Annotated in this window: 60 protein-coding genes and 1 pseudogene (1 of these 61 cut by a window edge); 19 read left to right on the forward strand and 42 right to left on the reverse strand. The window is 62.5% G+C overall.

The window, feature by feature from the left end; all coding sequences use genetic code 11:
• Positions 1-540: pseudogene (locus CO670_RS07830) on the forward strand (IS5 family transposase); the annotation flags it as partial.
• 93 nt (positions 541-633) lie between these two features.
• Here CO670_RS07830 and lpdA read toward each other — a convergent pair.
• The 18 genes from lpdA to sdhC form a co-directional block, all read right to left on the reverse strand.
• Positions 634-2040, reverse strand: a complete 1407-nt coding sequence (lpdA, locus tag CO670_RS07835; RefSeq protein WP_097589734.1) for a dihydrolipoyl dehydrogenase — start codon at positions 2038-2040, stop codon at positions 634-636.
• A gap of 26 nt (positions 2041-2066) precedes the next feature.
• Positions 2067-2705: a LysE family transporter gene (locus CO670_RS07840; protein ID WP_097589735.1), complete on the reverse strand. Its 639-nt coding sequence runs from the start codon at positions 2703-2705 to the stop codon at positions 2067-2069.
• A 19-nt stretch (positions 2706-2724) separates the two neighbouring features.
• Complete coding sequence (locus tag CO670_RS07845) at positions 2725-3477, reverse strand: SDR family oxidoreductase (protein WP_097589736.1); 753 nt, start codon at positions 3475-3477, stop codon at positions 2725-2727.
• Positions 3474-4004, reverse strand: a complete 531-nt coding sequence (locus CO670_RS07850) for a hypothetical protein (protein WP_097589737.1) — start codon at positions 4002-4004, stop codon at positions 3474-3476. The genes CO670_RS07845 and CO670_RS07850 overlap by 4 nt, the downstream gene beginning before the upstream one ends.
• Positions 4001-4750 (reverse strand): DUF4241 domain-containing protein, encoded by a 750-nt coding sequence (locus tag CO670_RS07855; RefSeq protein WP_097589738.1) that lies wholly within the window; start codon positions 4748-4750, stop codon positions 4001-4003. The genes CO670_RS07850 and CO670_RS07855 overlap by 4 nt, the downstream gene beginning before the upstream one ends.
• 11 nt (positions 4751-4761) lie before the next feature.
• The gene (gene odhB / locus CO670_RS07860) at positions 4762-6012 is read right to left on the reverse strand and encodes a 2-oxoglutarate dehydrogenase complex dihydrolipoyllysine-residue succinyltransferase (RefSeq protein ID WP_097589739.1); all 1251 of its coding nucleotides are present in this window, start codon (positions 6010-6012) and stop codon (positions 4762-4764) included.
• A 39-nt stretch (positions 6013-6051) separates the two neighbouring features.
• Positions 6052-6360 carry a YciI family protein gene (locus tag CO670_RS07865; RefSeq protein WP_097589740.1) on the reverse strand — a complete coding sequence of 103 codons (309 nt, stop codon included), beginning with the start codon at positions 6358-6360 and terminating at the stop codon, positions 6052-6054.
• 16 nt (positions 6361-6376) lie between these two features.
• Positions 6377-9361, reverse strand: coding sequence for a 2-oxoglutarate dehydrogenase E1 component (locus CO670_RS07870; protein ID WP_097589928.1), 2985 nt, complete (start codon positions 9359-9361; stop codon positions 6377-6379).
• 168 nt (positions 9362-9529) lie between these two features.
• Positions 9530-10432, reverse strand: a complete 903-nt coding sequence (gene sucD / locus CO670_RS07875) for a succinate--CoA ligase subunit alpha (protein WP_097589741.1) — start codon at positions 10430-10432, stop codon at positions 9530-9532.
• Positions 10433-10450: 18 nt separating this feature from the next.
• Positions 10451-11644, reverse strand: coding sequence for an ADP-forming succinate--CoA ligase subunit beta (gene sucC / locus CO670_RS07880; RefSeq protein WP_097589742.1), 1194 nt, complete (start codon positions 11642-11644; stop codon positions 10451-10453).
• A 34-nt stretch (positions 11645-11678) separates the two neighbouring features.
• Positions 11679-12641: a malate dehydrogenase gene (gene mdh / locus CO670_RS07885; RefSeq protein WP_004679265.1), complete on the reverse strand. Its 963-nt coding sequence runs from the start codon at positions 12639-12641 to the stop codon at positions 11679-11681.
• Between the two features lie 175 nt (positions 12642-12816).
• A complete protein-coding gene (gene zapE, locus CO670_RS07890; RefSeq protein WP_097589743.1) occupies positions 12817-13980 on the reverse strand; it encodes a cell division protein ZapE in 1164 nt (387 codons plus the stop codon).
• A 65-nt stretch (positions 13981-14045) separates the two neighbouring features.
• Positions 14046-14561, reverse strand: a complete 516-nt coding sequence (locus CO670_RS07895) for a protease inhibitor Inh/omp19 family protein (RefSeq protein ID WP_097589929.1) — start codon at positions 14559-14561, stop codon at positions 14046-14048.
• Between the two features lie 136 nt (positions 14562-14697).
• Complete coding sequence (locus tag CO670_RS07900) at positions 14698-15516, reverse strand: nucleotidyltransferase domain-containing protein (RefSeq protein WP_245425775.1); 819 nt, start codon at positions 15514-15516, stop codon at positions 14698-14700.
• Between the two features lie 5 nt (positions 15517-15521).
• On the reverse strand, positions 15522-16301 hold the full coding sequence (locus CO670_RS07905) for a succinate dehydrogenase iron-sulfur subunit (protein ID WP_004679254.1): 780 nt from the start codon (positions 16299-16301) through the stop codon (positions 15522-15524).
• Between the two features lie 18 nt (positions 16302-16319).
• The gene (sdhA, locus tag CO670_RS07910; protein WP_097589745.1) at positions 16320-18161 is read right to left on the reverse strand and encodes a succinate dehydrogenase flavoprotein subunit; all 1842 of its coding nucleotides are present in this window, start codon (positions 18159-18161) and stop codon (positions 16320-16322) included.
• 7 nt (positions 18162-18168) lie between these two features.
• Complete coding sequence (sdhD, locus tag CO670_RS07915; RefSeq protein WP_010028649.1) at positions 18169-18549, reverse strand: succinate dehydrogenase, hydrophobic membrane anchor protein; 381 nt, start codon at positions 18547-18549, stop codon at positions 18169-18171.
• Positions 18550-18559: 10 nt separating this feature from the next.
• Complete coding sequence (gene sdhC, locus CO670_RS07920) at positions 18560-18955, reverse strand: succinate dehydrogenase, cytochrome b556 subunit (RefSeq protein WP_097589746.1); 396 nt, start codon at positions 18953-18955, stop codon at positions 18560-18562.
• A gap of 314 nt (positions 18956-19269) precedes the next feature.
• On the opposite strand from sdhC, the gene CO670_RS07925 reads away from it, so the two are divergent.
• Positions 19270-19761 carry a hypothetical protein gene (locus tag CO670_RS07925; RefSeq protein ID WP_097589747.1) on the forward strand — a complete coding sequence of 164 codons (492 nt, stop codon included), beginning with the start codon at positions 19270-19272 and terminating at the stop codon, positions 19759-19761.
• Positions 19762-19764: 3 nt separating this feature from the next.
• Here CO670_RS07925 and CO670_RS07930 read toward each other — a convergent pair whose 3' ends face one another.
• Genes CO670_RS07930 through tsaD form a run of 5 tightly spaced genes read right to left on the reverse strand, consistent with a single transcriptional unit; the run spans position 19765 to position 23221 of the window.
• Positions 19765-20409, reverse strand: a complete 645-nt coding sequence (locus CO670_RS07930) for a methyltransferase (protein ID WP_097589748.1) — start codon at positions 20407-20409, stop codon at positions 19765-19767.
• Positions 20406-20837, reverse strand: a complete 432-nt coding sequence (locus tag CO670_RS07935) for an EVE domain-containing protein (RefSeq protein ID WP_064683804.1) — start codon at positions 20835-20837, stop codon at positions 20406-20408. The genes CO670_RS07930 and CO670_RS07935 overlap by 4 nt, the downstream gene beginning before the upstream one ends.
• Positions 20838-20839: 2 nt before the next feature.
• Entirely contained in the window at positions 20840-21133 is a 294-nt protein-coding gene (locus tag CO670_RS07940; protein WP_010005700.1) for a YciI-like protein, read from the reverse strand.
• 10 nt (positions 21134-21143) lie between these two features.
• A complete protein-coding gene (locus tag CO670_RS07945; protein ID WP_097589749.1) occupies positions 21144-22127 on the reverse strand; it encodes an NAD(P)H-dependent glycerol-3-phosphate dehydrogenase in 984 nt (327 codons plus the stop codon).
• The gene (gene tsaD, locus CO670_RS07950; RefSeq protein ID WP_097589750.1) at positions 22124-23221 is read right to left on the reverse strand and encodes a tRNA (adenosine(37)-N6)-threonylcarbamoyltransferase complex transferase subunit TsaD; all 1098 of its coding nucleotides are present in this window, start codon (positions 23219-23221) and stop codon (positions 22124-22126) included. Before tsaD ends, CO670_RS07945 begins: the two co-directional genes overlap by 4 nt.
• Positions 23222-23293: 72 nt before the next feature.
• Here tsaD and hemC point away from each other — a divergent pair, with 72 nt between their 5' ends.
• From hemC to CO670_RS07980, 6 genes are all read left to right on the forward strand, one after another.
• Positions 23294-24223, forward strand: coding sequence for a hydroxymethylbilane synthase (gene hemC / locus CO670_RS07955; RefSeq protein ID WP_097589751.1), 930 nt, complete (start codon positions 23294-23296; stop codon positions 24221-24223).
• 7 nt (positions 24224-24230) lie between these two features.
• Positions 24231-24938 carry a uroporphyrinogen-III synthase gene (locus CO670_RS07960; RefSeq protein ID WP_097589752.1) on the forward strand — a complete coding sequence of 236 codons (708 nt, stop codon included), beginning with the start codon at positions 24231-24233 and terminating at the stop codon, positions 24936-24938.
• Positions 24939-25006: 68 nt separating this feature from the next.
• Positions 25007-26272 carry a COG4223 family protein gene (locus CO670_RS07965; RefSeq protein ID WP_176538893.1) on the forward strand — a complete coding sequence of 422 codons (1266 nt, stop codon included), beginning with the start codon at positions 25007-25009 and terminating at the stop codon, positions 26270-26272.
• A 4-nt stretch (positions 26273-26276) separates the two neighbouring features.
• The gene (locus CO670_RS07970) at positions 26277-27881 is read left to right on the forward strand and encodes a heme biosynthesis protein HemY (protein ID WP_097589754.1); all 1605 of its coding nucleotides are present in this window, start codon (positions 26277-26279) and stop codon (positions 27879-27881) included.
• A 17-nt stretch (positions 27882-27898) separates the two neighbouring features.
• Positions 27899-28384, forward strand: a complete 486-nt coding sequence (locus CO670_RS07975; RefSeq protein ID WP_088677561.1) for a TerB family tellurite resistance protein — start codon at positions 27899-27901, stop codon at positions 28382-28384.
• Entirely contained in the window at positions 28371-29126 is a 756-nt protein-coding gene (locus CO670_RS07980; protein WP_176538894.1) for a glutamine amidotransferase, read from the forward strand. Before CO670_RS07975 ends, CO670_RS07980 begins: the two co-directional genes overlap by 14 nt.
• A 25-nt stretch (positions 29127-29151) precedes the next feature.
• Here the strand turns inward: CO670_RS07980 and CO670_RS07985 are convergent, their stop codons facing one another.
• A complete protein-coding gene (locus CO670_RS07985) occupies positions 29152-30393 on the reverse strand; it encodes an MFS transporter (protein ID WP_097589756.1) in 1242 nt (413 codons plus the stop codon).
• Positions 30394-30532: 139 nt separating this feature from the next.
• Here CO670_RS07985 and CO670_RS07990 point away from each other — a divergent pair, with 139 nt between their 5' ends.
• Both CO670_RS07990 and CO670_RS07995 read left to right on the forward strand, forming a co-directional pair.
• Positions 30533-30823 (forward strand): YggT family protein, encoded by a 291-nt coding sequence (locus tag CO670_RS07990; protein WP_088677558.1) that lies wholly within the window; start codon positions 30533-30535, stop codon positions 30821-30823.
• Positions 30820-31137, forward strand: a complete 318-nt coding sequence (locus CO670_RS07995) for a DUF167 domain-containing protein (RefSeq protein ID WP_097589757.1) — start codon at positions 30820-30822, stop codon at positions 31135-31137. The genes CO670_RS07990 and CO670_RS07995 overlap by 4 nt, the downstream gene beginning before the upstream one ends.
• Here the strand turns inward: CO670_RS07995 and ppa are convergent, their stop codons facing one another.
• From ppa to CO670_RS08015, 4 genes are all read right to left on the reverse strand, one after another.
• Positions 31138-31674 carry an inorganic diphosphatase gene (gene ppa, locus CO670_RS08000; RefSeq protein WP_097589758.1) on the reverse strand — a complete coding sequence of 179 codons (537 nt, stop codon included), beginning with the start codon at positions 31672-31674 and terminating at the stop codon, positions 31138-31140.
• Between the two features lie 148 nt (positions 31675-31822).
• Positions 31823-32329, reverse strand: a complete 507-nt coding sequence (locus tag CO670_RS08005; RefSeq protein WP_088677555.1) for a GNAT family N-acetyltransferase — start codon at positions 32327-32329, stop codon at positions 31823-31825.
• A gap of 195 nt (positions 32330-32524) precedes the next feature.
• Positions 32525-34345, reverse strand: coding sequence for a translational GTPase TypA (typA, locus tag CO670_RS08010; protein ID WP_097589759.1), 1821 nt, complete (start codon positions 34343-34345; stop codon positions 32525-32527).
• 157 nt (positions 34346-34502) lie between these two features.
• Positions 34503-36590 carry a M3 family metallopeptidase gene (locus tag CO670_RS08015; protein WP_097589930.1) on the reverse strand — a complete coding sequence of 696 codons (2088 nt, stop codon included), beginning with the start codon at positions 36588-36590 and terminating at the stop codon, positions 34503-34505.
• A 227-nt stretch (positions 36591-36817) separates the two neighbouring features.
• Between CO670_RS08015 and CO670_RS08020 the strand changes: the two genes are divergently transcribed.
• Complete coding sequence (locus CO670_RS08020) at positions 36818-37249, forward strand: hypothetical protein (protein ID WP_097589760.1); 432 nt, start codon at positions 36818-36820, stop codon at positions 37247-37249.
• Between the two features lies 1 nt (position 37250).
• Here CO670_RS08020 and CO670_RS08025 read toward each other — a convergent pair whose 3' ends face one another.
• The 3 genes from CO670_RS08025 to CO670_RS08035 all read right to left on the reverse strand — a co-directional run bounded on the left by CO670_RS08025 (position 37251) and on the right by CO670_RS08035 (position 38913).
• The gene (locus CO670_RS08025) at positions 37251-37892 is read right to left on the reverse strand and encodes a LysE family translocator (RefSeq protein WP_097589761.1); all 642 of its coding nucleotides are present in this window, start codon (positions 37890-37892) and stop codon (positions 37251-37253) included.
• Between the two features lie 82 nt (positions 37893-37974).
• Positions 37975-38415 carry a DUF6130 family protein gene (locus tag CO670_RS08030; protein WP_097589762.1) on the reverse strand — a complete coding sequence of 147 codons (441 nt, stop codon included), beginning with the start codon at positions 38413-38415 and terminating at the stop codon, positions 37975-37977.
• A gap of 90 nt (positions 38416-38505) precedes the next feature.
• The gene (locus CO670_RS08035) at positions 38506-38913 is read right to left on the reverse strand and encodes an organic hydroperoxide resistance protein (RefSeq protein WP_097589763.1); all 408 of its coding nucleotides are present in this window, start codon (positions 38911-38913) and stop codon (positions 38506-38508) included.
• Positions 38914-39170: 257 nt separating this feature from the next.
• On the opposite strand from CO670_RS08035, the gene CO670_RS08040 reads away from it, so the two are divergent.
• A complete protein-coding gene (locus tag CO670_RS08040) occupies positions 39171-39416 on the forward strand; it encodes a DUF2798 domain-containing protein (protein WP_097589764.1) in 246 nt (81 codons plus the stop codon).
• A gap of 45 nt (positions 39417-39461) precedes the next feature.
• Here the strand turns inward: CO670_RS08040 and CO670_RS08045 are convergent, their stop codons facing one another.
• Positions 39462-40376, reverse strand: coding sequence for a LysR family transcriptional regulator (locus CO670_RS08045; RefSeq protein WP_097589765.1), 915 nt, complete (start codon positions 40374-40376; stop codon positions 39462-39464).
• A 282-nt stretch (positions 40377-40658) separates the two neighbouring features.
• Between CO670_RS08045 and CO670_RS08050 the strand changes: the two genes are divergently transcribed.
• Positions 40659-41627, forward strand: coding sequence for a DMT family transporter (locus CO670_RS08050; protein ID WP_141502248.1), 969 nt, complete (start codon positions 40659-40661; stop codon positions 41625-41627).
• A gap of 93 nt (positions 41628-41720) precedes the next feature.
• Here CO670_RS08050 and CO670_RS08055 read toward each other — a convergent pair whose 3' ends face one another.
• Positions 41721-42944: an argininosuccinate synthase gene (locus CO670_RS08055; RefSeq protein ID WP_097589766.1), complete on the reverse strand. Its 1224-nt coding sequence runs from the start codon at positions 42942-42944 to the stop codon at positions 41721-41723.
• A 176-nt stretch (positions 42945-43120) separates the two neighbouring features.
• Here CO670_RS08055 and CO670_RS08060 point away from each other — a divergent pair, with 176 nt between their 5' ends.
• Together CO670_RS08060 and CO670_RS08065 are read left to right on the forward strand one after the other, a co-directional pair.
• Positions 43121-43972, forward strand: coding sequence for an SDR family NAD(P)-dependent oxidoreductase (locus CO670_RS08060; RefSeq protein ID WP_097589931.1), 852 nt, complete (start codon positions 43121-43123; stop codon positions 43970-43972).
• Between the two features lie 84 nt (positions 43973-44056).
• Positions 44057-44698, forward strand: coding sequence for a LysE family translocator (locus tag CO670_RS08065; RefSeq protein ID WP_097589767.1), 642 nt, complete (start codon positions 44057-44059; stop codon positions 44696-44698).
• A gap of 56 nt (positions 44699-44754) precedes the next feature.
• On the opposite strand, the gene CO670_RS08070 is transcribed toward CO670_RS08065, so the two are convergent.
• The 5 genes from CO670_RS08070 to CO670_RS08090 form a co-directional block, all read right to left on the reverse strand.
• Positions 44755-45549 (reverse strand): ABC transporter ATP-binding protein, encoded by a 795-nt coding sequence (locus CO670_RS08070; RefSeq protein WP_097589768.1) that lies wholly within the window; start codon positions 45547-45549, stop codon positions 44755-44757.
• Positions 45546-46424 carry an ABC transporter permease gene (locus CO670_RS08075; RefSeq protein WP_097589769.1) on the reverse strand — a complete coding sequence of 293 codons (879 nt, stop codon included), beginning with the start codon at positions 46422-46424 and terminating at the stop codon, positions 45546-45548. The genes CO670_RS08070 and CO670_RS08075 overlap by 4 nt, the downstream gene beginning before the upstream one ends.
• Positions 46425-46545: 121 nt before the next feature.
• Entirely contained in the window at positions 46546-47499 is a 954-nt protein-coding gene (locus CO670_RS08080; RefSeq protein WP_097589770.1) for an ABC transporter substrate-binding protein, read from the reverse strand.
• Positions 47500-47592: 93 nt separating this feature from the next.
• Positions 47593-48822: a 23S rRNA (adenine(2503)-C(2))-methyltransferase RlmN gene (rlmN, locus tag CO670_RS08085; protein ID WP_097589771.1), complete on the reverse strand. Its 1230-nt coding sequence runs from the start codon at positions 48820-48822 to the stop codon at positions 47593-47595.
• 246 nt (positions 48823-49068) lie between these two features.
• Positions 49069-49578 carry an invasion associated locus B family protein gene (locus CO670_RS08090; protein ID WP_088677540.1) on the reverse strand — a complete coding sequence of 170 codons (510 nt, stop codon included), beginning with the start codon at positions 49576-49578 and terminating at the stop codon, positions 49069-49071.
• Between the two features lie 336 nt (positions 49579-49914).
• On the opposite strand from CO670_RS08090, the gene CO670_RS08095 reads away from it, so the two are divergent.
• A complete protein-coding gene (locus CO670_RS08095; protein WP_097589772.1) occupies positions 49915-50475 on the forward strand; it encodes a sigma-70 family RNA polymerase sigma factor in 561 nt (186 codons plus the stop codon).
• Positions 50476-50529: 54 nt separating this feature from the next.
• Here CO670_RS08095 and CO670_RS08100 read toward each other — a convergent pair whose 3' ends face one another.
• A complete protein-coding gene (locus CO670_RS08100) occupies positions 50530-50922 on the reverse strand; it encodes a YkvA family protein (RefSeq protein WP_088689175.1) in 393 nt (130 codons plus the stop codon).
• A gap of 66 nt (positions 50923-50988) precedes the next feature.
• A complete protein-coding gene (locus CO670_RS08105) occupies positions 50989-51294 on the reverse strand; it encodes a 4a-hydroxytetrahydrobiopterin dehydratase (RefSeq protein ID WP_097589773.1) in 306 nt (101 codons plus the stop codon).
• Between the two features lie 35 nt (positions 51295-51329).
• Here CO670_RS08105 and CO670_RS08110 point away from each other — a divergent pair, with 35 nt between their 5' ends.
• Entirely contained in the window at positions 51330-51830 is a 501-nt protein-coding gene (locus CO670_RS08110; protein WP_097589774.1) for a low molecular weight protein-tyrosine-phosphatase, read from the forward strand.
• Here the strand turns inward: CO670_RS08110 and thpR are convergent.
• Together thpR and CO670_RS08120 are read right to left on the reverse strand one after the other, a co-directional pair.
• On the reverse strand, positions 51737-52330 hold the full coding sequence (gene thpR / locus CO670_RS08115) for an RNA 2',3'-cyclic phosphodiesterase (RefSeq protein ID WP_088682177.1): 594 nt from the start codon (positions 52328-52330) through the stop codon (positions 51737-51739). The two genes, CO670_RS08110 and thpR, sit on opposite strands and share 94 nt — an antisense overlap.
• A 68-nt stretch (positions 52331-52398) precedes the next feature.
• Positions 52399-53043 carry an arylesterase gene (locus CO670_RS08120; protein ID WP_097589775.1) on the reverse strand — a complete coding sequence of 215 codons (645 nt, stop codon included), beginning with the start codon at positions 53041-53043 and terminating at the stop codon, positions 52399-52401.
• A 72-nt stretch (positions 53044-53115) separates the two neighbouring features.
• On the opposite strand from CO670_RS08120, the gene CO670_RS08125 reads away from it, so the two are divergent.
• Both CO670_RS08125 and CO670_RS08130 read left to right on the forward strand, forming a co-directional pair.
• The gene (locus CO670_RS08125; protein ID WP_097589776.1) at positions 53116-53823 is read left to right on the forward strand and encodes an ABC transporter ATP-binding protein; all 708 of its coding nucleotides are present in this window, start codon (positions 53116-53118) and stop codon (positions 53821-53823) included.
• Positions 53820-54892, forward strand: the 5' end (the start) of a protein-coding gene (locus tag CO670_RS08130; protein ID WP_097589777.1) for an ABC transporter permease. 1471 nt of this gene lie beyond the right edge of the window; the window shows 1073 of its 2544 coding nt (coding positions 1-1073); the start codon lies at positions 53820-53822; its stop codon lies off the right edge, out of view. Before CO670_RS08125 ends, CO670_RS08130 begins: the two co-directional genes overlap by 4 nt.

Below are 54892 nucleotides of genomic sequence, written 5' to 3' on the forward strand. Positions count from 1 at the left end.
CCTTGACGAGATGCTTTCGGTTTTGGCCCGCGAAGCCGACCTCGAATGGCTGATGATCGACAGTACCGTCGTGCGGGCGCATCAGCATGCGGCAGGCGCTCGCAAAGTCAAAGGGGGGCGGATGCCCAGGGCCTGGGGCGGTCTCGGGGCGGGTTGAGCACCAAAATCCACGCCGCGACCGAGGCGCTTGGGCTTCCAGTCCGTTTGATCGCCAGCCCGGGGCAGCGCAACGACATCGCCTTTGCCCATGAACTCGTTGAGGGCTTCGACGCCGACGCCACCATCGCTGACAAGGGATATGACGCAGATCATCTCGTCGACAGGATCGACAAGGCCGGAATTGACGTCGTCATCCCATCCAAGCGCAACCGGACAGTCCTGCGCCCTTACGACGTCGATCTCTATAAGGAGCGCAACAAGATCGAACGCTTCTTCAACAAGCTCAAGCAGTTCCGGCGCGTTGCAACCAGATACGACAAGCTCCTCGCCAACTTCATGGGCTTCGTCAAACTCGCTGCTATCGCAATCTGGCTCAAATAGTTAAATCGTCGCTGCGACCTACGATGCGCCAAAATTAAAACAGCCGCCTGCCTCGCGGCAAGCGGCTGAACGCTTCATTACGAATATGTAAGATTACATATGGATTGGCTTGAAGAAGGTCGCGAGCGCCGCTTCCTTCACGGCTTCGGACATCGTCGGATGCGCATGGCAGGTCCGGCCGAGATCTTCCGACGAACCACCGAATTCCATCAGTACGGCGATCTCGTGGATCATCTCGCCGGCGCCGAAACCGACGATATGGCCGCCAAGCACGCGGTCGGTTTCCTTGTCGGCGAGGATCTTGACGAAGCCGTCGGTCGCCAGCATCGCGCGGGCGCGGCCGTTCGCCGTGAACGGGAACTTGCCGACCTTGTAGGCCACACCCGCCGCCTTCAGCTCTTCCTCGGTCTTGCCGACCGAGGCGACTTCCGGCTGAGTATAGACGACGCTCGGAATGACCTCGTAATTGACGTGGCCATGCTGCCCGGCGAGGATTTCGGCAAGCGCCACGCCTTCGTCTTCCGCCTTGTGCGCCAGCATCGGACCCTTGACCACGTCGCCGATCGCATAGATGCCGGCGACATTGGTCCTGAAGTGGCCGTCGATCTCGACGCGGCCGCGATTGTCGAGCGCAACACCTGCCTCTTCAAGGCCGAGGCCTGCCGTATAAGGCTTGCGGCCGGTGGCGATCAGCACGACTTCGGCGTCGAGCGTGACCGTATCACCGCCCTTGACCGGCTCGAAGGTAACCTTGGCGCCCTTGCCGCCCTTTTCGACACCGGTGACCTTGGCGCCGAGATTGAAATCGATGCCCTGCTTGGCGAGCATGCGCTGGAACTGCTTGGAGACTTCGCCGTCCATGCCGCCGAGGATGGTGTCGAGATATTCGACGACGGTGACCTTGGCGCCGAGCCGCGACCAGACCGAGCCAAGCTCGAGGCCGATGACGCCGCCGCCGACGACGATCAGCGTTTCCGGAACCTTCTCCAGCGCGATGCCGCCGGTGGACGAGATGATGGTCTTCTCATCGATCTCGACCTGCACGCCCGGAATGCCCGCGACGTCGGAGCCGGTGGCGATGACGATGTTCTTACCCTCGATCTCCTGCACCTTGCCGTCCTCGGCGGTGACGGAAACCTTGCCGGCCGAGACGACCTTGCCGGTGCCCTGGAAGGCGTCGATCTTGTTCTTCTTGAACAGGAAGGCGACGCCGTCGACATTCGACTTCACCGTCGCATCCTTGTGCGCCATCATATTGGCGAGATTGAGCGTCGGCGCCGGCACGTCGATGCCGAGGGCGCTCAGTCCGTGGCCGGCCTGGTGGAACATCTCGGAAGCATGCAGCAGCGCCTTCGACGGAATGCAGCCGACGTTCAGGCAGGTGCCGCCATAGGTCGCGCGCTTTTCGACGACGGCGACCTTGAGGCCGAGCTGGGCTGCCTTGACGGCGCAGACATAGCCGCCCGGGCCGGTTCCGATAATGATCACATCGTAGGACATTTGCTTTTTCCCTTTGGATTTTTCGTTTAGTCGGCCGCGCGCGACAATGCGAGGCGGAAGCCGAAGCCGACGAGTGCCGCTCCGGTGATGCGGTTGAACCATTTGCCGCTGGCGATGAAGCGGTCACGGATCGCCTTGACCGTGAAGAAGTAGGAGACGCCGGCAAACCAGGCGACCAGCGCCGCCGCCATGCCGAGGCCGTAGGAGAACTGAATGAGCGCGGGCGTATCGTGATGCACCAGCGTCGAAAACAGCGACAGGAAGAACAGCACCGGCTTCGGGTTCAGCGCATTGGTGATGAAGCCCATGCCGAGGCATTTCAGCATCGAGACCGGCTTGCGGTCTTCGGCCGTCACCTCGATCTCCCGCACGCTGAAGCCAGGCTCGCGGAACGACTTGATGCCGAGATAGACCAGATAGGCGACGCCCGCCCATTTGATCATCGAAAACAGCATCAGCGATTTCGACACGATGAGGCCGAGACCGAGGATGGTGTAGCTGATATGGAAGAGCAGGGAAAAGCCCATGCCGAGCCCGGTCATGATGGCGGCGCGGCGCCCATGCACGATGCTCTGGCGCAGGATGACGGCGAAATCGGCGCCCGGCACGACTATGAAGATCGAGAAAACGGCCATCAGGCCCATGAATTCGAGAATATATTGCATGCTGTTTTCGCCCTGCCTTCTAGCGGCCGCCGCTGACGTTGAGGATCGCGCCGGTTATATAGGAAGCCGATGGAGAGAGAAGATAGAGGATCGCGTCCGCCACCTCTTCGGCCGAACCCGTGCGCTGCATCGGGATCGACGGCGCCATGTCGCGCGGCCGGTCCGGCAGCCCGCCCGATGCATGGATGTCGGTTTCGATGATGCCCGGCCTGACGGCGTTCACACGAATGCCTTCCGCCGCCACTTCGCGCGCCAGCCCGACGGTGAATGTATCGATGGCGGCCTTCGAGGCGGCATAATCGACATATTGCGCCGGCGAACCGAGGACCGCCGCCATCGACGAGATATTGACGATCGCCCCGCCCTGTCCGCCATGCCGGCTCGACATGCGACGAACCGCTTCCGCCGCGCAGAGGATGGAGCCGGTCACATTGACGCGCAGCATGCGTTCGATGCGTTCCACAGACATCTCGTCGACCCGCTGCGGATAATCGACGATGCCGGCATTGTTGACGAGCCCGTCGAGCCGGCCGAAATGGCGATCGACGGCAGCAAACATCGAGACGATATCGCCGGCCTTGCCGACATTGCCCTCGATCGCCATCGCCTCGCCGCCGCTTGCGGCGATCGCCGCGACGACGGCATCGGCAGCCGCGCGGTTGGAGGCGTAGTTCACCGCGACACGCCAGCCCCGGCGCGCGGCAAGGCGCGAGGCGGCAGCGCCGATGCCCCGGCTGCCGCCGGTCACGAGAACGACAGGTGCACCGCTCATGTCGCGCATTCCTTGAATGTCAGCACGTCCCATGGCGCCACGGAAGCCTTGCCTTCCCCCCAGGCGCTGGATTCGCGAATGGCAGGACCAAGGCCGGGCAGCACCAGCCTTTCGGCGGCGGCAGCGCCCTCGGGCTGCAGATTGTCCATCTCGCCCTTCGCATCCATGCCGTAGACCGCGCCCTGCCAGACTGTGCAGGCATCGAGATCGGCGCCGGTCACGTCGCCCTCGGGGCAGTTGAACATCAGGATGCCGATGGCGCGCACCGGATCTTCCGACGGCATGACATAGCCTTCCATCACCACCGATGTCTTCAACGCACTGACCTTGAACTGGTTGCTGGCGGCAGCCGACGAAGAATTCAGCGGTGCAAAACGCAGTTCATAGGCGCCGTCGCGATCGATATAGACGGCCCGCTCCTGCTTGCAGTCGGCGCCGAAGGCGCTCACGGGAATGCCGAAAACCGCAGCCGCGGCGATTGCCGCCACACCTTTCCGGCCCGCGGAGATACCGATCCAACCGCTCATTGCAGCTTCGGCTCCCTTCGCCCGTCGGCATTCTCGATCACAGCGAAATCCGTCAGCAGCATCAGCGCGCGGCCGTCCCTGTCGAGCCCCCAGAAAACCGGATAGATGCCGTCGCCCCAGCCGCTCCAGAACACCGCGACATTGCCCTTCTTGCCGGCGACCGGCCGGTGCAGCGCATAGATGCTCTTGTTGGCGTCGAGATCGGCAGCCAGCACGTCGTCATAATAATTGATGTCTGCATCCGGCTTTTGCGCCTGAACCTGCGCTTGACGCTCATCGATCAGATCGAGCGTCTGCGCATCCATGTAGCAGCCGACACCGGCGTCGACGGGATAGCCGAAGATCTCGTCGTCCTTCAGCGTTGCCGGATCTTGTCCGGGCAAAACGGCAAGCTCCCAATGATCCGGCTTGCCCTCGGCAAACCGCATGCTGGCGGCGGCAATGCGCCCGAAGGCCTGATAGAGCGTCACCGGATAATCGCCCGGTGCAACCGTTCTTGCGAGCGCCGGCCGATCGGGTTGGGCGAGTGGATCGGCCGCGACGATGCGCCCCGAGGTCAGCTCGACATTGCCCATGTGGATCACGCCGATCGAGCGTGCGGAAAGCTCTGCGTCGCCAAGCGCCACCAGATCGAAATTGCTGATGGCCTTGCCGACATCCCAGCCAGCGGCCGATGCGGAGACCGGAGCATGCGCGGCGGCAGCGCAAAAAAGAAAGCGCGCCGCTCGCAAGATCCCGTTCCGCATCGAAGCGCTCCTTAGAGATCGAGAACCAGACGTTCCGGATCTTCGAGGCTCTCCTTGACGCGCACGAGGAAGGTAACCGCTTCCTTACCGTCGACGATGCGGTGATCGTAGGACAGCGCCAGATACATCATCGGGCGGATGACGACCTGGCCGCCGATCGCGACCGGCCGCTCCTGGATCTTGTGCATGCCGAGAATGCCGGACTGCGGTGCATTGAGGATCGGCGAGGACATCAGCGAGCCGTAGACGCCGCCGTTCGAGATGGTGAAGGTGCCGCCCTGCATGTCGGCCATCGAAAGCTGGCCGTCGCGAGCTGCCTTGCCGAGGCGGCCGATTTCCTTTTCGATCTCGGCGATCGACATCTGGTCGGCATCGCGCACGATCGGAACCACGAGACCCTTGTCGGTGCCGACGGCAACGCCGATGTGGCAGTAGTTCTTGTAGATGATGTCGGTGCCGTCGATCTCGGCGTTCACAGCCGGCAGTTCCTTCAGCGCATGCGTCACGGCCTTGGTGAAGAAGCCCATGAAGCCGAGCTTGACGCCGTGCTTCTTCTCGAAGATGTCCTTGTACCTGTTGCGCAGGTCCATGACCGCCTTCATGTCCACCTCGTTATAGGTGGTCAGCATGGCGGCAGTGTTCTGCGCATCCTTGAGGCGCTTGGCGATCGTCTGGCGCAGGCGCGTCATCTTCACCCGCTCTTCGCGCGAGGCATCCTCGACCGTCGACGGACCGCGCGCAGCGACAGGCGCTGCTGCGGGTGCTGCCGCCGGAGCGGAAATGCCCTTGGCGACGGCGGCGATGACATCACCCTTCAGAACCTGGCCGCGTTTGCCGCTGCCGTCGACCTGATCGGCGGAAAGGTTGTTTTCAGCCAGCATCTTCGAAGCCGCCGGAGCCGGCGGCATGGTGGAGACGGAGGCGCTCGACGACGATGCCGCAGCCGCAGCGGCGGGCGCGGCAGGTGCCGGAGCAGCAGGAGCGGCGGCCGGTGCGGCAGCAGCCGGCGCGGCGGCAGCAGCTGCGCCTTCGGCGATCTGGCCGAGCAGCGCCCCGAGGCCGACGGTTTCGCCGGCGGCGGCGACGATTTCGGAAAGCGTGCCGGACGTGGGCGCGGGAACTTCGATGGTCACCTTATCGGTTTCAAGCTCGAGAATCGGCTCGTCGGCCTTGATGGCGTCGCCGACCTTCTTGAACCAGGTGCCGACGGTTGCCTCGCTGACGGATTCACCGAGAGTTGGAACGCGGATTTCTGTGGCCATTGTTCAAATCCTGATTTCGTGTGTTTTCGTTTAAACGTTTCAGACGGCGGGCGGCCGCAAGATGATCGAGGGCATCGGCAGGATATCGAAGTGGAAGCCGAAGCCGGAAGCGATGATCGGATCGTTATCGGCAAGAGCCTGCGCCGCCGCCTGATCCTCGACCTCGACGACTGCCATGCCCCAGGCGCCTTCCCCCTCGAAGACGGGGCCGACCGTCACGGCCGATCCCGCAAGGGCGTTGCGATGCCAGTATTCGACATGGCGTTTCATCGCTGCCATTTCCTCTCCGGTCCCGTCATGCGGGAAAGTGGGGCGCGGCGGCTGCAGTCGCAGAAAGAAGTAAGCCATCACGCCCTCCCTTGTTTTAGCCGCCCAACGCATCCTCGAGGAATGCCGAAAGCTGCGACAGATGCTTGGACATCAGGCCTGTTGCCGGCGAGGCGGCGGCCGGACGGCCGGTGTAGCGGACGCGCTGGTACTTCGCATCGATATGGGCGAGCACCCATTCGAGGAACGGGTCGATGAACGACCATGCGCCCATGTTCTTCGGCTCTTCCTGGCACCAGACCATCTCGGCGTGGCGGAAGCGCGACAGCTCGTTGATGAGCGCCTTTGCCGGGAACGGATAGAGCTGCTCGACGCGCAGCAGATAGATGTCGTCGATGCCGCGCTTTTCACGCTCTTCCAGCAGATCGTAGTAGACCTTGCCGGAGCACATGACGACGCGGCGGATCTTGCTGTCCTTCTGCAGCTTGATCGGACCGTCCTTGATCACCTCGGCGTCGTCCCAGAGAAGGCGATGGAAGGCGGATTCGCCGGCCAGTTCGGCAAGCGTCGAGACTGCCCGCTTGTGGCGCAGCAGCGACTTCGGCGTCATCAGGATCAGCGGCTTGCGGAAGTCGCGCTTCAGCTGCCGGCGCAGGATGTGGAAGTAGTTCGCCGGCGTCGTGACGTTGGCAACCTGCATGTTGTCTTCCGCACAGAGCTGCAGGAAGCGTTCCAGGCGGGCCGAAGAGTGCTCCGGACCCTGGCCCTCATAGCCGTGCGGCAGCAGGCAGACGAGGCCCGACATGCGCAGCCACTTGCGTTCGCCCGACGAGATGAACTGGTCGAAGACCACCTGCGCGCCGTTGGCAAAGTCGCCGAACTGGGCTTCCCAGAGCGTCAGCGCATTCGGACGGGCGAGCGAATAGCCATATTCGAAACCGAGGACAGCCTCTTCCGAAAGCATCGAATTGATGACTTCGTAACGGGCCTGCGTCGGCGCCAGGTTGGCGAGCGGGATGTAGCGTTCTTCGGTCTCCTGATCGTAGAGAACCGAGTGACGCTGCGAGAAGGTGCCGCGTTCGCAATCCTGTCCGGACAGACGGATCTTGTGGCCTTCGACGACGAGCGAGCCGAACGCAAGCGCTTCCGCCATCGCCCAGTCGAGGCCTTCGCCGCTCTGGATCATGTTGGAGCGGTTTTCCATGAAGCGCTGGATCGTGCGATGGGCGTTGAAGCCCGCCGGGATCTCGGAGAGCTTGCGGCCGATCTCCTTCAGCGTCTTCATCGGCACGGCGGTCTTGCCGCGGCGCTGTTCGTCCTGATTGTCGGCCGTGCGCAGGCCGGACCACTCGCCGTCCAGCCAGTCGGCCTTGTTCGGCTTGTAGTGCTGGCCGGCGTCGAATTCCTGTTCGAGATGGGCGCGCCAGTCGGCCTTCATCTTCTCGACTTCGCCGTCCGTCAGCAGGCCTTCGCGAACCAGACGTTCCGCGTAGAGCTGCAGGACCGTCTTGTGGCCACGGATGACCTTGTACATCTTCGGCTGCGTGAAGGATGGTTCGTCGCCTTCGTTGTGGCCGTAGCGGCGGTAGCAGAACATGTCGAGCACCACGGGCTTGTGGAACTTCATGCGGAATTCGGTCGCGATCTTGGCCGCGTAGACGACCGCTTCCGGATCGTCGCCGTTGACGTGCAGGATCGGCGCCTCGATCATCTTGGCGACGTCGGACGGATAGGGCGACGAGCGGGAGAAGGCGGGGTTCGTGGTGAAGCCGATCTGGTTGTTGATGATGACGTGCATCGTGCCGGCGACGCGGTGACCGCGCAGACCGGAAAGGCCGAGGATTTCGGCGATGACGCCTTGGCCGGCAAAAGCTGCGTCACCATGGATCAGCAGCGGCAGCACCTTTGCACGTTCGGACAGCGGAATGATGTCGCCATCCCATACCGTCGCGCTCATGTCCTGCTTGGCGCGGGCCTTGCCCATGACGACCGGATCGACGATTTCGAGATGCGACGGGTTCGCCGTCAGCGAGACGTGCACCTTGTTGCCGTCGAATTCGCGGTCCGAGGAGGCGCCGAGATGGTACTTGACGTCGCCGGAGCCTTCGACCTCGTCAGGCGCGTAGGAGCCGCCCTTGAACTCGTGGAAGATGGCGCGGTGCGGCTTGCCCATGACCTGGGACAGCACGTTCAGGCGGCCGCGATGGGCCATGCCGAAGACGGCTTCCTTGAGGCCAAGATGGCCGCCGCGCTTCAGGATCTGTTCGAGCGCGGGGATCAGCGATTCACCGCCGTCGAGGCCGAAGCGCTTGGTGCCCTTGAACTTGACGTCGAGGAACTGCTCGTAACCTTCGGCTTCGACCAGCTTGGAGAGGATCGCCTTCTTGCCTTCAGCAGAGAAGGCAACGCCCTTATCGGGGCCTTCGATGCGTTCCTGGATCCATGCCTTCTCCTCAGGATTGGAGATATGCATGAATTCGACGCCGAGCGTCGAGCAGTAGGTGCGCTCGAGGATCTCGATCATCTCGCGGATCGTCGCGTATTCGAGGCCGAGAACGTTGTCGATGAAGATCTTGCGGTCGTAATCGGCTGATGTGAAGCCGTAATTTTCCGGCGACAGCTCGCGATAGTCGTCGACGGCAGCGGCGATGCCGAGCGGGTCCAGCTTGGCATGCAGGTGGCCGCGCATGCGGTAGGCGCGGATCATCATGATGGCGCGGACGGAATCGCGCGTCGCCTGCAGCACGTCGGTAGTGTCGGCGGGCTTGCCTTCGGCTACGGCCTTCGCCTTCACCTTGGTCTCGATCACCTTCTCGACGATGCCCCAGTCGCCGTCGAGAGCCGATACCAGATCGCCGGCGGCTGCCAGAGGCCAGTTCTTCTTGCGCCAGGAAGCACCCTTGGCCGCCTTCTTCACATCGGCAGGATCTTCTTCCAGCGCCTTGAAGAAGGTGCGCCACTGATCGTCCACCGACGCCGGATCCTCTTCGTAGCGCGCATAGAGCTGCTCGATATAGGCCGCGTTGGCGCCATCCAGAAACGAGGTGATCTGAAACTGCTCGTTGGCTTCTTGCCGTGCCATGGTGATATGCGAACGCTTCCGTCCGCCTCCTGACTTTGATGAATTTGCCGGCTTGATCACCGGCTGCCGCATTCCGATTGCCGCCTGTCCGCGGCGCATCTGCTGGTCTCGTGTACTAGGCCGGGCGGAAGGCGCAGATGCCGTTCCTCCGCCCGGTTATAGGTGGTTTCAGCCCTTGAGGACTTCAACCAGCGTCTTGCCGAGGCGGGCCGGAGACGGCGACACCTTGATGCCGGCCGATTCCATTGCCGCGATCTTCGATTCCGCGTCGCCCTTGCCGCCGGACACAACGGCGCCGGCATGGCCCATGGTGCGGCCCTTCGGCGCCGTACGGCCCGCGATGAAGCCGGCCATCGGCTTCTTGCGGCCCTTCTTGGCTTCGTCCTTCAGGAACTGCGCGGCGTCTTCTTCGGCCGAGCCGCCGATTTCGCCGATCATGATGATCGACTGCGTCGCTTCGTCGGCCAGGAACATCTCGAGCACGTCGATGAACTCCGTGCCCTTGACCGGGTCGCCGCCGATGCCGACGGCCGTCGTCTGGCCGAGGCCTTCGTTGGAGGTCTGGAAGACAGCCTCATAGGTCAGCGTGCCCGAGCGGGAAACGATGCCGACCGAACCCTTGCGGAAGATCGAGCCCGGCATGATGCCGATCTTGCATTCTTCCGGCGTCAGGATGCCGGGGCAGTTGGGCCCAAGCAGGCGCGACTTGGAGCGGTCGAGGCGAGCCTTGACGCGGACCATGTCCATGACGGGGATGCCTTCGGTGATGCAGGTGATGAACGGGATCTCGGCGTCGATCGCCTCGATGATCGCGTCGGCGGCGCCGGCCGGCGGAACGTAGATGACGGTCGCGTCGGCGCCGGTCTTTTCCTTGCCCTCGGCGACGGTCGCGAAGATCGGCAGGCTTTCGCCCTTTGCGCCGGTCCAGGTTTCGCCGCCCTTCTTCGGGTGGATACCGCCGACCATCAGGGTGCCGTAATAAGCGAGCGCCTGTTCGGTGTGGAACGTGCCGGTCTTGCCGGTCAGACCCTGAACGAGGACCTTGGTGTCTTTATTGACGAGAATAGACATTCTTTCCGATCCTTCAAATTAGCCGTTGATCGCCGCGACGATCTTCTTGGCCGCATCGTCCAAGTCGTCAGCCGCCGTGATCGCGAGACCCGACTCGTTCAGGATCTTCTTGCCGAGCTCGACATTGGTGCCTTCAAGGCGCACGACGAGCGGAACCTTGAGGCCGACTTCCTTGACCGCGGCAATGACGCCCTCGGCGATGACGTCGCACTTCATGATGCCGCCGAAGATGTTGACGAGAATGCCTTCGACCTTGGGGTCTGCGGTGATGATCTTGAAGGCCGCAGCGACCTTCTCCTTGCCGGCGCCGCCGCCGACGTCACAGAAGTTGGCCGGCTCCTTGCCGTAGAGCTTGATGATATCCATCGTCGCCATGGCAAGGCCTGCGCCGTTGACCATGCAGCCGATATTGCCGTCCAGCGCGACATAGGCGAGGTCCCACTTGGAAGCTTCGATTTCCTTGGCGTCCTCTTCGGTCTCGTCGCGCAGCGCCCGGATGTCGTCGTGACGGAAGAGCGCGTTGCCGTCGAAGGACATCTTCGCGTCGAGAACGCGCAGGTGGCCATTCTTCATGACGATCAGCGGATTGATTTCGAGAAGGGACATGTCCTTCTCGTTGAAGGCCTTGTAGAGCAGCGGGAAGAGCGACTTGGCGTCTTCTGCGGCAGCGCCTTCGAGCTTGAGGGCCGACGAGATCTTGGCGACGTCGGCAGCCGTCACGCCGGTCTCAGGATCGATGGCGATCGTCTGGATCTTCTCGGGCGTGTCGTGGGCGACGGCCTCGATGTCCATGCCGCCTTCCGTGGAGACGACGAAGGCGACCTTGCCGACCGAGCGGTCGACCAGCAGCGAGCAATAGAGTTCGCGGTCGATGTCGGCGCCGTCCTCGATGTAGAGGCGGTTGACCTGCTTGCCGGCTTCGCCGGTCTGCGCGGTCACCAGCGTGTTGCCGAGCATTTCCTTGACGTTGGCAACGACATCCTCGATCGACTTGGCAAGGCGCACGCCGCCCTTGGCTTCGGGCGACAGTTCCTTGAACTTGCCCTTGCCGCGGCCGCCCGCATGGATCTGGCTCTTGACCACGTAAAGCGGGCCGGGAAGCGACTTGGCGGCAGCCTCGGCCTCTTCGGCCTTGAGAATAGCCACACCTTCGGCGACCGGCGCGCCATAGCCCTTCAGCAGAGCCTTGGCCTGATATTCATGAATGTTCATGGGTCTATTCCTGTTTGGATTAGTTCAGCGCCGATTACTTGAGGGCAGGCGCGATGTTGATGCAGGCCTCGCAGAGACCGGCAACGGCGGCCACCGACTTGTCGAAGGCCTCCTTCTCGGTCTTGTTAAGGTCGATCTCGATGACGCGCTCGACGCCGCCGGCGCCGATGACGGTGGGAACACCGACATACATGTCCTTGACGCCGTACTGGCCGGTGAGATGGGCAGCGCAAGGCAGGACGCGCTTCTTGTCCTTGAGGTAGGATTCTGCCATTTCGATCGCCGAGGCAGCCGGCGCGTAATAGGCCGAGCCGGTCTTCAGCAGGCCGACGATTTCGGCGCCGCCGTCACGGGTGCGCTGGATGATCTCTTCGAGGCGCTCCTTGGTGACCCAGCCCATGGTGACGAGATCGGTGAGCGGAATGCCGCCGACCGTCGAGTAGCGGGCGAGCGGCACCATCGTGTCGCCATGACCGCCGAGAACGAAGGCCGTCACGTCCTGAACGGAGACGTTGAATTCCTTGGCGAGGAAGAGGCGGAAGCGCGAGGAGTCGAGAACGCCGGCCATGCCGACGACCTTGTTGGCCGGAAGGCCCGAAAACTTCTGCAGCGCCCAGACCATGGCGTCGAGCGGGTTGGTGATGCAGATCACGAAGGCGTTCGGCGCATACTTCTTGATGCCGGCGCCGACCTGCTCCATGACCTTGAGGTTGATGCCGAGAAGATCGTCGCGGCTCATGCCGGGCTTGCGCGGAACGCCGGCGGTGACGATGCAGACATCGGCGCCTTCGATTGCGGAATAGTCGCTGGCGCCGGTCAGATTGGCGTCGAAGCCTTCGACCGGAGAGGACTGTGCGATATCGAGGCCCTTGCCCTGGGGAATGCCGTCGGCAATGTCGAAGAGGACGATGTCGCCCAGCTCCTTCAGGCCGGCGAGATGCGCCAGCGTGCCACCAATCATGCCAGAACCAATGAGTGCGATCTTGTTACGCGCCATTTCGCTGTTTCCTTTGCGATCAAATTCGTCGAACGACGCTTAGGCACCGCTCAATGACGCAATCGCATAGACCCAAAGCCCAAAAATGGCAATCCATTAATTTTGATGCAGCGTTTTCAATCGTTTAGATACTAAAATTCTTACGTAAACGTAAGTTTATTTTGTCACCGGATTGTTACTCCGCAGCCCGTTTTTCATGGTGCAGCGCAAGATATTCCGCGCTCCGCATCTCGAAGAGGCGCGACGCCGTGCGGTCGAATTCGAAGCCTTCCGTGCCCCGGCGGTTAACGAGCAGTTCCTCGGGCATGGCCGCCGCGGATATGTAAAGCCGCACCGCATGATCGTAGAACGTATCGACCAGAATGATGAAACGCTTGATCTGGTTCCGTTTCTCCGGCCCGAGCAAGGGAACGTGATCGACAAAGACCGTATCGAACCGTTCGGCGATGGCGAGGAAATCGGCCGCCCCGAGCGGCTTGTCGCAAAGGTCGGCAAAGGAAAACCGGGCCATGCGGTCGGCGGCGAGCGGCACGTGGATCGAGCGCCCCTTCATCGGAATGTCAAGCGGATGCGCCTTGCGCCCGTGCAGCGCCTGCGTCCAGGATGCCTCCATCGCCATGTCGTTATGTTCGTTGATCGGCACGAGATAGACGGGCTGGCTGTTCAGCTTCTCCATCCGGTAGTCGGTCGGCGAATCCAGCGTGACGATATCGACATGCTGCTTGAGCAGGGCGACGAAAGGCAGGAAGAGGCCACGATTGAGGCCGTCCTTGTAGAGATTGTCGGGCTCGACGTTCGAGGTCGCGACCAGCACGCATCCCCGCGCGAAGAGTTCGGAGAACAGCCGCGACAGGATCATCGCGTCGGCAATGTCGGTGACCGTGAACTCGTCGAAGCAGAGCAGTTCCGCTTCCTCGTAAAGCGCTGCGGCGACCGGCGGCATCGGGTCGGCCTGTTTCGTCTCGCCGTTCTTGAGCTTCAGCCGGTGCGCCGCGATACGGTTGTGCACGTCGGCCATGAATTCGTGGAAATGCGCCCGACGCTTTTTCCTGCACGGCGCCATCGAGAAGAACATGTCCATCAGCATGGTCTTGCCGCGCCCGACGCTGCCGTGGATATAGAGCCCCTTGATGCCGCCCGCGGCCTTCTTCTTCGAGGCGAAAAGCCAGCCGAGAGCGCTCGATTTCGCCGCCGGCCGTTGCTGCTTCAGCCCGGCCAGCACCCGGTCCAGGCTTCTCGCGACGTCCATCTGCGCGGCATCGACCTGCAGCGCACCAGCAAGCGTCAGCGACTTGAGCTGTTCGCAGACGCTGATCGCATAATCTGGCATTGGCTGCATGAGGGCATATCCGCCTGTAAGTCATCGGCGGCGATCCGCCGGATCGTCTACCGCGCGCCGGTTAATTACCGGCTGAGGCTGATCTGCTGGCCTGTGCTGGTCTGTCCCTCGAAGCGGTTGTCGGCCGTCTTGTAGACGCTGCCGATCTGGTTGCCGGACCGGTCCTTGAGCAGCACCTGCTTGCCGGCAACTTCCCAGGAACCCATCGCCGTCAGTTCGCCGACGCAGCCGCGCGTGCCGCCGCGCGAACCGCTGCCGAGATTGGTCAGCGTCAGGAACATGTCGCAACTGCCGTTGACGCGCCAGCTCCCGACCATCGATTCCTTGGTGACATCAAGCGCATTCGCGGCGACCGCGCCCGGCTGCGCACCCGGCATCGGCGAAGCGGACGCCGGCGCGGCCGGAAACTGCGAGCTGCCGCTCGGCGGCGGAAGCTGCCCGCCCTGCACCGAAGGAACCGGCTGCGCCGTCAATGGCGTCGGCACCGAGCTTGAGTTGGAGTTGTAATTATATGCCGTCCGATCACAACCGGCTAGCGCGAGAGCCACCACCAGACCTGTCATCGCATATCGCAACTGCATCATCATACTCCTGATTTCGGCCGCCGCCGCAGAGAAACGGGCGTGAGACTAGTTCGATTACCGTAATTCGCTTTGGTTAATCAAGTCGCACAGCATAAATTGCCCGTAACAACACCTAATCGAAAAACGATACAGTTCAACTGTCCCGCTGCAAAACTTCCTGCACATAGAATTTGTCAGCAAGGTGTTGTGCGAGCCGATCTCCGTCGGGGTCCCGGCTGAACTCCCGCGATATCTCCGAATAACGCTGGAACGCGTTGCTGAGAAAAGATTGCACCAGCATCGGCGGCAGCCCCTCTCCCATTTCCCGCGTCTGCTTCTTGACCTGTACGAGATCGAGTATCGCCGTGCGAAGGTCGGGAGAGATCGAGATCGTCTCGAGGCATTCCAGCATATTCATTGGCGGCAGCGCCTGAAACGAACGTTGCCGCATCCATTCGAGCGCGATGGCCGGGCGCACGGCATAAAGGAGCTTCTTCAGCCTGATCGCTCCCTCCCCCTGACTCTGAAAATGCTGCCGCAGGAGCCCGACATAGTGGGCCGCGACCTTTTCCGGCACCATGATGAGATCGAGCAGCCCACCGAGGCGCGAACGAAAGCCGACTTCCTCTTCGTAAGCGATCGGCGATTTCAGCCATTCGACCATGACCGCGTTTCCCTTGAGCGCAAGCCGCAACGCCTTTCGCAGATCCCAACCGCCCGTATCGATGTCGCCAACGATCGGAAACTCGATGACATCGCGCGCCGCAACAAGCGCGAGATGATGCTCGACGGGGCGGATATAGACGAAGCGGCAGTCATAATCGCTGTCGGGAGAGGGAAAACCCCAGGCGCGGCTGCCGCTTTCAATCGCAAACCCGATGCGAATGCCCTGCTCGCGCACCGCGGTGAGCCGCGACCGGATCTCTCTGACGGCTTCCGGATCGAAACCGTCTATTGCGCCATCGGCAGCCACGCGGATCAAACCCGGCGCTCGACCATCATCTTCTTGATTTCGGCGATCGCCTTGGCCGGGTTGAGGCCCTTCGGGCAGGTCTGCGCGCAGTTCATGATCGTGTGGCAGCGATAGAGGCGGAACGGATCCTCGAGATTGTCGAGCCGCTCGCCGGTCGCCTCGTCTCGGCTGTCGATGAGCCAGCGATAGGCCTGCAGCAGAACGGCCGGGCCGAGGTAACGGTCGCCGTTCCACCAGTAGCTCGGACAGGATGTCGAGCAGCAGGCGCAGAGAATGCATTCATAGAGGCCGTCGAGCTTCTGCCGGTCCTCGTGGCTCTGCTTCCATTCCTTGGCCGGCGTCGGCGACACCGTCTTCAGCCAGGGCTCGATCGAGCGATGCTGGGCGTAGAAGTTGCTGAGATCGGGCACCAGGTCCTTGACGACGGGCATATGCGGCAGCGGATAGACCTTCACCGCGCCCTTGATATCGTCGAGACCTTTGGTGCAGGCCAGCGTGTTCGTGCCGTCGATATTCATCGCGCAGGAACCGCAGATGCCCTCGCGACAGGAGCGGCGCAAGGTCAGCGTCGGATCGATCTTGTTCTTGATGTAGAGCAGACCGTCGAGCACCATCGGGCCGCAATCGTCGACATCGATGTAGAAAGTGTCGATCGACGGGTTCTGGCCATCGTCCGGGCTCCAGCGGTAGACGCGGAATTCGCGGGTGTTCGTCGCACCCGCCGGCTTCGGCCACACCTTGCCTTCGCGCATCTGAGAGTTCTTGGGGAGAGCGAGTTCAACCATGATAGGTTCCTCTTGAAATCAGTATACGCGAGCTTTTGGCTCGATCTTGTGCGGATCGATGCCTTCCGCGATCAGCTCGGTGTGAACTGGCCGGTAATCGAGTTTCACGTCGCCCGCCTCGTTCACCCAGGCAAGCGTATGCTTGCGCCAGTTGACATCGTCGCGGCCAGCGAATGCGCCCTCGGTATAATCCTCGCGGGCATGCGAACCGCGGCTCTCCTTGCGGGCCTCGGCGCCGTAGATCGTGGTGATGGCGTTTGCCATCAGGTTCTGCAGCTCGAGCGTTTCCACGAGGTCCGAGTTCCAGACCATCGAACGGTCGGTGACCTTGATGTCGCGCATTTCCTGCCAGATCGCCGAGATGCGGCGGCAGCCGGATTCCAGCGATTCCTGCGTGCGGAACACGGCGGCGTCTTCCTGCATGGCGCGCTGCATCTTCTCGCGCAGGTCAGCCGTCGGCGTACCGCCGCTGGCGTAGCGTAGGCCGTCGAAGCGCTCCATGATCTTGTCGCAGGCCGCGACGTTGAGATGCGGGACCGGCGCCGCACGGTCGATGACCTCGCCGGCGCGGATCGCGGCGGCGCGGCCGAAGACCACGAGGTCGATCAGCGAGTTGGAGCCGAGGCGGTTGGCGCCGTGCACCGAGGCGCAGCCTGCCTCGCCCACCGCCATCAGGCCGGGGATGATCCGCTCCGGATTGGCGCCGTCGGCGTTCAGCACTTCGCCCCAGTAGTTCGTGGGAATGCCGCCCATATTGTAGTGAACGGTCGGCAGAACAGGGATCGGCTCGCGCGTGACGTCGACGCCGGCGAAGATCTTGGCGCTCTCGGAAATGCCCGGCAGCCGTTCATGCAGAACGGCCGGATCGAGATGGTCGAGATGCAGGAAGATGTGGTCCTTGTTCTTGCCGACGCCGCGGCCTTCGCGAATTTCCAGCGTCATGCAGCGCGAAACGACGTCGCGCGAGGCAAGGTCCTTGGCCGAAGGCGCGTAGCGCTCCATGAAGCGTTCGCCCTCGGAGTTGACGAGGTAACCGCCTTCGCCGCGCGCGCCTTCGGTGATCAGACAGCCCGATCCGTAGATGCCGGTCGGATGGAACTGCACGAATTCCATGTCCTGCAGCGGCAGGCCGGCGCGCGCCACCATGCCGCCGCCGTCGCCGGTGCAGGTATGGGCCGAGGTCGCCGAGAAATAGGCGCGGCCGTAGCCGCCGGTCGCCAGCACCACCATCTTGGCGGCGAAGCGATGGATCGTGCCGTCATCGAGGCACCAGGCGACGACGCCGGTGCAGCGGCTGCCGTCTTCCGACATGATCAGGTCGAGCGCGAAATACTCGATGAAGAATTCGGCGTTGTGACGCAGCGACTGGCCGTAGAGCGTGTGCAGGATGGCGTGGCCGGTGCGGTCGGCGACGGCGCAGGTGCGCTGCACCGGCGGGCCTTCGCCGTAATTCTGCATGTGGCCGCCGAACGGGCGCTGGTAGATCTTGCCTTCCTCGTTGCGCGAGAACGGCACGCCGTAATGTTCCAGCTCATAGACCGCCTTCGGCGCTTCCATGGTCAGATACTGCATGGCGTCGACGTCGCCGAGCCAGTCGGAGCCCTTGACGGTGTCGTAAAGGTGCCACTGCCAGCTGTCGGGCGTCATGTTGCGCAGCGAGGCGGCGATGCCGCCCTGTGCTGCGACCGTGTGCGAGCGGGTCGGGAAAACCTTGGTGATGCAGGCGGTGCGGAAACCCTGCTCGGCCATGCCGAGCGTGGCGCGCAGACCGGCGCCGCCGGCGCCGACGACGATCACGTCATAGGAGTGATCGACATATTGGTAGGCCTTGCCATTCTGGGCGGGTGAAGTCGGTGCCATAGCGAGCTTATCCTACGAATGCGATTTTCAGAATGGCGAAGAGACAGAGGCCGGCGATCACGATCGCGAAGAACGTGTTCAGCATCAAGAGTGCGATCTTGCCGAACTCGCCATGCACGTAATCCTCGATGATGACCTGCATGCCGAGCTTCATATGGATGACGCCGGAGATTACCATCAAGCCCATGACGACGGCGACGAAGGGGTTCGACAGGGCGCGAACCACATCCGCATAGGGCGCACCGGCATAGGCGATCATGAAGATGACGAAGAAGAGGATCAGCGGAATGTTGGCGACTGCGGTCAGCCGCTGACGCCAGAAATGGCTCGTGCCTTCCTTGGCGGAGCCGAGCCCGCGAACCTTGCCGAGGGGGGTGCGCATATCCATGAGAGGACCTTCAGAAACGAATGAGGATGCCGATCACCCAGACCAGTACGGTCAGACAGAGCGACCCGATGACGTTGGCGATGGCGAGCTTGGTCGAGACTTCCTTCTCGAAACCATAGCCGAGGTCCCACATGAGATGGCGGAAACCGCCGAGCATGTGGTGCAGCAATGCCCAGGTGTAGCCGAGCAGCACGAGCTTGCCGAGAAGGCTGCCGAGCACCCAGTTGGCCCAATCATACGACGCTTGGCCGCTTGCCGCCGCGATCAGCCACCAGGCGACGAGCAGCGTGCCGACATAGAGCGCACCGCCGGTAATGCGGTGGACGATGGACATGACCATGGTGGGAATAAGCTTGTAGACTTGCAAATGCGGCGACAGGGGCCGGTTATTTGTCACGTTCGCCATCAGAACCTCGCGGCGGCTTCTCTGCGCTCCCGGATTTCGGAGCATGCTCAGTCAACCACACGAATGACAAAATTCTCTGTGTGCGTTGCATCAATTGCGACGTTTACTCACCGGAAAGCCCGACGACAAGCACAATCGCTGTCTGCTTTTAATTTAATCGATTCGGGTTACCGGGAAGTTTGCGGGCTACCGAAACTGGGCTTTCGCGCTCAATATTTAAGCCGCTCCTCCCGGATGAATGGACAAGCCGCGGCTTTTGGCGCAATCTGGCGTTAACGATTTGTTAACGGTTGGATTTTCGGAGTCCGGCGCCCATGTTCCGCAGTCTGTCCGCAGTCACCCTGCTTGCGCTAGCCGCGCTTACCGCGCTCCCCGCCACAGCAGGCGAGCGCCGTCATGACTATCGCTTTACCGGCCATCGCCATACGCTTCACAACGGGCTGTTTCTCGGCGAACGGGCGAGCTGGCGCGATCGCGGCATCCATTTCCGCCATGCTTACGGCCATCGGCCCGGCAGGAACAGGATGCCGACACTGACGCGTTTCTCGTCGGGGACGACACATCGCACGGCGCGCAGTCTCGTCATTTTCGCACCGCAAGCGCCGGGTTGGGATGGCGGCGGCACCTATTCCGGCTCCACCTATGTCTATCAGGTCGATGGCGGAACCTATGTCGGCGGCAATGGCTACGGGTTCTATCCGGCGGCGCGGCCGGAGCCGCTGATGCCGAAGGCGAAGGTCATCGACGTCGCCGTGCAGGACGACCCCTGCAGCTACGAGGCGAATGTCTGCGTCATCCGCCCGTAGAGCTCAAGTGAAACGCCAGACCGTCGTCTTCTTGATTTCGCTGTCCTCCAGCGCCCGCGTCACCGGCACCTGATAGACCGCGCGGAATTCCAGCCGCTCCCGCGGCAGGTAGCTTCGGCCTGGGTCACCGACCAGAACCAATGTGCCCTGCTGCGCCAGCCGGGAGAACCAGGGGATGAGCGCGTCGGCGAAAGTGCGGTCGTAAAAGACATCGCCGGCAAGCAGGATATCCACCTCGACGGCCTCTCCGATCAGATCGACGCCGGTGAATCCGAGGGGAACGCGATTGACCTCCGCGTTCAGCCGGATCGCCGTCTCCGCCCAGGGATCGATATCGCTGGCCATGACCTCCCGGGCACCTGCCATCATCGCCGCGACGCCGACAAGGCCGGAACCGCTGGCAAAATCAAGCACGCGCTCGCCCCGCACCGTTTCCGGATGATCGAGGATGTAGCGCGCCAATCCCTGCCCGCCCGCCCAGGCGAAAGCCCAGAAGGGCGGCGGCAGGCCGATCGCCTCCAACTCCTCCTCCGTCTTCAGCCAGAGTTCATGCGCCTCGCTCGCGAGATGGAGTGAAATCTCCGGCACGTGCGGCGGCGCCATCACGCTGGTATTGGCGCGGATGAAGGCTTCGGGATCGGTTTTCAACGCGGCGGATTATCCAGCCCGCCCATCCGGCAGACTTCGGCCCATTCGTCATCGGTCACCGGCTGCACGGAAAGACGCATGGAGGTGACGAGCGACATCTTGGCGAGTTTCTCGCTCGCCTTCACATCCTTCAGCGTCACCGGCTTCGGCATGTCCATGACGGCGCGGATATCGACGCAATCCCACTTCGGATCGCCCTTGGCGGTGGAATCGGGATGCGACAAAGCGCAGACCTCGACGATGCCGACGATCTCCAACCCATCATTGGAGTGGTAGAAGAAACCCTTGTCGCCGATCTGCATCGCCCGCATGTTGTTGCGCGCCAGATAGTTGCGAACGCCGGTCCATTCCGTACCCTTTTCGCCGGCAGCCTTCTGCTGCTCCCAGGACCAGGAGGCGGGTTCGGATTTATAGAGCCAGTGCGCCATGCTTACGCCTCCGGCTTGTTGAAGACCCAGTTATAGGCCTTGACCTCGACGCTTTCGAACAGCCCGGCCTGAGCGTAAGGGTCGGCATCGGCGAGCGCACGCGCCGCCTCTTTCGATTCCGCTTCCACGATGATCAGGCTGCCGCAGGGCTTACCCTCGTCATCGAGAAACGGACCGGCGATCTTCAGCGTGCCCTTGGCATTCAGCCTGTTTAGATATTCGAGATGCGTCGGCCGCGTGTCCATGCGCACGTCCAAATGTCCCGGCTTGTCCTTGCAGAGCAGGGCGAAAAGCATGTCTGTTCTCCTATTCGGTGGTGATGGGACGCGTCATCAACTGCTCGATGGCGTCCGATATATCGAGCTTGCCGTCGATGATGGCGGAAATGGCGTCGGTGATCGGCATGCTGATCGAAAGCTCCGCGGCAAGCCGGGAGGCGACGGAGGCGGCAAGCGCGCCTTCCACCAGTACCCCTTGCAGGGGATCGACCTTTTCGCCGCGCCCGAGCGCGATGCCGAAGCGCAGGTTGCGCGATTGATGGCTCGTTCCCGTCAGCACCAGATCGCCGAGGCCGGAAAGCCCGCGCACCGTATCCGCCTTCCCGCCCTTAGCAACGACGAAGCGTGACATTTCCGCAAGCCCGCGCGCAATCAGCGCCGCACGCGCCGAATCGCCGATACCGCCGCCTTCGACGATGCCGCAGGCGATCGCCAGCACATTCTTGAGAGCGCCGCCGAGCTGTACGCCGATCCGGTCATCGGAAGCATAGAGCCGGAAGGTCCGACCGGAGATCGCCTGCGCCAGCCGCTCCGCGGTCTCCATGTCGGCAGCCGCGATCGCCATCGCCGTCGGCAGGCCTTTGGCGATGTCAGCGGCGAAGCCCGGGCCGGAAAGCACGGCGACCGGATGGTCGGGCAGTTCCCGTTCCAGCATGTCGGTCAGAAGATTGCCGGTTGCCCGCTCGATGCCCTTGGCGCAGCTGACGACGACGGCATCCTTGGAGAGATAAGGGCCATATTGCCGCGCGGCGTCGGCCTGGGCTTGCGAGGGCATGGCAAAGAGCACGATGGAGGCCCCGGTGATCGCATCCGCCTCGGCCGAAAATTCCAGCGACTCGGGCAGCGGGATACCGGGCAGCACCGCGTCATGCAGCCGTTCGGCCTTCAGGTCGGCGATCAGCGACGGATCGCGCCCGACGAGCGTCACCGCGCTTCGCCCGGTAAGAGCGATAACGGCGGCGAGCGCCGTGCCGAAAGCCCCTGATCCGACGACGGCGATCTTTTCGCTCATGCCTTGGCCCCTCTTTTTCCGAAACCGATCAGCGTCTCCGCCTTGGAATCGAGCGGCCAGCGCGAACGCGGCTGCACGTCGAGCGCATCAGGCGCTGCACCTGTCGCCATGCGCTCCAGTCCCGCCCAGGCGATCATCACGGCATTATCGGTGCAGAGGCTGAGCGGCGGCGCGATGAAGCGGAAGCCGTTCTTGTCGCAGAGCGCCTGCAGCGTGCCGCGCAGTTCGAGATTGGCGGCGACACCGCCGGCAACGACGAGCGCCGGCTTCTCGCCGGCAACAGGAAATTCCGTCTTGAACCGCTGCAGGCCGCGGCCGATGCGGTCCTTCAGCGTGCGTGAAATCGCCTTCTGGAACGAGGCGCAGATATCCGCGACGTCCTGATCGCTGAGCGGCGCGATCTCCTGTGCCGCCTGCCGCACCGCCGTCTTCAGGCCGGAGAAGGAGAAATCGAGCCGTGCCTCGCCGACGAGCGGGCGCGGAAAAGCGAAACGATCAGGATTGCCGTCCCGCGCCATCCGCTCCACCGCCGGGCCGCCGGGATAGGGCAGGCCGAGCAGCTTTGCCGTCTTGTCGAAGGCTTCGCCGAGCGCATCGTCGATCGTCGTGCCCCAGCGCTCATACTGCCCGACGTCGCGCACGAGGATCAATTGCGTATGGCCGCCGGAAACGAGCAGCATCAGATAGGGAAAGGTGAGACCATCCGTCAGCCGCGCCGTCAGCGCATGACCTTCGAGATGGTTGACCGCATAGAGCGGCTTGCCGGCGGCTCTCGCGATCGCCTTGCCGGTCATCAACCCCACAAGCAGCCCGCCAATCAACCCTGGCCCTGATGTGGCGGCGATGGCGTCGACATCACCAAGCGACACATTGGCGCGCGCCAGGGCCTGCTCGATCAGCTCGTCCAGCGCCTCGACATGGGCGCGCGCGGCGATCTCTGGCACCACGCCGCCATAGGCGCTGTGCTCATCGAGCTGGGAAAGCACGACGTCGGAGAGTATCCTGGAATGCCCCTCCGCATCGCGCTCGACGACCGCCGCGGCGGTCTCGTCGCAGCTCGTTTCGATGCCAAGGATGCGCAGAAAGGGAACCATAAGGCCTGTTCGTTGATTGCGATGGGGCCGAAACCCGTTTACGAGAACTCCGGTAACAACGGAACAGAGCGGATGCAAACAAAACCTTTCCGGATCGGCACGCGAGGCAGCCCGCTGGCGCTTGCCCAGGCGCATGAGGCCCGCGACAGGCTGATGGCGGCGCACCACCTGCCCGAGGAGATGTTCGAGATCGTCGTGCTGACGACCAGGGGCGACCGCATCACCGACCGGTCGCTCGCCGAGATCGGCGGCAAGGGCCTGTTCACCGAAGAGCTCGAACAGAAGCTTGCCGCGGGCGAGCTGGATTTCGCCGTGCACTCCGCCAAGGACATGCCGACGAAGCTGCCCGACGGCCTTCATCTCTCCGCCTACCTTCCGCGCGAAGATATCCGCGACGCCGTCATCGGCCGCACCGCGCCCAAGCTGATCGACCTGCCGCATGGCGCAACCGTCGGCTCCTCGTCGCTGCGCCGCCAGGCGCTGATCCGCCGCATGCGGCCCGACATCAAGGTTATCACCTTTCGCGGTCTGGTCGAAACGCGCCTGCGCAAGCTGGAAGAGGGTCAGGTGGATGCGACGCTGCTGGCGCTTGCCGGCCTGAAACGGCTGGGGAAGGTCGAGGTGCTGACCGATATTCTCGACCCAGACACCTTCCCGCCGGCGCCGGCGCAGGGAGCGATCTGCATCGAAAGCCGCATCGGCGACACCAGGACCGACGATCTGCTGGCGGCTGTCAACGATGCGCCGACCTTCGACACCGTCTCCTGCGAACGCGCCTTTCTCGCCGCTCTCGACGGCTCCTGCCGCACGCCGATCGGCGGTTACGCCGTCTGCGAAGGCGACCTCATCCGCTTTTCCGGCCTCATCATCACGCCAGACGGCCGCAGCCAGCATGCCGTGACGATCGACGGCCACCGCCGCGATGCGGCCGCCCTCGGCACCCGCGCCGGCCAGGACGTGCGCGCCAGGGCCGGCAGCGCCTTCTTCGACGACTGGCACTGAAGCGACCATGCGCGTGCTCGTCACCCGCCCCGCGCATTCGGCCGAGAAAACCGCTCGACGTCTGCGCGATATGGGCCACGAGCCGCTGCTGCTGCCATTGCGCCAGCCATTGCATGACAGCCTCGCCGCCGCGCGCGCACTTGCAGCCGGCAGCGGCCCGATCGCCGTGACCAGCGCCGAAGCGCTCAGGGTCGTTTCCGCTCTCGGCGAGACGCTTCGCCCTCATCTTGCCCGCCCGCTTTTTGCGGTCGGCGAGGCGACGGCGAAAGAAGCCGAAAGCCTCGGTTTCCGATCGGTCTCCTCCTCCTCCGGCAACGGCCGCGATCTCGCCGATCTGATCGCGGCGCAAGGTGCGGACGGCTTGCTCTACCTTGCCGGCCTGCCGCGGGCGGAAACCTTCGAGCAGGGATTGCGCGATCTCGGCATCCGCTTTTCCGTCGCCGAATGTTATCGCATGCAGCCGGCCGCCCCCGGCCCCGCCGCGATCGAAGCGCTTTTTTCGGGCGGCCGGCCCGAAGCCATTCTGTTCTATTCCCGGCAGACGGCCGACGATTTCTTTCATCTGCCCGATCTCCGGGCGGCCTTGCCGGAAGCCGGAGAAATCCGCCTTCTCTGCCTCAGCGAGGCGGTGGCGCAGGCCATTCCGGTGGCTCTGAAAGACAAGGTGACGATTGCGCCGATGCCGGATGAGAAAAGTCTTTTGTCGCTGCTTTGAATGCTTTAGCCGCCCAAATTTGATCTAACCTCTTCCCTTAACTGGCATCACTGTCTAGTTTCGTTGCAATGCAGGATAAAGAGGACCTCATGGTATCGGGAAATCCGCCACGCCATTCCAAGAGCCCCGACGAGCCGGTCACGATCGACCTCGATTCTCAGGATTTCGCCTCTGCTGACGATACCGAAAAGTCGGTGGAGAAGGATGCCGGCGACGCGGACAGCACCACCGCAGATCTGGCTGCGCCGCCCGAAACGGATCCCCCACCGCCGGCCGAACATGAAGACGAGCCCGTAATGGATGCGCGGGAGGAAGAGCCGGCAGCACCGGAGCCTGCCTTCACGCCCCCTCCTGAACAGCCGGCACCGCGGGGCGGCACCTCGGGCCTCATCGCCGCCGGCATCTTCGGCGGCCTTGTCGCTCTGCTCGGTGCAGGCGCCATTCAATATGCCGGCTACTTCCCGGGCTCTTCCTCGCAACAGGCCTCCTCGGCGGAAACTGCCAATCTTTCCGGCGAGATCGACGGGCTGAAGCAGGCCGTCGCCAATCTCGCCGCCAACCCGGCGAGCACGGATGACGCGGCGCTTGAACAGCGCATCGCCGCGCTGGAAACGGCGGCCAAGGCTCCCGCGGCCGGTGCGTCGGCCGATTCGGCCAATGTCGATGCGCTCAACCAGAAGATTGCGGAGCTCAGCGGTCAGGTCGATCAGCTGCGTTCGATGCTCGCCCAGTCCTCCGAACAGCAGACGAGCAGCGACGCCGATATCGCCAAGCGCCTTGCCGAGGCCGAGAAGAAGCTCAACGAGCCGCGCGAGGATGTCGCCGTCGCCCGGGCTATCGCGGCCGCCGCCCTCAAGGCGGCGATCGATCGCGGCGGCCCCTTCCTTGCCGAGCTCGATACTTTCGCCGGCGTCGCGCCCGACGATCCTGCCGTCGCCGACCTGCGCGCCTTTGCCGAGACAGGCATTCCCTCGCGCGCCGAGCTGATGCGTCAGGCCCCCGACGTTGCGACCGCGATCGTCGAAGCCGTCAACCAGCCGGATCCGAACCAGAGCTGGTCGGACCGCCTGATGGCCAGCGCGAAATCGCTGGTGACCGTTCGTCCCGTCGGCAATATCGAGGGCGAGAGCGTGGAAGCGATCGCCGCCCGCATGGAGGACAAGGTGAAGAACGGCGACCTGCCCGGCGCGTCTTCCGAATGGAACAACCTGCCCGCTCCCGCCAAGCAGGCCTCCGCCGCCTTCAAGCAGTCGCTGGAAGCGCGTATCCGCGTCGAGGAACTGGTCGGCGGGGCACTGTCGAAGGCCGTCACCGGCACCGGCAAGGAGGGCTGAGACCATGATCAGACTCGTCGTTTTCGCCGTCCTGGTGCTGCTTCTCGCCTATGGCTTCTCCTGGTTCGCCGATCGTCCCGGCGACATCTCGCTGATCTGGGAAGGCCAGATCTATCAGACGAAGCTGATCGTCGCCGTCAGCGCGATCATCGCTCTCATCGCCGCCGTGATGATCGTCTGGTGGTTCGTTCGCCTGATCTGGACCTCGCCGCATTCCGTGACCCGCTATTTCCGCGCCCGCAAGCGCGACCGCGGCTATCAGGCGCTGTCGACCGGCCTGATTGCCGCCGGCGCCGGCAACGCACTCCTCGCGCGCAAGATGGCCGCCCGCTCGCGCGGCCTCATCCGCGCCGACCAGGAGCCGCTGATCAATTTGTTGGAGGCCCAGGCTGCGCTCATCGAAGGCCGCCATGACGAGGCGCGCGCCAAGTTCGAGGCCATGGCCAACGATCCCGAGACGCGCGAGCTCGGCCTGCGCGGCCTCTATCTGGAAGCCCGCCGCCTCGGCGCCAACGAGGCCGCCCGCCAATATGCCGAGAAGGCCGCCGACAACGCGCCTTACCTGCCCTGGGCCGCGCAGGCGACGCTCGAATATCGCAGCCAGGCCGGCCGCTGGGACGATGCGATCCGCCTGCTCGAACAGCAGAAGGCCGCCCGCGTCGTCGAAAAGACCGAAGCCAACCGCCTGCATGCCGTCCTCCTGACGGCGCGCGCCGACGAGAAGCTGGAAGGCAACCCGGCCGGCGCCCGCGACGACGCCCTGCAGGCGCTGAAGCTCGCCGCCGACTTCATTCCGGCCGCCCTCATCGCCGCCAAGGCTCTCTTCCGCGAAGGCGGCTTGCGCAAGGCCGCCTCGATCCTCGAACAGGCCTGGAAATCGGCGCCTCATCCCGAGATCGGCCGCACCTATGTCAAGGCGCGCAGCGGCGACTCCACCCTCGACCGGCTGAAGCGGGCCGAGCGGCTGGAAGGAATGCGTCCGAACAATGTCGAATCCCTTCTCGTCGTCGCGCAGGCCGCTCTCGACGCGCAGGAATTCGCCAAGGCCCGCGCCAAGGCGGAAGCGGCCGCGCGCATGGAGCCGCGCGAAGCCGCCTTCCTGCTGCTGGCCGATATCGAGGAAGCCGAAACCGGCGACCAGGGCCGCGTGCGCCACTGGCTCGCCCAGGCGCTGAAAGCCCCGCGCGATCCGGCCTGGGTGGCCGACGGCTTCGTATCGGACAAATGGCTGCCGGTATCGCCGGTGACCGGTCGCATCGACGCCTTCGAATGGAAAGCACCCTTCGGCCAGATCGAAGGTCCGCTCGAAGATGGCTCGGCTCCGGCTTCGATCGAAACCGCGCTGAAGACGCTGCCGCCGCTGCGTGACGTCAAGCCGGAAAGCCCGGTCAACGACCATCGCATCATCGAGCTCGAACGCGCGGCAACCATTGCCGAGGCCGTCCGGCCGGCTCCGGCGCCCGCCAAGCCAAAACCCGAGCCGGCCGCCGGCGATAGGGCGCCTTCACTGAGCGAGGGCAAGCCCTTCTTCGGTGGATTGCCCGACGATCCGGGCGTTCGCGATCCCAGGGTGGAACCGGAATCCAGGACACGGCTCCGCCTTTTCTGAAATGGAACGACAACCGCATGTTCGAACGCTTCCAGGCCTTCTTCCACAATCTGACCTCCGATCACGCCAGGAAGGGCTTTGCCCCTGACGATCCGCGCATCGCGGTGGCCGCGCTTTGCATGCAGGTCATGGAAGCCGACGGCCAGATCAAGGCCAGCGAGAAGAAACGGCTGCGCAAGCTGTTGAAGGAGCAATATGCGCTCGACGGCAAGCAGCTCGACGCCCTGATGGCCGCCGGCCTGGAGGCCGAAAGCACCGCGGTCGATTATTATCGCTTCACCTCCGATCTCAAGCGCCACCTCAACACGGAGCAGCGGCTGGAGCTGATCGGCGTCCTCTGGGACATCGTCTATGCCGATGGCGAGCGCAGCGAGATGGAAGACCATGTGATCTGGCGGATCGCCGACCTGCTCGGCGTCTCCTCGCGCGAGCGCATCCAGAAGCGGCAGGAGGCCGCCGCCAGGGTGACCGATGTCCAGGTTCTGCAAGATGACAGCGACTGAGCGAAATCCGGACCGCGACCGGCGACCCATCCTCATCGTCCTGCATCAGGAGCGGTCGAGCCCCGGCCGCGTCGGCCAGCTGCTCGTCGAAAAGGGCTATCGCCTCGATATAAGACGCCCGGTCCTCGGCGAACCGCTTCCGGCGACGCTTGCCGATCATGCCGGCGTCGTCGTCTTCGGCGGGCCGATGAGCGCCAATGATCCCGATGACTTCATCAAGAAAGAAATCGACTGGATCCAAATTCCGCTGCGGGAAAAACGGCCCTATCTCGGCATCTGCCTCGGCGCGCAGATGCTGGTCCATCAGCTCGGCGGCAAGGTGCAGCCGAATGCCGACGGCTCGACGGAGATCGGCTGGTATCCGCTGAGGCCGACGGAGAGAGGCCGGCTGCTGATGCACTGGCCGAAGATGGTCTATCATTTCCATCGCGAAGGCTTCGCGCTGCCGCACGGCGCCGATCTCCTGGCCGAAGGCGATGCCTATCCGAACCAGGCCTTCCGCTACGACGGCAATGCCTGGGGCTTGCAGTTCCATGCCGAACTCACCCGGGTGATGATGCATCGCTGGGTCGTGCACGGCGCGCACCGCTTCATCCTGCCGAACGCCCAGCAGGGCCGCGAACATCTCGAAGGCCGCATGCTGTTCGACGCGCCGCTGAGAGCCTGGCTGACCGAATTTCTCGATATCGTCTTCGAAGGCAAGACGGCGAAAGCGGTCTCGCCGACCACGCTTTCCGCATAGATCGCCGCGGACAGGCAGCTGCGCCCTATGCCGACGCGCTGGGCGCGTCGAGCGTATCGATCCGGCGTAATTTCGGGAAACTCGAAGCCCAGATCGCCGCGACAACAAGCGTTCCGATCCCGCCGATGACGACTGCCGGCACCGCGCCGAAGATCGATGCCATCGTGCCTGCCCTGAATTCACCGAGCTCGTTCGAGGCGCCGACGAAGACCATGTTGACCGCATTGACCCGGCCGCGCAGGTGATCCGGCGTCCAGAGCGCGATCAGGCTCTCACGCACATAGACCGATATCATGTCGGCCGCCCCCATCAGGGCGAGTGCGGCGATGGAGACTTCGGTGTTGGTCGAAACGCCGAAGATGATGGTTCCGACACCGAACAGGGCGACGCCGATGAACATATAGAGGCCGGCGCGGTGCTTCAGCGGATAGGCGGCCAGGAAGACCGCCATGACGATGGCGCCGAGCCCGGGTGCGGCGCGCAGCAATCCGAGGCCCCAGGGCCCAAGCGTCAGGATATCGCGGGCGAATATCGGCATCAGGGCGGTGGCGCCGCCAAGCAGCACGGCGAAAAGATCAAGCGAGATCGCGCCGAACACAACCTTCTCGGCGCGGATGAAACTGAAGCCGCCGAGGATCATCGCCCAGCTCTTCGCCTCGCCCGTCGTCTTCTGTTCCGGCTTCGGGATCATGTAGAGAAGAGCAGCGCCAAGAATGGAAAAGACCACCGCCACCGTATAGGCGGTCGTGGCGCTGATGCCATAGAGCAGACCGCCGAGCACCGGTCCGGTGATCGCCGCCAGTTGCCAGGACGAGGAATTCCAGGCGATCGCGTTGGAAAGCGCATGCTCCGGCACGAGATTGGGCGCGAGAGACTGCACCGCCGGCGACATGAAGGCGCGTTCGATGCCGAAGATCAGCAGCACCGCAAAGACCGGCCAGGGCGCAAAGGTATCCGTCGCCGTCATGACGAGCAGCGCCAGCGTGCAGAGCGCGCTCACCAGCGAGCACAGCGCGGCGATGGCCCGGCGATTGTGCCGGTCGGCCACCGAGCCGGTGACAAGGATGAGCAGCAGCGACGGCAGGAACTGCACGAGGCCGATCAGACCGAGATAGATCGCCTTGCCCGTCTGGTCGTACATCTGCCAGCCGACCGCGACGCTGACGATCTGCTGCGAGAAGGAGAGCAGAAAGCGGGCAAAGAAGAAGCGGGTGTAGGACGAATGCCGGAACGCGGCAAAACGGTCTCCGGTGGGCGAAAACGACATGAGCCTTGTCCGAGGAAGCGGGCGCCGGAATGACTGCGAAGCCGCCCGTTAAACATGATCTGCCATGCGTTTCGACACGGCACTTGCCCGTTTAGTCGCCAATGTCTACATGTCTGTCAACAACCAATTGGAGACGACGATGTTTGCCTTGTTTCAAACCATTGATTTGGTTTTGAATATTTACACCTGGATACTGATTGCCAGTGCCGTTTTCTCCTGGCTCTATGCGTTCAACGTCATCAATTCCAGCAACCAGTTCGTCAATTCGGTCGGCATGTTCCTCTATAATGTCACCGAACCCGCGCTGAAGCCGATCCGTCGCCTGCTGCCCAATCTCGGCGGCATCGACATTTCCCCGATCATCCTGCTGGTGATCATTTTCTTCCTGCGCACCTTCCTTTGGACCACGCTTTACCCGCTGGTCTCTTGAGTCCTCCCTGGAGGCTGTTCGCCGATCACCTGCGCCTGGCCATTCGGCTGACGCCGAATGCCGGGCGAGACTCGCTCGACGGCATCGAGGCCGATGGCGAAGGCGGAACGCTTCTGAAGGCGCGCGTCACGGCGGTGCCGGAGAAAGGCAAGGCCAACAAGGCCCTCATCCTTCTCGTCGCAGGCTCCCTGCGTATTCCCAAATCGTCCGTCAGCCTCGTCTCCGGCGAAACCGCGCGTAAAAAAATCCTCCGGATCGACGGCGATCCAGAGGATTTGGCAAGAAAGCTCGAGGCCTCTTTTCCGGCTGAATGATCAGCCCTTCGTCGTCTTCGCACGCTCGATGGCTTCGAGGATGAGGGCGCCCGCTTCCTGGGCGCTGCCCCAGCCGTAGATCTTCACCCACTTGCCGGGCTCCAGATCCTTATAGTGCTCGAAGAAGTGCTCGATCTGCTTCAGCGTGATTTCGGGAAGGTCGGTGTAATCCTTCACCTTCTCGTAGCGCAGCGTCAGCTTCGGCGACGGTACGGCGATGATCTTCTCGTCCTTGCCGGAATTGTCTTCCATCTTCAGGACGCCGATCGGGCGCACGTTGATGACGCAGCCAGGAACCAGCGGACGGGTGCTGGCGATCAGAACGTCGATCGGGTCGCCGTCTTCGGACAGCGTATGCGGCACGAAGCCGTAATTGCCCGGATAGGTCATCGGCGTATAGAGGAAGCGGTCGACGACGAGCGTGCCGGCGTCCTTATCCATTTCATACTTGATCGGATGACCGCCGACCGGAACCTCGACGATAACGTTGACGTCTTCAGGGGGATTGTTACCGATTGAAACGGCGTCGATGCGCATACGAAACTCCTGCGAGGTTGAATTGCTCGCAGCCAGATAATCAGTTTCATGCGGCAACGCAACATTTGACATCACCAATGCGTGATGGCACCGGCGCGCAGCCACATCAAAATTCCAGCAGGAGATGAGCGAACCACCCGGGAGCGGTTCAGTTCCAGATGAAGCCGATTTTCTTCAACTGCTTGTGGTCGAAATTTTCCATGCCTTCGCAGAAATCCATGCCGCCGTGGCTGCGATAAAACCGGCTGGCATTCTCGTTGTCCTCGAGGCACCAGACGACCAGACCGTTGCAGCCGAGCGACTTCAGCAGCCGGCGCGCCTCGCCGAACAGCATCCTGCCGAGGCCGATGCCCTGATATTCCGGTCTGAGATAAAGCTCGTAGATTTCGCCTTCCTGCGGCAGCGCCCGGGCGCGGTTGAGGCCGAGCGTGGCGTAGCCGGCGACCGTTCCGGCGACATCGAGAACCAGCAGCGTCGCGGGACCGCGGGTGGCCTTACGCCACCAGTTTTCACCGCGCCGCTCGATCATTTGCGTCAGCGCACGATGCGGAATGATCCCCGCATAAGTGTGCTGCCAGGCAAGCCTGTGGGTCTCCGAAATGGCTCGGGCATCATGCGGCTCGGCCCGCCGGACATCGATCGACAACGTCTTCATAACGTTTACTTTGGTCCTGCCGGGGACAATTAACCATATGCGATGACGCATTCCGGTCGATTGCCCACAGACTTAACATGTGGACGATGGTCAAATTTTAACGCTTTTTTAACGATTGTCACAAGCCGGAATCGACGCAGCGCACAAAAAAACCCCGGCGCGAAGGCCGGGGTTTCAAAGCGTTTTTCTAGGCCCTCAGAGAGCCGCTTTGGACTTTTCGAAACGCTTACGATCGTTTGCGTCGAGATACATCTTACGCAGACGAATATTCTTCGGCGTCACTTCCATCAGCTCGTCGTCCTGGATCCAGGACAGCGCGCGATCAAGTGTCATGCGGATCGGCGGCGTCAGCTTCACCGCTTCATCCTTGCCGGCGGCGCGGATGTTGGTGAGCTGCTTGCCCTTCAGGACGTTGACCTCAAGATCGTTATCGCGCGAGTGGATGCCGATGATCATGCCGGCATAGACCTTTTCGCCTGGCTCGATGATCATCGGGCCGCGATCCTCCAGGTTGAACATCGCATAGGCGACGGCTTCGCCGGAAGCGTTAGCGAGCAGCACGCCGTTGACGCGGCCGCCGATCACACCCTTGTAGGGCTGGTAGTCGTGGAACAGGCGGTTCATGATCGCCGTGCCGCGCGTATCCGTCAGCAGCTCCGACTGGTAGCCGATCAGGCCACGGGTCGGCGCGTAGAAACGCAGGCGAAGACGATTGCCGCCCGACGGGCGCAGCTCGACCATTTCGGCCTTGCGCTCCGACATCTTCTGCACGACGACACCGGAATGTTCTTCGTCCACGTCGACGACGACTTCCTCGATCGGCTCCAGAAGCTGGCCGCTTTCATCCTTATGCATCACGACGCGCGGACGCGATACGGCAAGCTCGAAGCCTTCGCGACGCATGGTTTCGATGAGAACGGCGAGCTGAAGTTCGCCGCGGCCGGACACGTAGAACGAATCCTTGCCTTCGGCTTCTTCGATCTTCAGGGCGACGTTGCCTTCGGCTTCCTTGAAGAGGCGGTCGCGGATGACGCGGCTCGTCACCTTGTCGCCTTCGGTGCCTGCCAGCGGGCTGTCGTTGACGATAAAGGACATGGTGACCGTCGGCGGATCGATCGGCTGCGCCTTCATGGCTTCCGAGACGGCCGGATCGCAGAAAGTATCGGCAACAGTACCCTTGGAGAGGCCGGCGATCGCGACGATGTCACCCGCATGCGCTTCGTCGATCGCCGTGCGCTCGATGCCGCGGAAGGCGAGGATCTTGGAGATTCGGCCGGTTTCGATCAGCTTGCCATCCTGGCCGAGAACCTTGACGGCCTGGTTCGGCTTGATCGAGCCCGAGGCGATACGGCCGGTGATGATACGGCCGAGGAAGGGGTTGGCTTCGAGGATCGTGCCGATCATGCGGAACGGGCCTTCCTCGACGGTCGGCTCCGGAACATGCTTGAGCACTAGGTCGAGAAGCGGCGCAAGACCCTCATCCTTCGGACCTTCCGGATTGACGTTCATCCAGCCGTCGCGGCCCGAACCGTAAAGGATCGGGAAGTCGAGCTGCTCATCGGTCGCGTCGAGATTGGCGAAAAGGTCGAAGACTTCGTTGATGACCTCTTCGTGGCGGCCATCGGGACGGTCGATCTTGTTAATCGCGACGATCGGGCGAAGGCCAACCTTCAGCGCCTTGGAGACGACGAATTTGGTCTGCGGCATCGGGCCTTCGGAGGAGTCGACGAGAACGATCGCGCCGTCCACCATCGAGAGAATGCGCTCGACTTCGCCGCCGAAGTCGGCGTGGCCGGGGGTGTCGACGATATTGATGCGGACACCCTTCCACTCGACCGAAGTCGCCTTGGCGAGAATGGTGATGCCGCGTTCTTTTTCGAGATCGTTCGAGTCCATCACGCGTTCGGCAACGCGCTGATTTTCGCGGAACGAGCCGGACTGCTTGAGAAGCTCATCCACCAGGGTCGTCTTGCCATGGTCAACGTGCGCGATGATCGCGATATTGCGAAGTGCCATATGTGAAATCTCTGAGGCTGCGGCGCACGCTCTTGAGGACGCGCCTATTGGTTTGGGGCGTCCATACAGTTTTTTTTGCGTTTGCGAAAGAGGGGAACGCGCAAAAGCTGCGGCAAGGCCACCGCCTCGCCGCATCACAGCTTGTCATCAAATTGTCTTAAGCGTCGCTGCCTGTCAATTCCTCGAAGGTCGCGAGCCCCTTTTTGACGAGCATCGCATTCGGGCTCGGCAGCTTGCCGCGGAAACCCTTGTAGGCATCCTCCGGATCGACCGAGCCGCCGGTCGAATAGATGTTTTCCCTAAGCTTTTTCGCCATCTCGCCGTTGAAGGCGTCACCCGTCTCCTCGAAGGCGGCGAAGGCGTCGGCATCGAGCACCTCAGACCACATGTAGGAATAGTAGCCGGCCGAATAGCCGCCGGAGAAGATGTGCTGGAAGTGCGGCGTGGCATGGCGCATGACGATCGATTTCGGCATGCCGATCTCGGCCAGCACCTCGGCCTGCACCGCCATCGGGTCTTCGACGGCCTCGCGTGTGTGAAACGCCATATCGACCAATGCCGACGAGGTGAACTCGACGGTGTTGAAGCCGGCATTGAAGGTGCGCGCCGCCAGCACCTTGTCGAGCAGGGCCTCAGGCATCGGCTCGCCGGTTTCGAAGTGGACGGCATATTCCTTGAGGATGGCGGGCACCGTCAGCCAATGTTCGTAGAGCTGCGAGGGCAGTTCGACGAAATCGCGCGAGACGCCGGTGCCGGAAACCGAGGGATAGGTGACATCAGAAAGCATGCCATGCAGCGCATGGCCGAATTCGTGGAACAGCGTGCGCGCATCGTCGAGCGACAGCAGCGCCGGCTTGCCTTCGGCGGGCTTGGCGAAATTGCAGACATTGTAGATGATCGGCAATTCGCCATGGCGCCCGTTCTTCAGCTCCAGCCGGTGCTGCGATTGCAGCGAGCTCATCCAGGCGCCGGATCGTTTCGAACTGCGGGCGAAATAATCGCCGAGGAACAGGGCGACCAGCCTGTCGTCGCGGTCCCTGATTTCGAAGACCCTGACATCGGGATGATAGGCCGGCACGCCCTTCTTCTCGACCGCGCGAATGCCGAACAGCCTTCCCGCCACGTCGAAGCAGGCGTCGATGATCTTCTCGAGCTGCAGATAGGGCTTCAGTTCCGCCTCGGAGAAATCGAACTTCCGCGCCCGGATCTTTTCGGCGTAGTGGCGCCAGTCCCAGGGCATCACCTCATGGTTCCGCCCCTCTTCGGCGATCAGCGCCGCGATGTCGATCTCTTCTTCGCTGGCGCGATTCACCGCTCGCGCCCATACAGCCCTCAACAGGTCGTTCACCGCATCGGCCGTTTTGGCCATCGTATTGTCGAGCTTCAGTTCGGCGAAATTCCCGTGGCCGAGCAGCTTCGCCACCTGATGGCGCAGGGCGAGCGTCTCCTTGATGACGCTTCGATTGTCCGTCTCCCCGCCGTTTGCGCCGCGCGCCACCCAGGCCTTGAAAGCCTGTTCGCGCAGGTCCCGGCGCTCCGAGAAAGTTAGGAACGGCTCGATGATCGAGCGCGACAGCGTCACGGCATATTTGCCCTCCTCACCTCGTTCGCGCGCCGCCGCCGCCATCGCATCGCGCAGGAATTCGGGAAGGCCGTCGAGCTCGGCGCCTGCGGAGAGCACGAGCGCCCAAGCCTTCTCGTCGGCCAGCACGTTCTGACCGAACTGCGTGCCGAGACCGGCGAGCTTCTCGTTGATCGCGGCAAGCTGCTCCTGCTCGGCCTTCTCAAGCTTGGCGCCCGACTTGACGAAACCTTTCCAATGGCGTTCCAGCACGCGCGTCTGTTCGAGCGTCAGCCCAAGGTTCTCGCGGTTCTCCCAGAGCGCATCGATACGGGCAAACAGCGCTGCGTTCATCCCGATCTTCGAATAATGGCGCGACATTTTCGGCGAGATCTCCCGCTCCAGCGCCTGGATCACGTCGTTGGTATGGGCTCCCGCCCTGTTCCAGAACAGCGACGAGACGCGCGACAGCGCATCGCCGGCGATCTCGAGCGCGACGATCGTATTCTCGAATGTCGGCGCATCGCCGTGTCCGGCGATCTCGTCGATCTCCCTTTCATGCTCGGCAAGCGCGGCCTCGAAGGCAGCGGCAAAATCGCCGTCGTTCAAGGCGTCGAAACGCGGCAGGCCGTGAAGGCCGTCCCAGTTGACCAGCGCCGGATTGAAATCATGTGGAGAAGGCATCGGAGAATCCTTTTTGGCATGCGAATGGATCGTCAATATAGGAGAGCGACCGCAGAATTGGTATGTCGCCGGCGGGGCCTTTTGCCTCACCGGCAAAAGCGGTGGACATCAGATAAATGTGGTGGACAAAATTTGACGCCCGGAAATTAACCATTTGTTAACGATTGACGCGAATCACGGGCAAGCGCTAGTTTCCCGGTGATCTTCTTGTTCAGGGGACATGCGCCATGGAAATTTTTTCTGTGCGGTCTTCTCAGAGTTTGCTTTTTAAAAACAATCCTAATAACGCAAAAAATTCGAAGACCACGGATATTCAAATCGAGACCAGAGCTCCGGCGCCGGCCTCGTTCCAGATTGAAGACGACGTCGACGAGGGCCCCGATTTCACCGCGGTCAGCCCCGGTGAACTGCGCAATTACGCGCGCCAAGGCTTCGACAGCGGCCTGATCGACCAGAACACCTATGCCGCGATTTCCGAACCGCTGCCGATGCACGCGATCGATCCGCTCGGCAATCTCATCGATCTCTCCAGCGTCACCGACGGCACGAGCTTCAATTTCCTCGATTACTACCGAAACCAGCTGCAGATCGCCATGTCGATCGGCGATCCGGATGAAGTTCAGACGCTGAAATCGATCGTCAATTTCCTGGATGGCTGAATTAAGCCTTTCGCCAGCCGAGCAGGCCCGGCGTCGCATGCCATAGCGCCTGGACGGCAAAACCCATGAAGAGCACGCCGGATGTGCGCACGATCAACCGCTCATGGGCGCGATAGAAGCGGCGCACCGCCCCGGCGCCGATGATGCCGATCAGGATGATGTCGGCGGTGACGAAACCTAGGAAGGACACGGCGAGAAGCACTGGCAGCGCCTCGAAATCGAGCGCGCCGGCAGAGCCTGCGACCAGCGCGGTGAAGGTGGCGAGAGCGACCGGATAACCCTTCGGATTGGTGACGCCGAAAATCAGGCCGCGGCGAAACGGCCGCTCGACCATGACGAGCGCCTGCCCATCCGCTTTCGGCTTGGCATTGACGGCGCTCCACCCGATCCAGGCGAGATAGAAGCCGCAGGCCAGGCCGAGCAGATCGAAGACGAAGGTTCCGATCGTCTTCGCCCCGACGATCGCGATCAGCGCCAGCGACGACCAGATGATGTCCCCCACGAGATGCCCCATCATGAAGAGAGCGCCGGCCTTGCGCCCCTGCCCGGCGCCGATGCCGAGAAGCTGCAGGAAGGCCGGTCCGGGGATGAGCACATAGAAGAGCGCCGCCAGGAAGGCGCCGAAGAGCAGGGACTGCGTCATGGAAATGCTCCGAGGATGATTGCGGCAGAGTATGTCATCCCCGGCATCCGTCAAGGGCATGGCGGCGGCTTCCCGACGTGCTTTAGTGGTGCGCGCTATCGATTGCCGGTACGGTAAACGTCACGACCTTTCCGCCCAGCACTTCATGTTCCGGCGTTGCCATTTCGATGAGCACCTTGTGCTCGCCTGGCGGCAGGGCGGTGAGGACGATAGCGCCGGTGCCGCCCGCATCGGCCCACCGCCAGGGCAGGTCGTCAATACTGACATGTAGGTGACCGGCCCTCGGCGAGACGTCGCTGGCGCTCGCGCCGAAGATCGGCAGGATGCGGAAATTCTCGGTTCGATAGGGAATGATGGCCACCGCTCGGCTCGCGAGCGGTCCCGCAAGGGGCTGATCCACGACGAGTTTGGGTGCGGGCTCATTCTTGATGGGAAGGAACTGCGTCGCCGTTTGCGCGTGGACGGGTGTGACCGCAGCAAGCAGTAAAGCTGCCGTTGCGAGCGGTTTTGCGATTATGCTCATGACAGAATCCTCTGGTCGTCGCGCCGGTCCTGGCCGGCATTTCCTCCGGCGCCGGCGCGATATCGGGTTGGAAGGCCGATCGGAGACCGATCAAGCGACGTTGAGTTCGACGGCGATATTGCCGCGGGTGGCCTTGGAATAGGGGCAGAGCTGGTGGGCACGCTCGACCAAGGACCTGGCGAGATCCGCCTCGATGCCCGGCAGCGTTGCGTTCAGCCGTGCCTGCAGCACATAGCCGTCGTCATTCGAGACCAGGTCGATCTCGGCATTGATGGCAGCGTCGGCGGGCACGCGAAGCTGGCGCTCCGCGGCCGCTCTTCCGATCGCGCCGAGGAAACAGGCGGACCAGCCGGCAGCGAAGAGCTGCTCGGGATTAGTGCCTGTACCCGAGGAACCGGGCGGGGACAATTTCACGTCGAGGCGCCCGTCGGAACTGCGAGACGCGCCGTCACGCCCGCCGGTGGTACTGGTTTTGCCTGTATAGATGACTGTCGGCATTCACATATCTCCTTGTTGGATTTCAGCCGGCGAGATAGCGGCGGCTGACTCGCACCGCCCAGGATCGATGGGGTCTTGGACTGCGATGACGGGAAGATGAGCTTCGCAAGACCGATCCGGTAGCGAGCAGAAGCGAGAGTGAGCCTCTCGTTTTCTCTCGCTACCGCCGGCGCCGAAGCGGCGCGATCTTCATGGCACCAACCGAAATCGCGACCGCTGTGGCGATCCCGCTTTTCACATCCGTCTGGGAGACCGACATGAACACGCATTTCAAACGCAAGATCGTCTTCGCTCTGTCGATGGGCGTCGTGACGACAGGGCTGATCTCTTTCACGCTGCTCGCGTTTAATCTGAGCTTCTCGAAGGGGTTCGTCCTGACATGGCTCCGCTCGTGGAGCATCGCCTATCTCATCGTCATCCCCGCCATCCTGCTGATCGGTCCTCGCCTTCAGGCGCAGATCGATCGCGTCATCCGTGACGCGCAAGAGGAACCATCTATATGACAATGGCCGCGCTTCGCCGCGGCGGTAATCAAAGAAGTGGGCGCTTCATTCCGGTGACGGCGTATCGCCATAGCTGCCGCAAGCCGCGCGAAGCCGGGGGAGCGCCCAATCGATGAAGGCGCGCACCTTCAGCGCGAGCAAGCCCTGACGCGAATAGACGATGTGGATCGGCTTGGGCTCGCCGTCGTAGTCCTTCAAGATCTGCACGAGCGCGCCCGAGGAGACCTCTTCGGGAACTTGGTAGTCGAAGAGGCGGGCGATCCCGACCCCATTCAGCGCGGCGGCAACGCAATTGGCGGCCGTGTTCACCTCGATCCGGCTCCGTGGCATGACCTCGACAGGCTTCCCCCCGATTACGAAACTCCAAAAGAACGACCGCTTGTGAAACATGATCCCATCGTGATCGGCGAGCTCGGTGGGATGTTGGGGAACGCCATGCCGTTCCAGATAGGCCGGGCTTGCGCAGGTCAGCAGACGGAACTCGCCGGCCTTGACGGCGTAGAGCGAGCTGTCGACCAACTCACCAAGCCGGATGGCGACATCGACCTGCTCATTGACCAGATGAACCGAGCGGTCGAGTGAAAGAACGTTCAGCGTCACCTCCGGATGCTTGTTCATGAAGTCAAGTGCGATCGGCAGAACATAGCGGTGGCCGAACTCCATCGGCATCGTGATGGTCAGCAGTCCCCGCGGCATCTGATATTCGCCCGACGCCCTGCGTTCGACCTCCTCCAGATCGGCGATAATCTTTCGCGCCGCCTCGACATAGTCGCGCCCGGCATCCGTGAGCTGCAGGTTGCGGCTCGTTCGGATGATGAGGTTCGTGCCGAGGTATCGCTCCAGATCGGCGACCTTGCGGCTGACGCTCGGCAGCGGTGCGTTCAGCTTCCGGCTGCCCGCCGACAAGCTACCGGCGTCCACCACCGCAAGCAGAACCCGCATTGCATCAAGCCGATCCATAACGCCCCGACGATTAGAAGCCGCGATGTTGGAGGATATGAAAAATCGGTTCTGCTGGATAGGCGGTGCAGCTGTCCGATTGAACCGTATCCCGTTGATAGCCCGATTGCCGCTCGGGGCGCGGCACTCGCCCGAGAAATCGATGAGCATCGAGAGGGTGGCTCTCATTTTCACCGAGTACCGGCCAAGGCTCTCGGCCGGTAAATTTCGGCTGTTCGATCAAAGCGTTCGGCGTCACGGAGGCGAAAGCTCGGGGCGCGCAACGTCAAAGGGGTGAAGATTATGGACAGATCCTTCTATGTCGGCGTGTCGGCCGCTCTCTTTGCGGCCTTTGCCTTTTCGCTCAATTTTGTCGTGCCCTTCATTATCGGCGACTATTCCACCTTCGATTTCGCTCTCATCCGCCATCTCGTCTCGGCCCTCGTCGGCCTGTTCATCCTGTTTTCGGAGAAGCACGTCGCACGCCATCTCACGCTCCGGAACATTCTGCCGGCCCTGTGGCTCGCCTTCGTCGGATATGTCGGTTATTTCCTGACGGTAACGGGAGCGGCCATCTTTGCCGGTGCCGTCATTGCGCCGGCCTTTCTCGGTCTGGTGCCGATCGTCTTGATGGTCATTGGCAATCAGCGTCAGGGATCCTTGCCGTGGCGGTCCCTTATGCCGCCTTTGGCGCTGGTGCTGATCGGACTTGTTCTGGTCAATGGCACGGCATTCACCGCTGAAGGATTGAACGTCGTCAGATCGTTGTGGGTCGGCGTGCCGCTGGCGCTCGCGGCCGTGGGACTTTGGGTCTGGTTCGCTCTTGCCAATCAGGCTGCACTTACCGCCCGACCGGAAATGCCCTCCGGTGTGTGGTCGGCGCTGATATTGGTGGGCGGCGGCGTCTTGATGCTGGCCTTCTATCCCGTCGGTGCCGCGATGGACCTCTTCAAGCTCCCGGCATTGGGATTCGGCTGGAGTGCCGCCGGCAGCTTGTATGTCTGGGGTACATCTTTGGCGCTGCTGGCGACAGTAGGCGGCGTCTGGGCCTGGAACATCGCGTCACGCAGCCTGCCCGTTGCCTTGGCCGCGCAATTGATCGTTTCGGAAACGGCCTTCGGCGTCATTGGAGGACTTGTCGTGCATGCTCGATGGCCGACCCCGATCGAAATCGCTGGGGTGGCTGTCCTGATCGCCGGCGTCGTTCTGTCGGTGCGAATTTTCTACGATCGCCAATTTGCATTCGGCAGGACATCGCTTGCGCAGGAGTGACCTTTGCGGTCATCTCGAATGTTCTCAAAAGACACGAAAAAGCCCGCGCGGCGATGCCGGCGGGCCCATTTCAATTCGAAAGCGAACCTGTGATTACTTCACAATGTTCCGCTTGCCGAGCGTGCGCAGGCGCAGCGCGTTGAGCTTGATGAAGCCGGCCGCGTCCTTCTGGTCGTAGGCGCCCTGGTCGTCCTCGAAGGTGACGAGCTTGTCGGAATAGAGCGACTTTTCGCTTTCGCGGCCGATGACCATGACGTTGCCCTTGTAGAGCTTCAGCGTCACTTCGCCTTCGACATGTTCCTGGCTCTTGTCGATCAGCGCCTGCAGCATCTCGCGCTCCGGCGAGAACCAGAAGCCGTAGTAGATCAGCTCGGCGTAACGCGGCATGATCTCGTCCTTGAGGTGGGCGGCACCCCGGTCGAGCGTGATCGATTCGATGGCGCGGTGTGCCGAGAGCAGGATCGTGCCGCCGGGCGTTTCATAGACGCCGCGCGACTTCATGCCGACGAAGCGGTTCTCGACGAGATCGAGACGGCCGATGCCGTTGTCGCGGCCATAGGTGTTGAGCGTGGCCAGCAGCGTGGCCGGCGACATCTCGACACCGTTGATCGACACAGCGTCGCCCTTGCGGAAGCCGACCTTGATCACCGTCGCCTTGTCGGGCGCGGCCTCGGGCGAGATCGTGCGCATATGCACATATTCGGGAGCTTCCTGCGCGGGGTCTTCCAGAACCTTGCCCTCGGAAGAGGAGTGCAGCAGGTTGGCATCGACGGAGAAGGGCGCTTCACCCTTCTTGTCCTTGGCGACCGGGATCTGATGCTGCTCGGCGAAGGCGAGCAGATCGGTGCGGCTCTTGAAGGACCAGTCACGCCACGGCGCAATGATCTTGATGTCGGGATTCAAAGCATAGGCGGAAAGTTCGAAACGGACCTGGTCGTTGCCCTTGCCGGTCGCGCCATGGGCGATTGCATCGGCGCCGGTCTTGCGGGCGATGTCGATCAGATGCTTGGAAATCAGAGGACGGGCGATCGAGGTGCCGAGGAGATAGACGCCTTCGTAGACGGCATTGGCGCGGAACATCGGGAAGACGAAATCGCGCACGAATTCCTCGCGCACATCCTCGATGTAGATCTCCTTGATGCCGAGCATTTCGGCCTTCTTGCGCGCCGGCTCCAGCTCTTCGCCCTGGCCGAGATCGGCGGTGAAGGTGACGACTTCGGCGCCGAGTTCCGTCTGCAGCCACTTCAGGATGATCGAGGTGTCGAGGCCGCCGGAATAGGCGAGCACGACTTTCTTCACGTCTTTGTATGATGCCATGGTGATGAGGTCCGTTACATAAACCCGGCGAAAACCCGGTGTCGCGGCACTTTTAGCGAGATTGGCGCGTGACGCAAGGGCAAGTGCAGCGGCTGACGGCGGCGATAGCGTTTGACAGCGCGAATGCGCAACCCATATTCGGCTGCGTCCGCACCATGTCCGAGGAGGGGCTGCCCGTGACGAATATTCAAGACATCTTCAAGAAGTCCAATGTCGCCGTCATCACCGGCGGCGCCTCCGGCATCGGCTTGGCCGCGGCAAAATATTTCGCCGGGCGCGGCATGAGCGTCGTCATCGCCGATCTCGGCGGCGACCGGCTGGCAAATGCCGCAGACGAACTCAAGGCCATTGCCGGCGAAGAGGAGGTGATGGCTGTCGAGACCGACGTCGCCAGCCGGGATTCCCTGGAAGCGCTCGAACGCGCCGTGCTGCAGCGTTTCGGCCGCGTGCACGTGCTGATGAACAATGCCGGCATCGGCCCGGAAACCTCGATCTTCAGCCCGCAGGCGAACTGGGACCATATCTTCGCCGTCAACCTGATGGGCGTCATCAACGGCACGCGCACCTTCGGCCCGAAGATGCTGTCGCATGGCGAGCCCGGCCTCATCATCAACACCGGCTCCAAGCAGGGCATCACCACCCCGCCCGGCAACCCCGCCTACAATATCTCCAAATCGGGCGTGAAGGTCTTTACCGAAGCCCTGGAACATGAGCTTCGCAACATCGAAGGCGGGAAAATCTCGGCGCATCTGCTCATCCCCGGCTTCGTCTTCACCGGCCTGACCAAGGGCGACCGCGCGGAAAAGCCCGCCGGCGCCTGGACGCCGGAGCAGACGGTCGATTTCATGGTCGAAAGTCTCGAACGCGGCGATTTCTATATCCTCTGCCCCGACAACGACGTTGCCCGGCCGGTCGACGAACGCCGTATGGCCTGGGCTGCCGGCGACATCATCGAGAATCGTCCGCCGCTGTCGCGCTGGCACAAGGACTATGCCGACAAGTTCAAGGATTTCCTTGAACAGAAGTAATCGCTGGCATCAGAAGCTTTGATTGGTAATTTTCCGAAAGCCGGATAAGAGATCGTCAGGTCTTTCCGGCTTTCGGAGTGTGCCATGGATTTCCTGCCCAGCCTGCCGACGCTTCTCGGCTTTGCCGCCGCCACGCTGCTGCTCGCGGCGACCCCCGGCCCCGACATGACGCTGTCGATCAGCCGCGCACTCGCCCAGGGCAAGAATGCCGCTCTCTTCGTCGTCGTCGGCACCAGCCTCGGCATCGTCGTCCACACCATGCTGGTCGCCTTCGGTATTTCAGCGCTGATCACTGCCTCGCCGACCGCCTTCCTGATCCTAAAAACCGGCGGCGCCGCCTATTTGTTCTGGCTCGCGGTGCAGGCGATCCGCTTCGGCTCGAAGCTCACCGTCGCCAAGGTCGAGGCGCAGAAAGGCACGGCGCTTGCGAACATCTCGTCGGGCTTCTGGGTCAATCTTCTGAACCCGAAGGTCATCATCTTCTTCATGACCTTCCTGCCGCAATTCGTCAGCGCCGGCGATCCCGCCGTGACGCAGAAGCTGCTTTTCCTGGGGTTTTGCTTCATCGTGATCGGCATGCCCGTCAATGCCGGCGTGATCCTCGCCGCCGACTGGCTTTCCTCCTGGCTCCAGAACAACAAGAAGGTGCTGCGCGGCATCGACTATGCCTTTGCCGGCGTCTTCTCGCTCTTCGCAGCCAAGATCCTGCTCACCCAGGCGAAATAAGTCGCGGTCGGCATAGTCGATCCGCATGCGGGCGGACCGGCAAAACCGGCCGCGGGCTAGCCAATCAGCAAAGCATCGTCGTCGAGCGTCTGTCCGCGCATCTTGCGGAACATTGCGATCAGGTCCTCGACCTGCAGGTTCTTTCGGTTGTCGCCGGCCACGTCGAGAACGATCTCGCCGCCGTGCAGCATGATCGTGCGATGGCCGTAATCCAGCGCCTGGCGCATGGAGTGGGTCACCATCATCGTCGTCAGCTTGCGCTCGGCAACGATCTTCTGCGTGAGGTTCATCACGAACTCGGCCATCCCCGGATCGAGGGCCGCCGTATGTTCGTCGAGGAGCAGCACTTCCGAGCCGGCAAGCGTGGCCATAACGAGCGAAACCGCCTGCCGCTGACCGCCAGAGAGAAGATCCATCCGGTCCTTCAGCCGGTTTTCCAGCCCGAGGTTGAGTTCGGCGATCCGCTCCCTGAAATAGTCGCGCCGCTTGCCACCGAGTGCCGGCACGAGCCCGCGCTTCTCGCCGCGCCGGGCGGCCAGAGCAAGGTTCTCCTCGATCGACAGCGAGCCGCAGCTTCCCGTCAGAGGATCCTGGAAGACGCGGGCCACCAGGCCGGCGCGCGCCGCCGTCGATTTGCGCGTCACATCGCTCTTGCCGATCAGCACCTGCCCTTCGCTCGGCAGGACGTCACCGGCGAGCACGCCGAGAAGCGTCGATTTGCCGGCGCCGTTGGAGCCGATGACGGTGACGAAGGAGCCCTGCTCGATGGTCAGGCTGACGCCGTTCAACGCCTGCTTCTGCAGCGGCGTACCGCGTCCGAAGACGACCTTGATGTCCTTGACGCTGATCATGATGCGGCACCTCTGCGAAGGCGGGGAAGAATGAGCGCGAAGGTCACCAGCACTGCGGTCACGAAATTGAGGTCGGAGGCCTGCAGGCCGATGACGTCGCTCGACAGCGCCAGCTGGATCGCGATGCGATAGAGGATCGAGCCGAGCACGCAGCCGATGAGCGCGATCAGCAGGCCGCGACGCCCGAGCAAGGTCTCGCCGATGATGACGGCGGCGAGACCGACGACGATCGTGCCGACGCCCGAGGTGACGTCGGCAAAGCCGTTCGTCTGGGCAAACAAGGCGCCGCCGAAGGCCACCAGCGCATTCGAGATCGCCATGCCGAGATAGATCTGCCGGCTGGTATCGACGCCCTGGGCGCGGGCCATCCGCGCATTGGCGCCGGTCGCGCGCATGGCAAGCCCGGCGTCGCTTTCCAGGAAGCGCCAGACCAGGACGAGCGCGACGATGACGAGAACGCCGACGAAGAGCGGCCGCACATAGAAATCGCGAAGGCCGTGGCCGAAGAACGGGCTGATCATCGTATCGGCATTGATGAGGGCGACATTGGGTTTGCCCATCACCCTCAGATTGACGGAAAACAGCGCGATCATCGTCAGGATCGAGGCAAGCAGGTTGAGGATCTTGAAGCGCACGTTGAGCAGCGCCGTCACCATGCCCGCGCCCGCACCCGCCGCCATCGCAATCAGCGCCGCAAGCCAGGCATTGACGCCGGCGATGATCAGCACCGCGGTCACCGCCGCGCCGAGCGGAAAGGAACCGTCGACCGTCAAGTCGGGAAAATCAAGCACGCGGAAGGCGAGATAGACGCCGAGGGCGACGAAGGAATAGACCAGGCCGAGCTCGACGGCCCCCCAGAATGCGATTTGGCTCAAGGCTTTCAGCCCCTTTTTGTTACCGTTCCGCCCGTCGCGAAACCGCAGCCTTGTAATACTTCAGCCGCCCCCGTGCAAACGGGAGCGGCTGAATGCGAATGGCCGATGGACCTGCGGCCGATTATTCGATGACCTTGTTGGCGCGCGAAAGCACGCTCTCCGGCAGGGTGACGCCCATCTTGGCCGCAGCCGCCTTGTTGACGACGAGATCGCTGCCGGCGGCGGTCTTGACCGCGATATCGCCCGGGTTTTCACCCTTCAGCACACGCACGACGATTTCGCCCGTCTGCTTGCCGACGTCATAGTAATTGAAACCGAGGGCGGCGACCGAACCGCGCGAAACCGAATCGGTATCGGCGGTGAAGAGCGGCAGCTTGCTCTCCTCGGCGACCGCAACGGCGCCTTCCAGCGCGGAGATGATCGTATTGTCGGTCGGAATATAGATCGCATCGGCGCGGCCGACGAGGGCACGGGCGGCACCCTGAACTTCGGCCGACTTGGTGGCGGCCGATTCCACAACCGTCAGGCCGGCCTTTTCGGCTTCGGCCTTCAAGACGGCGAGCAGCGAAACCGAATTCGCCTCACCTGAGTTGTAGAGATAGCCGATCGTCTTCACGTCAGGCAGGATTTCCTTGATCAGCGCCAGGTGCTCGCCGACCGGCGACATGTCGGAAAGGCCGGTGACGTTGCCGCCGGGCTTGTCCATGTTCTTGACGAGCTGGGCGCCGAGCGGGTCAGAGACGGCCGTGAAGACGACAGGAATGTCGCGCGTTGCGGAGACCACGGCCTGGGCCGACGGCGTGGAGATCGGCACGATGACATTGGGCTCGTCGCCAGCGAACTGGCGGGCGATCTGAGCTGCCGTCGCCGGGTTGCCCTGCGCCGACTCGAAGACGAATTTGAGGTTCTCGCCTTCCTTGTAGCCGGCCGCCGTCAGCACATCGAGAACGCCCTTGCGGGCCGCATCCAGCGCCGGATGCTCGACGATGGCCGTTACGGCAACAGTCACATTATCGGCCTTGGCGGGCAGGGAAAGCGCCAAAGTGGCGGCAAGAGCGAGCAGAATCGGGCGCATGGGTGTCCTCCTGATTGATTTTGGCGGCACTATTAGGAAAAGCGCATGCTTAAATCAATGCAGGAGAATTGTAGCGAGGATCAAACTTGCTGATCAGTCGTCGGCGCCGTGATTGGCGATCATCATCGCCTCGAAGGCCAGGCGCTCGGTCTTGCGCATGCGTTCGGATTCCGATTTCAGCTGGCCGCAGGCGGCAAGAATATCGCGGCCGCGCGGCGTGCGGATCGGCGAAGCGTAGCCCGCCGAATTGATGAAATCGGCGAACTTCTCGATCTGCTCCCAGTCCGAACACTGGTAGTTGGTGCCGGGCCAGGGGTTGAACGGAATGAGGTTGATCTTCGCCGGCACGCCCTTCAGCAGCTTGATCAGCCCCTTGGCATCCTCCAGGCTGTCGTTGACGTCCTTCAGCATCACATATTCGAAGGTGATGCGCCGCGCATTGGAAAGGCCGGGATAGGCCTTGCAGGCATCGATCAGTTCCTTCAGCGGATACTTCTTGTTGATCGGCACCAGAATGTCGCGCAGGTCGTCGCGCACCGCATGCAGCGAGATCGCCAGCATGACGCCGATCTCCTCGCCGGTGCGGAAGATCTCAGGCACGACGCCCGAGGTGGACAGCGTGACGCGGCGCTTGGACAGCGACAGGCCATCGCCATCCGTGGCAATCAGCAGCGCCTGCTTGACCGCATCGAAATTATAGAGCGGCTCGCCCATGCCCATCATCACGATATTGCTGACCTTGCGGCCTTCGGCCGGCATGATCGTGCCCTGCGGCGCTTCGCGATCGGGGAAGTCGCCGAGCCGGTCGCGGGCGAGCAGCAGCTGCGACAGGATTTCCTCCGCCGTCAGGTTGCGCACCAGCCGCTGCGTGCCGGTGTGACAGAAGGAACAGGTCAGCGTGCAGCCGACCTGGCTGGAAATGCACAGCGTGCCGCGACCCTCTTCCGGAATATAGACGGCTTCGATCTCGACCGGGCGGCCTGCACCGCGCGCGGGAAAGCGCAGCAGCCATTTGCGGGTGCCGTCGTTGGAAACCTGCTCCTCGACGATCTCAGGACGCGCAATGGTGAAATGCTGCTTCAGCATTTCACGCATGTCCTTGGCGACATTCGTCATATGGTCGAAATCGGAGACCCCGCGCACATAGATCCAGTTCCAGAGCTGCGAGACGCGCATCTTGATCTGCTTCTCGGCCACGCCCTTTTCCCGCAGCGCTGCCGCCATCTCCTCGCGGGAGAGACCGATCAGGGACGGCTTCTCGACGCCGGAAGAGGCGCGCGGCGTCTCAGGCTTGGTGACAACGATCGCATCCATGACGGACATAGGCATTCATCCCGAATTCGAACACGTAACCGTTCCGCAAGCCGCGGACCTCAGGGCTAAGCCGGAAGACGTGGGGCGCATGACGGCACATTGGCAGAAATTGAATGGCGGAACGGCGACTGATATCGCGATCTGTCCGCTGTTGGCGCGGGCTTTAGCATCATTTTGCCCGCGCGTCACTAGAGATAGAAATGATGAGGGCCGGCGCAAGGCCGGCCCTCTGAAACTTCTCAGACGAGATGTCGCTTACTTGCAGGTTTCGATCTGCTTCAGCGCAGCCGAAATGCCCGAGAGCGAATAGCTGTAGGAGGTGCCCGTGCCCTTGCGCGAAGTGGCGTTCACCGTCATCGAGTGACCGGTCTTCATCGCGGCGACGAGCGCCGGCTCCTGTGCCGCGTTCTCGACCCAGCCAGCCTTGTCCTTGGTGAACATCACGAAGGTCTTGTTGTCGATGACGACGTTGATCTTCGAATTTTCCTTCACCGTATAGCCCATCATCGCCTGCGGCTCGTAGGAGATGTTCTGGCCCGGCCGCTGCGAGACGATGAAGAAATTGTCGCCGTGATCGACGCTTGCCGGCTGCTTTGCCGTCGGAACGGACAGCACGTAGCAGACGGTGCTGTTGCCTGACTTGTAGGAATAAGCACCCCAGGCCTGGAACTGCTGGATGCGGTTCGGCGCGGCCTGCTGCGCTGCCGCCACTCCGGCCATACCAAGGGTGAGTGCGAGGGCGGATACGATACTTTTTACAAACATGGATTCCTGCCGGTTCTTGCGATTCAAGGCCCGAAGCGATCATAGCGGGCGCCGCATAATCACGATCTGCTTTATTTTGACTTAATTCAGGTTACCAAATGGTCAACAATAGCTGCAATTTGTATTGGCCTGTGTCATTTCAGCTCGGGTATCAACTTTCGCCCCTTTGACGGTCTCGTTCGTGACACCATGTCCTGATGACACCCGCCGTGCGTTCGGCTGAATTTAAGACACAAAGATTCAGGCAAGAGTTTGACCTTTCTCAATTCCGTTGTACCTCATTAACACTTGGAAATTCGGGACAAAATTTTCGCCGCAGGGGGCTCGTGAGAGGACATGGATGCCGAGGAAAGACAGCGTTTCGCTGCCCTCGCGAAGGCCGTCGCGGACAATCGCGACCAGCAGGCCTTTTCCGTCCTGTTCGACTATTTCGCGCCCCGCCTGAAGGCCTGGCTGATGCGCCAGAAGATGACGGCAGGCGAGGCCGAGGAACTGGTCCAGGAAATCATGATCGTGCTCTGGCACAAGGCTCACCTCTACGACGCGACGCGATCGTCGCTTTCGACCTGGCTTTTCCGCATCGCCCGCAACCGCCGGATCGACCTGCAGCGCCGCACCAGCATCCGCGTCTTCGACGAGACCGACCCGACATTGCAGCCGCCGGCCGGGATCGGCGCGGACGAGATGATCGCCAATGACGACCGTGACGCCAAGATACGCGCCGCCGTCGGCCAACTGCCGGAAGAGCAGCGCGACATGCTGCGTGCCGCCTTCTTCCTCGGCCAATCGCATTCCGAGATCGCCGAGGCGACCGGGCTGCCGCTCGGCACGGTGAAATCGCGTATCCGGCTTGCTTTCGCCAAGCTTCGCAAGGTGCTGGAACAGGAGAACGTCTAAAGCGCGTCGCGCAAAAACGAAGCACGGCGAGCGAATCGGAAGGATCGCAACGCTTTAGATGGTCTTCATCGCTTCATCGGGCCCATCGGCGAGAACGCGGTCGGCCGACTCATAGTGGCGCGGCCGGATATTGCCGCGCACCATGGCGAAGGCGGCCGAGAGCACGGCGATGTCATCCGAAAAGCCGATGACGGCGAAAATATCCGGGACGATATCGACCGGCATGACGAAGTAGGCGAGAGCTGCGAGCAGCACGCCGCGCACCTTGGTCGGCGTCTGCGGATCGAGCGCGCAGTAAAAACCGGCGACGACATCGCGCGAAAACGGAATCTGCCGCACCGCCCGCCGGAAGGTCGGCCAGAACTTCTGGCGCACCGTCTTCTCCCGTCGGCTCTGCGTATCTTCATCGCCCGGCAGCAGGATTTCCCCGAATTTGACGTCGTCCATCCCTGATTCCTTTTCCGTCCCAGCGAACATATGGTGATGGCGGTTCCGCTTTCAATCGGCACGCCTTCAGCCGGCGCGTCGCGCCGCCGCCTTTTCCATCGCTGTGGCGAGCTTGAAATCCAGTTCCGTCAGTCCGCCGGCGTCATGCGTGTTCAGCGTCACATCCACCCTGGAATAGACGTTGAACCATTCGGGATGGTGGTTGAGTTTCTCCGCCGTGATCGCAGCCTCCGTCATGAAACCGAAGGCTTCGATGAAATTCGAAAACTTGAACGTCTTCGATATGGAGGAGGCGGCGTCATTGAGCGTCCAGCCCGGAAGCCCCCTCAGTTCTGCCTCGGCCGCCGCCCGTTCCAGTCTTTCCCGTTTCATGCCATGGTCCTCTTATCTATCCGACAGGCCTACCGATGAAACGCATCAGCATCCTCTTCGTTTGCATGGGCAATATATGCCGTTCTCCGCTCGCGGAGGGAATTTTTCGCCATCTGGTCGCTGAGGCAGGCCTGACCGGCCATTTCATGATCGATTCCGCCGGTACCGGCGGCTGGCATGAGGGCGAGCCGCCCGACCGGCGCTCGATCGCCACCGCGCAGGGCCACGGCATCGACATAGCGGGCCAGCGCGCGCGGCGCATCCGGCCAACAGATTTCGGCAGTTTCGATCTGATCCTCGCCATGGACCGCGACAATCTGGCGGCGCTTGGCAAGGTCGCGCCGCCCGAGGCCAATATCCGGCTCTTCGGTGATGCCGCACTTACAACGGGAGAGGATATTCCCGATCCCTATTATGGCGGCCCTGATGGTTTCGAGCTGGTCTATACCAGGCTCTTGACCGGCTGCAGCAGCCTGCTCGAGACGCTGGGCGTCGAGCGCGCCTCGTGCAGCGGGAACACTTCCTCGGTGAGGTAAGGACCGCCGCCGACCGATTCGCGCGACGACAGCAGCACGAAGCGCGGCGCCGTGAAGGTCGCAGTGTGGAAATTGCCGCGTCCGGCCAGATATTGCACGACATCGTCGAGCCGTGACGATTTCAGCCTTGCCAGCGTCACATGCGGGGTAAATTTGCGGGGGTCCGGCGGCAGCCCGATGCGCTGGCAGATGCGCTCGATCTCAGCCTGCAGGGCGTACATCTCGGGCGATTGCGAAACGCCGGCCCAGACCGAATGCGGTTTCTTCGAGCCGAAGGAACCGATGCCTTCGAGGCGGAACTGGAATTCCGGCCGGTCGATCCGGTCGAGACGTTCGACGATTTCATCGGCCGTGCGGCCGTCGACATCACCGATGAAGCGCAGCGTGATGTGGTAATTTTCCACATCGATCCATCGTGCTCCGGGGAGGCCACCGCGCAGCAATGAAAGGCTCATTGCCGCATTGCGCGGAATTTCGAGGGCGGTAAACAGTCTCGGCATAACGAGCACTCCCCGAATCTTTTGCAGGTGCTTACACGGAATCACGCAATCAATGACCGCGCAAGCCCCTATTTCTTCACAGAAGAAATCGTCCCGACGAAATTTGTGACATCGGCTTCCATCTTCTGAACCATGACATCCACGCCCTTCGCATTCGGATGCATGCCGTCGCCGAGTTTGAGCCCCGCATCGAGCACCACGCCGTCAAGGAAGAAGGCATAAAGCCGAACTCCGTGTTTCTCCGAAAGTTTCCGATAAATCGGATTGAAGCGTGCGGCATAATCCGCACCCATATTGGGCGGCGCCATCATGCCGACGAGGAGCACGGCGATGCCGCGTTCCTTGAGCCGCGTTATCATCTGGTCGAGATTCTTTTCGCTCTCTTCGGGCGGAATGCCGCGCAGCGCATCGTTGGCGCCGAGTTCCAGGATGACGCCGTCGGTGCCGTCAGGCACCGACCAGTCGATCCGGGCCAGCCCCCCTGTAGTCGTATCGCCCGAGACGCCGGCATTGGCGATGGCGACGTCGAGCCCCTTCGCCTTCAAGGCCGCCTGCAGCTTTTCGGGAAATCCGTCACCGGGCGGCAGCTGATAGCCCGCCATCAGGCTGTCGCCGAATCCGACGAGATTGATCGTCCGCGCATTTGCGCCGGCAGTAAAGATCAGCGAGACGGCAATGACGGTGAATTGAAGGGCGGCAACTTTAAATCTCATCCTGCTTTCCCTAGATTGGCGGGGTGCCGTTATGCGGCAATTTGATTACGGGCTTATATAGGGCGATTTCCCTTGGCAAAAACCATCATCGAGTTGAAGAGCGCCGATCTGACCCTTGGCAGCGCCGCAGCCTCCGTCCATGTGCTGAAGGGTATCGATCTCGATATTTCAGCAGGCGAATCCGTCGGCATCGTCGGCCCTTCCGGGTCCGGCAAGTCGACCCTGCTGATGGTGCTCGCCGGGCTGGAGAAGCTCGACAGCGGCGAAATCAACATCAACGACACGCCGCTCCACAGCCTGAGCGAGGATCAGGTCGCCGATTTCCGCGGCCGCAATATCGGCATCGTCTTCCAGTCCTTCCACCTGATCGCCAACATGACGGCGCTGGAAAACGTCGCCGTGCCGCTGGAACTTGCCAATGTTCCCAACGCCTTCGACATCGCCCATCGCGAGCTGAATTCGGTCGGCCTCGGGCAGCGGCTGAACCATTATCCCGGCCAGCTTTCCGGCGGCGAACAGCAGCGCGTGGCGATCGCCAGGGCGCTCGCCCCCTCGCCCGCTCTGCTGATCGCCGACGAACCCACAGGAAATCTCGACACCGAGACCGGCCGCCAGATCGCCGACCTGCTGTTTGCCAAGCAGGCCGAACGTGGCATGACCCTGCTTCTCGTCACCCATGACGTGTCGCTGGCAAACCGCTGCTCGCGCCAGATCCGCGTCCGCTCCGGCAGGATCGAAGGCGACAGCGCCGCCCGCCACAGCGAGGCGGCATTCGCATGAGGATCATGACGCCGCGTGTTTCGCTCGCTTTTCGCCTGGCGCTCCGCGAGCTGCGCGGCGGCGTTCGCGGCTTCTACATCTTCCTTGCCTGCATCGCGCTCGGCACGGGGGCGATCGCAGCCGTCAATTCCGTTTCGCAGTCGATCACCGATACGATCGCTTCGCAGGGCCAGGAACTGCTGGCCGGCGATGTCCGCTTCGAACTCAACAACCGCGAAGCCACGCCTGAGGAAATGAATTTCCTCGAAGGTCTCGGCAAGGTCTCGGTTTCCACAGGCCTGCGTTCGATGGCCCGCAAGCCCGACGGTTCGGACCAGGCGCTGGTCGAGGTCAAGGCGGTCGACGACGCCTATCCGCTTTACGGCCGGTTCGAGGCAGAGCCGAACTATCCCCTCTCAGCGCTTTTGTCCGGCGAAGGCGGCACTTACGGCGCTGTGGCAGCACCGCTGCTTCTCGACCGGCTCGGCATTTCGGTCGGCGACGAGCTGCTGCTCGGCAACGTCAAGCTCAGCATCACCGGCACCGTTAAAACTGAGCCGGATGCGCTGTCGGAAGGTTTCGGCTTTGCGCCGCGCCTGCTCGTCAGCCGCCGAGCGCTCGAAGCCTCGGGGCTGATCCAGACCGGAAGCCTAGTTGAACACGCCTATAAGGTCCGGCTGGAAGACAGGGGTGCGATGTCGGGCATCCAGGCGCGCGCCTCCCGGGAATTCCCCTCCGCCGGATGGGCGATCCGCACCAGCGACCGTGCAGCGCCCTCGCTCACGGAAAACATCACCCGCTTCTCGCAATTCCTGACCCTGGTGGGCTTGACCGCGCTGATCGTCGGCGGCGTCGGCGTCGCCAATGCCGTGCGCGCCTTCCTGGATTCCAAGCGCACCACCATCGCCACCTTCAAATGTCTCGGTGCGCCCGCTGCCACCGTCGTTCTGATCTATCTCTTCCAGATCGCCATCATCGCTTTTGGCGGCATCATGGCCGGTCTCGTCATCGGTGCCCTGTCGCCGATATTTGCGGCGCAGTTCCTCGCCCAGTTCCTGCCGGTCTCGACCGCACCGGCCCTTTACCCCGG

Source organism: Rhizobium sp. J15, assembly GCF_002531825.1.
Lineage (GTDB): Bacteria > Pseudomonadota > Alphaproteobacteria > Rhizobiales > Rhizobiaceae > Rhizobium.

Excerpts from the sequence above, each read along its gene's own strand:
- lpdA (WP_097589734.1), bottom strand. The coding sequence starts at position 2,040 with ATGTCCTACGATGTGATCATTATCGGAACCGGCCCGGGCGGCTATGTC.
- CO670_RS07840 (WP_097589735.1), bottom strand. The coding sequence starts at position 2,705 with ATGCAATATATTCTCGAATTCATGGGCCTGATGGCCGTTTTCTCGATC.
- CO670_RS07845 (WP_097589736.1), bottom strand. The coding sequence starts at position 3,477 with ATGAGCGGTGCACCTGTCGTTCTCGTGACCGGCGGCAGCCGGGGCATC.
- CO670_RS07850 (WP_097589737.1), bottom strand. The coding sequence starts at position 4,004 with ATGAGCGGTTGGATCGGTATCTCCGCGGGCCGGAAAGGTGTGGCGGCA.
- CO670_RS07855 (WP_097589738.1), bottom strand. The coding sequence starts at position 4,750 with ATGCGGAACGGGATCTTGCGAGCGGCGCGCTTTCTTTTTTGCGCTGCC.
- odhB (WP_097589739.1), bottom strand. The coding sequence starts at position 6,012 with ATGGCCACAGAAATCCGCGTTCCAACTCTCGGTGAATCCGTCAGCGAG.
- CO670_RS07865 (WP_097589740.1), bottom strand. The coding sequence starts at position 6,360 with ATGGCTTACTTCTTTCTGCGACTGCAGCCGCCGCGCCCCACTTTCCCG.
- CO670_RS07870 (WP_097589928.1), bottom strand. The coding sequence starts at position 9,361 with ATGGCACGGCAAGAAGCCAACGAGCAGTTTCAGATCACCTCGTTTCTG.
- sucD (WP_097589741.1), bottom strand. The coding sequence starts at position 10,432 with ATGTCTATTCTCGTCAATAAAGACACCAAGGTCCTCGTTCAGGGTCTG.
- sucC (WP_097589742.1), bottom strand. The coding sequence starts at position 11,644 with ATGAACATTCATGAATATCAGGCCAAGGCTCTGCTGAAGGGCTATGGC.
- mdh (WP_004679265.1), bottom strand. The coding sequence starts at position 12,641 with ATGGCGCGTAACAAGATCGCACTCATTGGTTCTGGCATGATTGGTGGC.
- zapE (WP_097589743.1), bottom strand. The coding sequence starts at position 13,980 with ATGCAGCCAATGCCAGATTATGCGATCAGCGTCTGCGAACAGCTCAAG.
- CO670_RS07895 (WP_097589929.1), bottom strand. The coding sequence starts at position 14,561 with ATGCAGTTGCGATATGCGATGACAGGTCTGGTGGTGGCTCTCGCGCTA.
- CO670_RS07905 (WP_004679254.1), bottom strand. The coding sequence starts at position 16,301 with ATGGTTGAACTCGCTCTCCCCAAGAACTCTCAGATGCGCGAAGGCAAG.
- sdhA (WP_097589745.1), bottom strand. The coding sequence starts at position 18,161 with ATGGCACCGACTTCACCCGCCCAGAATGGCAAGGCCTACCAATATGTC.
- sdhD (WP_010028649.1), bottom strand. The coding sequence starts at position 18,549 with ATGGATATGCGCACCCCCCTCGGCAAGGTTCGCGGGCTCGGCTCCGCC.
- sdhC (WP_097589746.1), bottom strand. The coding sequence starts at position 18,955 with ATGGCGAACGTGACAAATAACCGGCCCCTGTCGCCGCATTTGCAAGTC.
- CO670_RS07925 (WP_097589747.1), top strand. The coding sequence starts at position 19,270 with ATGTTCCGCAGTCTGTCCGCAGTCACCCTGCTTGCGCTAGCCGCGCTT.
- CO670_RS07935 (WP_064683804.1), bottom strand. The coding sequence starts at position 20,837 with ATGGCGCACTGGCTCTATAAATCCGAACCCGCCTCCTGGTCCTGGGAG.
- CO670_RS07940 (WP_010005700.1), bottom strand. The coding sequence starts at position 21,133 with ATGCTTTTCGCCCTGCTCTGCAAGGACAAGCCGGGACATTTGGACGTG.
- CO670_RS07945 (WP_097589749.1), bottom strand. The coding sequence starts at position 22,127 with ATGAGCGAAAAGATCGCCGTCGTCGGATCAGGGGCTTTCGGCACGGCG.
- tsaD (WP_097589750.1), bottom strand. The coding sequence starts at position 23,221 with ATGGTTCCCTTTCTGCGCATCCTTGGCATCGAAACGAGCTGCGACGAG.
- hemC (WP_097589751.1), top strand. The coding sequence starts at position 23,294 with ATGCAAACAAAACCTTTCCGGATCGGCACGCGAGGCAGCCCGCTGGCG.
- CO670_RS07960 (WP_097589752.1), top strand. The coding sequence starts at position 24,231 with ATGCGCGTGCTCGTCACCCGCCCCGCGCATTCGGCCGAGAAAACCGCT.
- CO670_RS07965 (WP_176538893.1), top strand. The coding sequence starts at position 25,007 with ATGCAGGATAAAGAGGACCTCATGGTATCGGGAAATCCGCCACGCCAT.
- CO670_RS07970 (WP_097589754.1), top strand. The coding sequence starts at position 26,277 with ATGATCAGACTCGTCGTTTTCGCCGTCCTGGTGCTGCTTCTCGCCTAT.
- CO670_RS07975 (WP_088677561.1), top strand. The coding sequence starts at position 27,899 with ATGTTCGAACGCTTCCAGGCCTTCTTCCACAATCTGACCTCCGATCAC.
- CO670_RS07980 (WP_176538894.1), top strand. The coding sequence starts at position 28,371 with ATGACAGCGACTGAGCGAAATCCGGACCGCGACCGGCGACCCATCCTC.
- CO670_RS07985 (WP_097589756.1), bottom strand. The coding sequence starts at position 30,393 with ATGTCGTTTTCGCCCACCGGAGACCGTTTTGCCGCGTTCCGGCATTCG.
- CO670_RS07990 (WP_088677558.1), top strand. The coding sequence starts at position 30,533 with ATGTTTGCCTTGTTTCAAACCATTGATTTGGTTTTGAATATTTACACC.
- ppa (WP_097589758.1), bottom strand. The coding sequence starts at position 31,674 with ATGCGCATCGACGCCGTTTCAATCGGTAACAATCCCCCTGAAGACGTC.
- CO670_RS08005 (WP_088677555.1), bottom strand. The coding sequence starts at position 32,329 with ATGAAGACGTTGTCGATCGATGTCCGGCGGGCCGAGCCGCATGATGCC.
- typA (WP_097589759.1), bottom strand. The coding sequence starts at position 34,345 with ATGGCACTTCGCAATATCGCGATCATCGCGCACGTTGACCATGGCAAG.
- CO670_RS08015 (WP_097589930.1), bottom strand. The coding sequence starts at position 36,590 with ATGCCTTCTCCACATGATTTCAATCCGGCGCTGGTCAACTGGGACGGC.
- CO670_RS08020 (WP_097589760.1), top strand. The coding sequence starts at position 36,818 with ATGGAAATTTTTTCTGTGCGGTCTTCTCAGAGTTTGCTTTTTAAAAAC.
- CO670_RS08025 (WP_097589761.1), bottom strand. The coding sequence starts at position 37,892 with ATGACGCAGTCCCTGCTCTTCGGCGCCTTCCTGGCGGCGCTCTTCTAT.
- CO670_RS08030 (WP_097589762.1), bottom strand. The coding sequence starts at position 38,415 with ATGAGCATAATCGCAAAACCGCTCGCAACGGCAGCTTTACTGCTTGCT.
- CO670_RS08035 (WP_097589763.1), bottom strand. The coding sequence starts at position 38,913 with ATGCCGACAGTCATCTATACAGGCAAAACCAGTACCACCGGCGGGCGT.
- CO670_RS08040 (WP_097589764.1), top strand. The coding sequence starts at position 39,171 with ATGAACACGCATTTCAAACGCAAGATCGTCTTCGCTCTGTCGATGGGC.
- CO670_RS08045 (WP_097589765.1), bottom strand. The coding sequence starts at position 40,376 with ATGGATCGGCTTGATGCAATGCGGGTTCTGCTTGCGGTGGTGGACGCC.
- CO670_RS08050 (WP_141502248.1), top strand. The coding sequence starts at position 40,659 with ATGGACAGATCCTTCTATGTCGGCGTGTCGGCCGCTCTCTTTGCGGCC.
- CO670_RS08055 (WP_097589766.1), bottom strand. The coding sequence starts at position 42,944 with ATGGCATCATACAAAGACGTGAAGAAAGTCGTGCTCGCCTATTCCGGC.
- CO670_RS08065 (WP_097589767.1), top strand. The coding sequence starts at position 44,057 with ATGGATTTCCTGCCCAGCCTGCCGACGCTTCTCGGCTTTGCCGCCGCC.
- CO670_RS08070 (WP_097589768.1), bottom strand. The coding sequence starts at position 45,549 with ATGATCAGCGTCAAGGACATCAAGGTCGTCTTCGGACGCGGTACGCCG.
- CO670_RS08080 (WP_097589770.1), bottom strand. The coding sequence starts at position 47,499 with ATGCGCCCGATTCTGCTCGCTCTTGCCGCCACTTTGGCGCTTTCCCTG.
- rlmN (WP_097589771.1), bottom strand. The coding sequence starts at position 48,822 with ATGTCCGTCATGGATGCGATCGTTGTCACCAAGCCTGAGACGCCGCGC.
- CO670_RS08090 (WP_088677540.1), bottom strand. The coding sequence starts at position 49,578 with ATGTTTGTAAAAAGTATCGTATCCGCCCTCGCACTCACCCTTGGTATG.
- CO670_RS08095 (WP_097589772.1), top strand. The coding sequence starts at position 49,915 with ATGGATGCCGAGGAAAGACAGCGTTTCGCTGCCCTCGCGAAGGCCGTC.
- CO670_RS08100 (WP_088689175.1), bottom strand. The coding sequence starts at position 50,922 with ATGGACGACGTCAAATTCGGGGAAATCCTGCTGCCGGGCGATGAAGAT.
- CO670_RS08105 (WP_097589773.1), bottom strand. The coding sequence starts at position 51,294 with ATGAAACGGGAAAGACTGGAACGGGCGGCGGCCGAGGCAGAACTGAGG.
- CO670_RS08110 (WP_097589774.1), top strand. The coding sequence starts at position 51,330 with ATGAAACGCATCAGCATCCTCTTCGTTTGCATGGGCAATATATGCCGT.
- thpR (WP_088682177.1), bottom strand. The coding sequence starts at position 52,330 with ATGCCGAGACTGTTTACCGCCCTCGAAATTCCGCGCAATGCGGCAATG.
- CO670_RS08120 (WP_097589775.1), bottom strand. The coding sequence starts at position 53,043 with ATGAGATTTAAAGTTGCCGCCCTTCAATTCACCGTCATTGCCGTCTCG.